This is a genomic window from Tardiphaga sp. 768_D3_N2_1 (assembly GCF_052076105.1).
Lineage (GTDB): Bacteria > Pseudomonadota > Alphaproteobacteria > Rhizobiales > Xanthobacteraceae > Tardiphaga.
This window is the reverse complement of the sequence record NZ_CP197245.1, coordinates 3,964,620-4,020,318: the sequence shown is the minus strand read 5'-3', so window position 1 is coordinate 4,020,318 and position 55,699 is coordinate 3,964,620. Positions and strand designations below refer to the sequence as shown.

Here is a 55,699-nt window from a genome sequence, read left to right as displayed (position 1 = left end):
TCTCCGGCGGCATGGAGGGCGATCCGATGATCGTGACGGGATCGGTCTCGACGCCCGACGGCAAGCCGATCGCAAATGCGACCATCGATGTCTGGCATTCGGACGATGATGGCTATTACGACGTCCAGCAGCTCGACAAGATCGGCGATCTTGCCATGCGCGCGCGGTTTCATGCCGATACCGAGGGCCGTTTCCGGTTCTGGTCGATCAAGCCGGCGGCCTATCCGATCCCGCATGACGGGCCGGTCGGCGATATGCTTACGGCTCAGGGGCGTCATCCGTGGCGGCCTGCCCATGTTCACTTCATGATCTCGGCGCCTGGCTTCGAGCAGCTGGTGACGCATGTGTTTGTTGCGGGCGACAAGTATCTCGACTCCGACGTCGTCTTCGGCGTCAAGGATACGCTCATTCGCGAATTCGTCCGGAAGTATGCCGGCGAAGCTCCCGACGGGCGCATGCAGAACACGCCCTACTATCATTTGAATTACGATTTCGGTTTGAAGCCAGACGCCAAAAAGGCGCATGCTGTCTAGCTAACAATGCGCATCAAGGGCCGCAGAGCCTGAGCGCCGATATGGAGGGAGGATGCCATGGGAGCGCCAGTGAGCGCCGAGACGGTCGTGGTCCGTCTGAACGAGATCATTGGCGCGCGCGCGACCATTGCGCGCGGCGTGCTCGATGATCACGGCCGCAGCGAAGCCTATCATGCCAGCCGTCCGCCGGATGTCGTGGTGTTTCCGGAGAGCACGCAGGAAGTCGCTGAGATCGTGAAACTCTGCGGTGAGCTCGGCATGCCGGTCGTTCCATTCGGCGCGGGCACCTCGCTGGAAGGTAATGCGGCATCGGTGGCTGGCGGCGTCTGTATCGATTTTGCGCGGATGAACCGCGTGCTCCAGGTGCATGACAAGGACCTCGATGTCGTTGTGCAGCCTGGCATCACCCGCAAGCAGCTCAACGCGCATCTGCGCGACACCGGATTGTTCTTTCCGATCGATCCCGGCGCCGATGCGTCGATCGGCGGCATGACCTCGACGCGCGCGTCCGGAACCATGGCCGTCCGCTACGGCACCATGAAGGACAATGTGCTGGCGCTCGAAGTCGTTCTCCCGGATGGGCGGGTGATCCGCACCAGCCAGCGCGCCCGCAAGTCGTCAGCCGGTTACGATCTCACCCGGCTGTTCGTCGGCTCCGAGGGTACCCTCGGCGTGATCACCGAGATCACCCTGAAACTGCATCCATGGCCGCAGGCGATCTCGTCCGCGGTCTGCAGTTTCGGGCGGCTCGATCAGGCGATAGATGCCGCGATTGAAGTGATTCAGTCGGGCATCCCGGTCGCGCGGATGGAGCTGCTGGATGAAGTCATGATGCGCGGCATCAACGGATATTCCAAACTTGGCTATCGCGAGGCGCCGACGCTGTTCTTCGAATTCCACGGCACCGAGGCGAGCGTCGCGGAGCAGGCTGAACTGGCGGAGGCGATCGCTGCCGAACATGACGGCCAGGGCTTCCAATGGGCGCGTGCAGCGGAAGACCGGACGAAGCTGTGGCATGCCCGTGACAACACGCTTTATGCCGGCCTGAGTCTGAAGCCGGGCGCCAAGGCCATGATCACGGATGTCTGCGTCCCAATCTCACGGCTGACGGAATGTCTGACCGAAACCCGCCGCGACATCGATGCCAACGGACTGATTGCGCCCGTTGTGGGCCATGTCGGCGACGGAAATTTCCATCTGCTGATCCTGATCGATCAGGACAATGCCGACGAAGTCGCGCGCGCCAAGGCGCTGCATGCGCGATTGGTGGCACGTGCGATCGCGATGGAAGGGACCTGCACCGGTGAACACGGCATCGGCACCGGCAAGATCGGTTTCCTTCAGGACGAGCTCGGCGATGCCGTCGATATCATGCGTGGCATTAAAGTGTCGATCGATCCGAGCGGCATGATGAACCCAGGCAAGATCTTCTTGCCCAATACACCGGTGCTGGCATGACGCAACTCGCGCAGTCCAAAGCTGCTGAGCCCATCGTTCGAGCGGCGCCGCCGCTGTTCGAACTGCGTGGCATTTCCAAGGAATTTCCGGGGGTAAAGGCACTCGACGATGTGTCATTCTCGGTCTGGCCAAGCGAGGTGCACATGCTGCTCGGCGAGAACGGAGCGGGCAAGTCGAGCCTGATGAAAGTGTTGTGCGGAGCCTATCGCGCCGATAGCGGCTCGTTCCATTACAACGGTGAGACAGTCGAGATCGCGTCTCCGGCCGATGCGCGGAAGCTCGGCATCGCTGTCATTTTCCAGGAATTCTCGCTCGTCCCCTATCTCGATATCGCGCAGAACATCTTCCTTGGACGCGAGCCGGCAGGACGTATTCCCGGCACGATCGATCGCAAGAAAATCCTGGCTGATGCCAGGCGCGTGCTGGATTCGATCGGTTTCGAGATAGACCCGGCGATCCGGATCGAGAAGCTGGGCGTTGCGCAGCAGCAGATGGTGGAGATTGCAAAGGCCATCAGCCAGAACGCGCGAATTCTCGTGATGGATGAGCCAACGGCCGCGCTGTCCGATCGCGAGACGGAGTTGCTGTTTGCGCTGATCGCACGGCTCAAAGCGGACGGCGTTGCCATCATCTACATCTCGCACCGCATGGCGGAGGTGTTTTCGCTCGGTGACCGCATCACGGTGCTGCGCGATGGGCGTCGTATCGATGAAGTGAAACCCGGTGCCGTGTCATCGGACGATCTGGTCCGGATGATGGTCGGTCGCAGCGTCGATATGAGCTATCCTCGGACTTTCGCCAAGGCCCCTGGCAAGGTCATGCTCGAGGTGAAGGGTCTCGCCTCTGGCTCGGGCATTGCGGGCATCGACCTGGTGGTGCGGCAAGGCGAGATTGTCGGGCTGTGCGGGCTGGTCGGTTCGGGGCGCACCGAAGTGGTGCGGGCCATTTTCGGGGCCGACAAGGCGACCGCGGGACAGATCCTGTTCAACGGACAGGAGAAGTCTGGCGGTCCTGACGAAGCGGCCAGACTGGGGCTCGCGCTGATTCCGGAAAGCCGCAAGGCTGAAGGTCTGGCTCTGATCCGCTCCGTCGGAGACAACCTGATCGTTTCCGCGCTGCGCAAGATCTTTCCGCGCGGCCTCTTCGATCATGGCAAGTCCAGGCAGGTCGCCAACGATCTGGTTCGCCAGCTACGCATTGCAACCCCTTCGGACAAGCAGGCCGTGGGTCTGTTGTCAGGGGGCAACCAGCAGAAGGTCGTCATCGGGAAATGGCTGGCGGCCGGCGCCAAGCTGTTCATTTTCGACGAACCGACACGCGGCATCGATGTCGGGGCGAAAGCCGAGATCTTCGCGCTCATCGATCGGCTGGTCGCAGATGGTGCCGCTGCGCTGATGATCTCGTCGGAGCAGTCGGAAATCTGCCACGTCTGCGATCGCGCCTATGTCATGCGCGACGGGCAGATCGCGGGTGAACTGGCTCGTCACGAACTGAGTGAGGAAAACATCGTGAAGTTGGGGATGCAGCATGCGTGAACAAGCGATGCAGTTGAACACCAATCCGCTGCAGCGGATTCCCGGCGTTGCCGTCATGCTGGTGCTGTTATGTGTCGTCTTCAGCCTGATGACGCCAGGCTTCCTGACGGTGCCGAATATTTCCAATGTGCTCGTCCAATCGACGATCCTGTTGATGCTGGCACTGCCGATGACGCTCATCATCATGACCGAAGGTCTCGACCTGTCGATGGGCGCGGTGTTGACGTTGACCTCGCTGATTGTGGCCATTGTCGCTTTGGCCACGGGATCGATGGTGCTGGGCCTGCTTGCGGCAATGGCTATTGGAATCGCGTTCGGGACGGTCAACGGCTGGCTGGTCGCCGTTGTCGGTATTCCCCCCTTTGTCGTGACGCTGGGTACGCTTGGTATGGCGCAGGGGCTCTCGCTGATCGTCAGTGATGGCCAGAGCGTCGTCGGCATGCCCGCAGCCGTTCGTGGCGTCTATTCCGGAACGCTCGCTGGCGTTCCACTTCCGATCATACTCGCATTGGGAAGTTATCTTGCCTTCCACGGATTGCTCTACCACACGCGTTTCGGGACTTACATTTTCGCGCTCGGCGGAAACCGCGAAGCGCTGAAATTCGCGGGCATCTCGGCGCGAGGCTTGCTGATCCTCGTCTACGCACTCGGCGGCGCCATGGTCGGTCTGGCCGGTCTCCTGATGACCGCCCGGATGAATTCCGGGCATCCGACTGCTGGCCTCGGTCTTGAGTTCGATGCCATTGCGGCCGTTGCTGTTGGCGGCACGTCGTTCGAGCGCGGCAATGGCTGGCTGCTCGGCACCTTGCTCGGAGTGGTCACCGTCGGCGTGTTGCGCAACGGATTGAACCTGCTGGCGCTGCCGTCTTCGATCCAGGTGGCAAGCGTCGGTTTGCTGGTGATTGCAGCCTTGTTCGTCGATGGATTGCGGAGCCGATCATGACCGATATCTCAAAGCCGATCACGGGCGGCAGAATGTTGCTCTCAGACGAGATGATCCAGGTGTTCTATCGCCTGCTCGCGGCGTTTCTGATCTGTGCTGCGCTGACCATCCTGACCAACTCGTTCTTCAGTCTTGGCAACATCCTCAACGTCCTGCGCCAGGCGAGCCTGCTGTTCTTCATTGCGTCGGGTCTGACCCTGGTGGTGCTGACAGGTGGCCTCGATCTTTCGATCGGTGCCAATGTCGCGATTTCCGCCTGTATTGCCGGAACGGTAATCCATCAGACGGGCTCGCCGACCTTGGGGGTACTGACGGGCATCGGCGTCGGTGGCGCGGTGGGGATGCTCAACGGCGTAATGGTCACGGCGCTTCGAATTCCATCTTTCATTGCGACCTATGGGATGCTGTGGGTGCTGCACGGCATCACCTACTGGTACATGGGCGGAGAAACCATGCACGGCTTCCCGGCCGGCTTTCGCCAGATCGGCAGTGGCTATTTTCTCGGGCTTCCGATCCCGGTCTATCTGCTGCTGGTCTTCCTCGCGATCGGAACCATTTTCGCGCAGCGCACCACATGGGGACAGGAAATCTATGCCATAGGCGCCAATCCAGTCGCCGCGCGGCTGTCAGGCATTCCAGTCGCTCGCCGGCTTCTGCTGGTCTACACAGTGTCGGGCGCAATGGCCGGGCTCGCCTCGATCATCTTTCTTGCGCGACTAAACTCTGCCGAGGCCGACATCGGAGAAAGTCTGACGCTGCCGGCGATCGCCGCGGTTCTGATCGGAGGCACCTCACTGTTCGGCGGTCTCGGAACGGTGTTCGGCACCTTCGTCGGCGCACTCATTTTGACCCTGGTCCTCAATGGCATGAACCTGTTGTCGGTCAACGCGAGTTGGCAGCCACTGGTGACCGGCGTCATCGTCATTCTGGCAGTATGGCTGGATATGAAAACACGGCGCCGTGCGGCGTAAGTGTTCGATCTTAAAAACAAAACGGAGGGAACGACTATGAAGAAAGCCTATGGCGCGCTAGCTGCACTACTTCTGACGACATCACTCTCATCCCACGCGTTCGCCGATGGCGAGACGATCGCGGTGTTTACGAAAAACCAGACCAATCCTTACTTCCAGACCGTGCGAGTCGGGTCCGACGCAGCCGCCAAGGCGATGAAGGCAAAGACGCTGCATTATATCCCGACAAAGCCGGACAGCATTCCGGAGCAGCTCAGCCAGATTGAGGACGTGGTGGTGAAGAAGCCGTCGGCGATTGTCTTCATCCCGGTCGACTACAAGGCGATGGTCCCAGGCGTCGAGAAGATCAACGACGCAAAGATCCCGGTGGTCAACGTGACCGACCGCTCGGCCGGCGGCAAGTTCGTCGCCTTTGTCGGTGCCGACGATTACAGTCTGGGTCTCGAGACCGGGCGCCATCTGCTGAAGACGCTCGGTGGCAAGGGCAATTTCGTGATCATTGAGGGCGTCAAGGGGTCCTTGACGAGCATCGACCGCGTCCGTGGCTTCAACGACGCCCTGAAGGAAAACCCGGGGGCCAAGCTGCTGGCGTCGCAGCCGGGCAACTATCAGCGGCTGCAGGCGCTCCAGGTCATGGAAAATCTCATGCAGTCGAACACTCAGATCGACGGCGTGTTGGCGGCCAATGATGCGATGGCGATCGGTGCGATCGAGGCGCTCGATGGTGCCAATCGCAAGGCCCAGGTCATTGGCGTCAATGGCACCAAGGAGGCGATCGACGCGATCAAGGCCGGGAAGTTGCTGGCGAGCGGCGACTACAATGGCTTCATGCAGGGATGCCTCGGCATGATGATCGCCATTCGTTCGCTGCGCAACGAGCCGGTGATCACCGAGATCGTTCTCAAGCCCACGGTCATCGGCAAGGAGAATTATCAGCCCTACGACGTGCCGCTGGAATCGCGGACTTGTCCGAGCTGGGACGAGGCCGCGAAGCTCGGCACCAAATAACATCTTCGATACTTCAGGACGGCCGCCGCAGGTCGGCGGCCGTCTTCTGCTTTTCAGGAGCTACGCATGCTGTTTGCTATTCATGCCGTCGATCATGCCGGGGCGCTCGACAAGCGCTTGTCTCACTATGAGGCTCACAAGGCCTTTTTGTCCGACACATCGGCCTATGATGTGACGATTGTCATGTCCGGTCCTCTGACAGCCGATGACGGGCAAACCATGATTGGCAGCCTGTTCCTCGTCGAGGCCGCTGACCGCGCGGCGGTCGAGAAATTTCATCACGCCGATCCGTTCTTTGCCGCCGGCATCTGGCAGACGGTCACCATCACTGGCTTCCTGCGCCGACAGGGATAAGCGCGATGGGAGGTCGACACCTCGCCTGTTGGCGAGACAGTCGTTCGGCATTTGAACGCCGAAACGAAATCAGCCTGGGATCTGACAAGATCCCAGGCTGATTTTTACGATGAGCTGAACCGTAACGATTAGCCGAACTGGTTCATCGTGTTGTGCGCACCGCCGGCCTTCAGGGCTGCTTCGCCGGCGAAATATTCCTTGTGGTCGTCGCCGATATCGGAGCCGGCCATGTTCTGATGCTTCACGCAGGCGATGCCCTGACGGATCTCCTCGCGCTGAACATTCTTGACGTAGCCCAGCATGCCTTGCTCGCCGAAATAGGCCTTGGCGAGCGTGTCGGTGGACAGCGCTGCCGTGTGATAGGTCGGCAGCGTGATCAGGTGGTGGAAGATGCCGGCGCGCTTCGCCGAATCCGCCTGGAAGGTGCGGATCAGTTCGTCGGCCTGCTTCGCCAGTTCGGTGTCGTCATATTCCGCCTTCATCAGTTCGGCGCGGTTGTACTTGCTGACATCCTTGCCGGCCGTCTTCATCTCGTCGAACACCTGCCAACGGAAGTTCAGCGTCCAGTTGAAGGACGGCGAGTTGTTGTAGGCCAGCTTCGCATTCGGCACGACTTCGCGAATGCGATCGACCATCACGGCGATCTGCTCGACATTCGGGCGCTCGGTTTCGATCCAGAGCAAGTCGGAGCCGTTCTGCAGCGAGGTGATGCAGTCGAGCACGACGCGATCCTGACCGGTGCCTTCGCGGAACTGGTAGAGATTGCTCGGCAGACGCTTCGGACGCATCAGCTTGCCATTGCGGGTGATGACGACATCGCCATTGCCGATGTTCGATGCATCGACTTCCTCGCAATCGAGGAAGCTGTTGTACTGGTCGCCGAGATCGCCGGGCTTGTGGCTGACAGCGATCTGCTGCGTGAGACCGGCGCCGAGCGAGTCGGTGCGGGTGACGACGATGCCGTCTTCGACACCGAGTTCGAGGAAGGCGTGACGGCACGCGCGGATCTTCGCCAGGAAGACCTCATGCGGCACGGTGACCTTGCCGTCCTGATGACCGCACTGCTTCTCGTCCGAGACCTGGTTCTCGATCTGCAGCGCGCAGGCGCCGGCCTCGATCATCTTCTTGGCGAGCAGATAGGTCGCCTCCGCATTGCCGAAGCCAGCATCGATATCGGCGATGACCGGAACGACATGGGTCTGGAAGCTATCGATCGAGGCGATCAGCTCTTCGGCCTTGGCATTGTCGCCGGCCTTGCGGGCCGCATCGAGCGCCCGGAACGTGTTGCTGAGTTCGCGGGAATCTGCCTGACGCAGGAAGGTGTAGAGTTCCTCGATCAGTGCCGGCACCGAGGTCTTCTCGTGCATCGACTGGTCGGGCAGCGGGCCGAATTCCGAACGCAGCGCCGCGATCATCCAGCCCGACAGATAGAGATAGGTGCGGTCGGTGGTGCCGAAGTGCTTCTTCACCGAGATCAGCTTCTGCTGCGCGATGAAGCCATGCCAGCAGCCGAGGGACTGAGTATACTTAGTGGCATCCTGATCGTAGCGCGCCATGTCCGCCCGCATCTGCGCCGCGGTAAAGCGGGCGATGTCGAGGCCGGTCTTGAATCGGTTCTGCAGGCGCATGCGCGCGACAGCCTCGGCGCCCACGCCGTTCCAGGTCGGCTGGGTCTTGAGCAGCGCTGCCGCCGCCTCGACCTCGCTCGCATAGGAGCCGGGGCTGGTCTGGTTGCTGATTCCGCGTGGCTGGAAGTTCATGGTCTTGATCCCTTTGGCTGACGAAAAACCTGTCCTTGGTTGTAAGCGCGGGATTGGCAGCCGCTAGACGGAACGCAGATAACTTGTCATACTTTACAAATATCGCGTGTAAGTCTGTAAGGTAGTTACAAGGTATTGGAGTGCGCAATGGCCACCTCGGCTGGTCGTTCGGTGTTCATGGGCCCCCGATTACGGCGGCTTCGCCGCGATTTGGGCCTGACCCAGGCCGATATGGCGGCTGATCTCGAGATTTCCGCGCCTTATGTCGCGCTGCTGGAGCGCAACCAGCGACCGATGACGGCGGACATGCTCCTTCGTCTGGCGCGCACCTACACCATCGATCTGGCTGATCTCGCCGGCGATGGCGGCGCCGACAATACGGCGCGGATGCAGTCGATCCTGAAAGAGCCGATGTTCTCGGACATCGATATCCCCGCGCTCGAAATCAGCGATCTGGCGGTGAGCTATCCCGGCATGGCCGAGGCGTTCCTGCGCCTCTACACGGCCTATCGCGAGGAGCAGCTCGCGCTGGCGGATCGGCGCGCTCCGGCGCTTACGGGTGTCGCGTCACCTGCGGGCAGTGAGGGCTTCGATGCCAATGATCCCGTGGCTGAGGTCAGACGCTTCCTTGCCGCACGCCGTAACAATTTCGCTGTGATCGATGATGCCGCCGAGCGCCTCGTGCAGGCGACGTCAGGCCCGAGCGGTTTTATCGAGCGCCTCAAGACCCGGCACAAGCTGCAGGTCCGGTACCTGCCGCCCGACGTCATGCTCGGCTCAGTCAGGCGACTGGATCTGCATCGCAAGCAGTTGCTACTTGAGGATTCGCTCGATACCGCAAGCCTCCATTTCCAGTTGGCGCAGCAACTCGCTTATCTCGAAATGGAAAACGAGATCGGCACCGCGCTCGAGGACGGCCAGTTCACTACGAAGAGCGCAGAGCTGCTGGCGCGCCGCGCGCTTGCAGGCTACGCCGCCGCGGCGTTGATCATGCCCTATGCAGCCTTCGCGCGTGCAGCCGAGACGCGGCGCTACGATCTCGAAGCGCTGGCGCGTCAATTCGGTGCCAGTTTCGAACAGACCGCGCATCGCATCACGACGCTGCAGCGGCCGGGTGCCGAAAAGGTCCCGTTCTTTCTGATCCGCGTCGATCCAGCCGGCAATATTTCCAAGCTGCTCGATGGTGCAGGCTTTCCATTTGCGAAACACGGTGGTGCATGTCCGCTGTGGTCGGTGCACGATGTTTTCCGGACGCCGCGCCAGATTGTTACGCAGTGGCTGGAATTGCCGGATGGGCAGCGCTTCTTTTCGATTGCCCGTACCGTCACCGCCGGCGGTGGTGCTTACGGCGCACAACGTGTCGAGCGCGCCATCGCGATCGGTTGCGCGGCCGAATATGCGGGTCAGTTGATCTACACGCGCGACGCATCGGCGCCGCGAGCGGATGCGCCCACACCGATCGGTGTCGCGTGCCGTGTCTGTCATCGCCCAAGATGTGCCGCGCGCTCGGCGCTTCCGATCGGGCGCGAACTGCTGCCCGATGATTTCAGGACCCTGAACGTTCCGTTCGGTTTCTCGGCGGACTGAAACGGCTTAGGCCTGCTCGGCCGCAGCTTCCTCGGCATTGGGATCCCCGGGTGCCGTAGCCCAGGCCAGTTCGACAAGCGTCACGATGCGCCGGCCGGCGCCATCAAGCTGGCACACGATGAGACCCTGCTCCTCGATATAGGTCAGCAGACGTTGTGCACGGCGCAGCGAATGCGAGCCATAGGCGCGGGCGATCGCGGCATTGCTCGGGCAGGGCCAGCCTTCCTTGGCGGCGCGGGCGATCATCATGAAGACGCCCTGCATATCCTCGGGCAGGATCGAGGCGCGGACCGAGACGTCCTGCCAGCCGTCATCGTTGGCCATGTCGGAGCCGAGCCCGGCGCGGGCGCGCGTCAGCATGCGGCGGAAGTCATCGAGGTCTGGCACGGCAGCGCCGAGCCCCTCGATGCGGCAGCGGACCACGAATTCCTGATAGAGCACGCCAACCACCCGGAAGCCTGCATCAGGCTCCGCCATCAGGGCCTGCAGAACCCGGTCAACGCGCACGCGCCGTTCCGCCAGCTCCTCGGCGCTGATCGGCGTCTCTGCCACGTCCGGCCGAAGCTCCAGCGCGGCAGACTTCGCCGCCATGAGCTGGCCGAGCAGATCCGGCGATGATGGTGCACGGCGCTGCGGCCGAGCAGGCTCCGGCGGCGGCGCTGCGAGAATCGTGGCACGTACGTCGTCGAGTGTCGCTTCCGGCAGTGGCATCAGGCGCGGGGTGGCGTTGCGCGGGCTTGTTTCGGTTACACCGATGCGCAGGCCAAGCGGACGACGGGAGAGGGCGGGGCCCAGCGCCATGAACTGGCCACGCTCGAGGTCGCGGAAGGATTCGGCCTGCCGTCGCTCCATGCCCAGCAGATCGGCGGCGCGTGCCATGTCGATATCGAGGAAGGTGCGGCCCATCAGGAAATTCGATGCTTCGGCCGCGACATTCTTGGCAAGCTTCGCCAGTCGCTGTGTCGCGATGACGCCTGCAAGGCCGCGCTTGCGGCCGCGGCACATCAGGTTGGTCATGGCGCCGAGCGAGAGCTTGCGCGCTTCGTCGGACACCTCGCCGGCGACAGCCGGGGCGAAGAGTTGAGCCTCGTCCACCACCACAAGCATCGGGTACCAGTGGTCGCGGGGCGCGTCGAACAGTCCGCCAAGAAAGGCCGCTGCGCGGCGCATCTGGTTCTCGGCGTCGAGGCCTTCAAGATTGAGCACGGTGGAGACGCGATGCATGCGCGCGCGTTCGCCGGCGGCCTGCAACCCGCGCTCGGTATGCGCCTCGGCATCGATCACCAGATGACCGAATCGCTCAGCCAGTGAAACGAAATCGCCTTCGGGGTCGATGATGGTTTGCTGCACCCAGGGGGCGCTCTGTTCGAGCAGCCGGCGCAGCAGATGCGATTTTCCGGAACCCGAATTGCCCTGTACGAGCAGGCGCGTCGCCAGCAGTTCCTCAAGGTCCAGAGCCGCCGGGGCGCCTGACGTCGTATGCCCCATCTCGATCGCAACGGTCATGTCTCGACTCAGGTCTCCTTGCGCAGAGGGCTTACCAACCAGAGCGCGGTCCGTCGAGCGTATGCGGCGAGTCGCTCCGAGTTCCACACGGCTTTGGACATTGTCCTCAGGCCGCGTCCTTCGGAATCTCGAACACCAGGCATGTCGTGGTCGCGTGCGCCAGCAGGCGGCCTTTCGCGTCGGTGATGCGCGCTTCCGCCGTTGCGGCGCGGCGACCGACATTCAGCGTGCGGCCTTCGGTGCGCACGGTGCCGCTATCCTTGCTCATGCCGCGAATGAAGCTGATCTTGAATTCCAGCGTGGTGTAACCGGTGCCGACAGGCAGCATGGTGTGCACGGCGAGGCCCATCGCCGAATCCAGCAGGATCGCGGCGTAGCCGCCATGCACCGAGCCGATCGGATTGTAATGCCGGAAACCGGGGACGCTGTGAAATACGACAACACCGGCCTCGATTGTGGAGTCAAACGGCTCGACATTCTCCATGATTGGCGGCTGCGGCAGTTCGCCGGAGAAGATCTTGCGCACGAAATCGAGCCCCGGCATTGAGGCCATCAGGCTGGTGGGCACGACGTCGTAGTGGGGGGACGGCGTGTCGGTCATCGTGCGCTTCCTTTTTATGATGATGGGCATCATAAAAAATGGAAAACGCGTCCGCCAGCGGCATTGCCGCCTGGTCTATCCACGTCATTGCGAGGAGCGTAGCGACGAAGCAATCCAGAAATAAAAAGCGCAGCAAAGCTGGATTGCTTCGCTGCGCTCGCAATGACGACTGATGGGCTTAGGTCTTACGACGCCTTCTTCGCCCGCATCAAATCCGCGAACCGCTTGAACAAATAGTGCGAGTCGCGTGGGCCGGGGGATGCTTCCGGGTGGTACTGCACCGAGAACACCGGCTTGCCGTCGAGCTGGATGCCGCAATTGGAGCCGTCGAACAGCGAGATATGGGTCTGCGTCGCGCCCTTCGGCAGCGTCGCCTCGTCCACCGCGAAGCCGTGGTTCATCGAGGTGATTTCCACCTTGCCGGTGGTCTCGTCCTTGACCGGGTGATTGGCGCCGTGATGGCCCTGATGCATCTTCTTGGTCTTGGCGCCGACCGCGAGGCCGAGCATCTGGTGACCGAGGCAGATGCCGAAAGTCGGCACGCCGGAATTGATCACCTCTTTGATCACCGGGACGGCATACTTACCCGTCTCGGCCGGATCGCCGGGGCCATTCGATAGGAACACACCGTCCGGCTTCAGCGCCATGATCTCTTCAGCCGAGGTCGTGGCCGGAACGACCGTGACCTTGCAGCCTTCGCCGGCCAGGAGGCGCAGGATGTTGCGCTTGATGCCGTAATCGATGGCGACGACGTTGAATTCCGGCGCGGTCTGGCGACCGAAACCCTTGTTCCATTCCCACGGTGTCTCGTCCCAGGTGAAGCGCTGGGCGGACGTCACCATCGGCACCAGGTCCATGCCTTCGAGGCCCGGCCATTCGCGTGCTTCTTCCTTCAGGCCGTGGAGGTCGAACTTGCCGTCCTTGGCATGGGCGATCACCGCATTGGGCATGCCCTTGTTACGGATCAGCGCGGTCAAGGCGCGGGTGTCTATGCCGGAAATGCCGATAATGCCGCGAGCCTTCAGCCAGGTGTCGAGGTGCCGGGACGAGCGGAAATTCGACGGATCGGTGATCGCCGACCGGAGGATCACGCCGCGGGCGCCTGGCGTCGCCGCCATGTTCACCGTCTCGATATCCTCGTCGTTGGTACCGACATTACCGATATGCGGGAAGGTGAAGGTGATGAGCTGTCCGGCATAGGATGGATCGGTGAGGATTTCCTCATAACCGGTCATCGCCGTGTTGAAGCAGACTTCGCCCACGGCCTGGCCTTCCGCGCCGAGGCCGAAGCCTTCCAGCACAGTGCCGTCGGCGAGCACGAGGAGCGCGGTCGGTTTGTGGTCCGGCCAGGCTGAAGATGTTTCTGAGGGGGTCATGAGGGGACTACATAGTCCGGGCATCCGCCGCCGTCAAAGCCGGAACGGCAGGATTCACACGTCAGCTATGGCCTGGAGGGGTAGCAATCCGCGCCGGCTCCATGAACGGGCGCCGAACAGAGCCTCGTGAAGGAATAATATCTTATCTGGCAAAACTATGGCGTTCCGGTTGTCCAGCGCAACTTGCACGCCGATAACGCGTAACTTGCAGAATGAGATGTAAAATCAACTAATTATAATTACGCATGCTTGCCGGAACTCAGTTTCGCCGGTAGCAAGCTACAACTTCGCCGTATTTCCGGATATTTCAGTGCAATTGGACTATTTCGCCAAGATGGCCGCGCGCTCGGCCATTGCGCCGGCCCGCTGGCGCCGGCCGTTCCTGACCTGGCTCGATGGTATCGAGACGGGCTGGACGATTCCTGCGCTGATCGTCAGCTTCGCGGGAATCTGGCTGCTGTTTCTGGTGATCGCCTATCAGAGCGGCGATCTGCATGCGGATGCGCTGGAAACCTGGACGCTTGGCCGCGACTTCGCATGGGGGTATCCCAAACATCCGCCCTTGATGGGCTGGGTTGCGCGGCTGTGGACGCTGGTTTTCCCGCTGACCGATTGGTCGTTCCAATTGCTGTCGATGACCAACGCGGCGGTGGCGCTCTGGGCCGTCGACCTGATTACACGCCGCTTCGTGCGCGGCGATTCGCGAGCCGTTGTGCTGCTGCTGCTGATGCTGCTTCCAGCCTACCAGTTCCACGCCCAGCGCTTCAACGCGAACACGGTGTTGCTCGCGATCTGGCCGCTTGCGACCTACTGCTTCCTGCGTTCCTATGAAACGCGGGCCATCGGTTGGGCCGCCGCCACCGGTGTCCTGGCCGCGCTGGCCATGCTCGGCAAATACTATTCGATCTTCCTTGTCGGCAGCTTTGCGCTGGCAGCGATCGTGCATCCGCAGCGGGCGATCTATTTCAGGTCTTGGGCACCGTGGGTCTCGACACTCGCCGGGCTCATTGCCCTTGGGCCGCACATCCATTGGCTCGTGACGACCGGTGCTGCGCCGTTCACCTATGCCATGCAGGTTCACGGCGGCATCGACTTCGGTCAGTCACTGATCGAAGCCAGCATGTTTTTGCTCGGTCTCGCGGCGACAATGGCGCTGCCGGCCATTGTGTGGGTTTTGTCGGCCGAGCTGCGCCTGAAGTATTTTTCTGCCGATTTCCGGGCGATGGGTCCAGGGTTGCTGCTGCTGTTCTGGGTGTTCATTGGCACAGTGCTGCTGCCGGTCGTGACGACCGTCACGCTTGGCACCGACATGCCTTCGCTATGGGCGCTCCAGGGTTTGTTCCTGCCTGCCGTTTTGGTCGTATGCGGTGCCCGCTTCACGCTCGAGCGCCTGTATGTGGTCAATATGGTGGTGTTCGTCGCCGGCATCGCCATCATTGCGACCGTCGTGGCGGCGCCCATCCACGCCATCTACCGCAACAGCATCAATCCTAACGAGCGGACCTACTACCGGCTGGCGGCTCAGGAGCTGACCGACCGGTGGCACCAGATGACAGGCCGGCCAATGCCACAGATCAGTGGCGACGACGGGCTGGCATTCGCTACGGCCTTTTACAGCCCTGACCATCCCGTCTACAGCCGCCCGTTTCAGTATCAATACAGTTGGGGCATGCCGCGCGCGACGACGCTGCAGAGGGGGTGGGCTGCAATGTGTTTTGCGACAGACGCCGATTGCCTGATGTGGATGGGCAAGGTAGCGGCGCGCGAGCCGCAGCATGTCAGGTTTGATTTCGAGGTTCAGCCTCGGCTATGGGGCCAGGCCGGTATTCCGGCCACCATATCGGCGATGATGGTTCTGCCGCGCGCCGCTGGAGCGACCGCGCCCGGGCCGCTGTCTGAAGGCGTTGCGGAGTTCAGCTCCAGCCATCGACAGTAGGTTCGGGCAATCGCTCTGGGGCAGCCCGGCGAACCGACGGGTGCAGTTGTGTATACCCCTCAAAACGCTTAGATCGGGGCTAACCGAGTTCTGGCGCTGTTATTGGCGGCCGCAAGAGGAGACGCAGATGCTGCGCGATGACATCAACAATGCTGTTAAGGACGCGATGCGGGCCAAGGACGAGCGCAAGCTTTCGACGCTTCGCATGGTCAATTCGACCATCAAAAATGCCGATATCGACGCTCGCGGTCAGGGTAAGCCACCGCTGTCGGACGCCGACTTGCTGAGCCTGCTGCAGAAGATGATCAAGCAGCGCCAGGAATCCGTCGAGCTCTATGACAAGGGCGGCCGCGCCGAACTCGCCGCCCAGGAGCGCGAGGAAATCGCCGTCATCACCGCCTATCTGCCGCAGCAGATGTCGGAGGACGAGACCAGGTCCGCCATCGCTGCCGAGATCGCGGCGACGGGTGCGGCCGGCATGAAAGACATGGGCAAGGTGATCGCGGCACTGAAAGCGAAATATGCCGGTCAGATGGATTTCGGCAAAGCCAGCGGTCTGGTGAAAGCTGCGCTCAACGGCTGAGGCTCTCTTTAACCTCTCCCCGCCCTTTGCGGGGAGAGGTCGCCGCGTCTTCGCGGCGGGTGAGGGGCATGGCATGCGATCAGCCATGCGCTCATACTCTCGGATCTTACGATCTCTCAGATAATGTCTTGATGTTCGCGTAGTGCTGCCTCGATTGACACCAGCACTCCCTCGATATTCGCCAGCACATCGTTGTTCCAGAAGCGCAATACGCGATAGCCCTGTTCGCGTAGATATGCATCCCGCAGCTCATCGCGTTTCGATTCCAGATGCTGCCCGCCATCGACCTCGATGACGATCATTTTCTCCCGACAAACGAAATCGCAGATGTAGCGCCCGATCGGCTCTTGGCGAGTGAATTTGCAGCCGGCAATCCGCCTGTTGCGCAGGCGATTCCAGAGTTTCGTTTCGGCGTCGGTGGAGTTGGCGCGTAGTTCGCGCGATCTGTTGGTGATGCGAATGTGGCCACGCATGTGCCATGCCCCTCACCCGACCGGCTTCGCCGGTTGACCTCTCCCCGCGAAGGGCGGGGAGAGGTTAAGAACGCTGTCGTTCTTGTCAGCTAAGCCGCGGCAGTCGGCAGGCTATACGTCTTGAACTGATCGCGCAGGGCAGTTTTCAGGATCTTGCCGGTGGCCGTGTGCGGGATCGCATCGACGAACACCACGTCATCCGGCATCCACCACTTGGCGATCTTGCCATCCATGTATTTCAGGATGTCCTCGCGCGTCGCGGTCTGGTCCTGCTTGAGCTGCACGATCAGCAGCGGGCGCTCGTCCCACTTCGGATGATAGACACCGATGACGGCGGCTTCCGCCACCTGCGGATGACCGACGGCGAGGTTCTCCAGATCGATCGACGAGATCCATTCGCCGCCGGACTTGATGACATCCTTGGAGCGGTCGGTGATCCGCATATAGCCGTGGGCGTCGATGGTCGCGACGTCGCCGGTGTCGAAATAGCCTTCCTCATCGAGGATCTCGTCCTCAAGTTTGAAATAGGCGCGTGCCACCGATGGGCCGCGTACCTTGAGGCGGCCGAAGGTCTTGCCGTCCCAGGGCAGGCTCTTGCCGGCGTCGTCGGTGATCTTCATTTCGACGCCAAATGGCGGATAGCCTTGCGTCTGCAACACGTCGAGCCGCTCCTCGCCTTCGAGCTGGTCGAATGGCGGCTTCAGCGCTGCCAGCGAGCCGATCGGCGACATCTCCGTCATACCCCAGGCATGGCGCGCGCCGATGCCCATATCGACGAACGCCTTGATCATCGAGCGCGGCATTGCCGAGCCGCCGCACACCACCATGCGCAGGTCCGGCAGTTTCAGGTTGTTGGTGGACATGTAGTTGAGCAGCATCAGCCAGACCGTCGGCACGCCGGCGGTATGGGTGACCTTTTCGGTGGAGAGCAATTCGTAGATCGAGGCGCCGTCCATCTTGGCCCCTGGCAGTACGAGCTTGGTGCCCATCGACGGCGCGGAGAAGGCGATGCCCCAGCTATTCGCGTGGAACAGCGGCACCACCGGCAGCATGGTGTCGGCGGCATTGGCGCCGAGCGAGTCACCGGTATTGGCCATCAGCGCATGCATCACGTTGGAGCGGTGAGAATACAACACGCCCTTCGGATCGCCTGTGGTGCCCGACGTGTAGCACATCGCCGCTGCGGTATTCTCGTCGAACTCCTTCCATTTGAAGTTGCCGTCGACTTCCGCGATCCAGTCCTCATAGGCCACCGCATTTTTCAGCGTGGTCTGCGGCATGTGCGCCTTGTCGGTGTAGACGATATAACGTTCGACGCTGGGCAGATTGTCGGCGAGTTTTTCGAGCAGCGGAACGAAGGTCAGGTCCGTCATCACGATGCGGTCCTGCGCATGGTTGATGATCCACGCGATTTGATCGGGGAATAGACGTGGATTGACGGTGTGGCAGATGGCGCCGATGCCCATGATGCCGTACCACGTTTCCAGGTGTCGCCACGTATTCCACGCGATGGTCGCGACGCGGTCGCCCATCTTGATGCCTTCGCGATCAAGGCGCTGCGCGACTTTCAGGGCACGGGTACGAATTTCGGCGTAATTGGTGCGATGGATGGGACCTTCGACTGATCTGGTCACGACCTCGCGCTGGCCGTGGACCTTGGCCGCATGATCGATGATCCGGTGACACAGCAAAGGCCAGTCTTGCATCAAGCCACGCATTCGATCGTTCCTCCGTCTTGTGATTGGCGTGCCAGTTCCCCGATCAGTGCCGGGGAACTTCGACCGTGTTCTTGTTTTAGGTCTTGGCATGAAGTTTAGCGCGGGGAAAGCGGTCCGGAAATGGACTTTTGGTCCATCTGGCTGCGACCAAAGGACAATTGGTGCAGTCTTGGCATTGCTGTTGCTGGCTGCGCCGGCGCAGGCCTATCTGACCACGTCACGCGTGCCGCTCCCGAAGCCCCGTCCGGCAGCGGCGCCTGGGATCGAGCCGGGACAGAAGGCGGGCGAGGAGCCTGCGCAATCCGAGCCATCTGCCGAACCTGAGAAACCTGCTGCCGAAGCGCGCCCGCCGGAGCCGCCGCCGCCTTCAGCCTGCCGCCTGGCGCTCACCGATGCCGTCGCCATTGCGCCGAGCATTCCCGACATCAAGGGGCCGGGCGCCTGCGGCGGGCCCGACATGGTCCGGCTGGAAGCGGTGGTGCTGCCGGACAAGACGCGCGTGCCGCTGAAGCCCGCAGGAACGATGCGCTGCGCGATGGCCACGGCCGTCGCCGAATGGATCCGCAGCGACATGGCCCCGCTCGCGACCAGTCTTGGCACCAAACTGGTCGAACTCGACAATTTCGATTCCTTCGATTGCCGCGGCCGCAACCGTATTGTCGGCGCGAAACTGTCGGAGCATGGCCGTGCCAATGCGCTGGACGTGCGTGGGCTGAAACTCGCCAATGGCCGCTCGATCGCTCTCACCGAACGCAACACGCCACGCGAGCAGCGCGAGGCGGTGCTGCATTCGGTCTGCACGCGGTTCACCACCGTGCTGGGGCCTGGCTCCGACGGCTATCACGAAGACCACGTCCATCTCGACATCGCCGAGCGCCGCGGAAATTACCGGCTCTGCCAGTGGGATGTCTGGGACGAGTGGCCACGCATTGCGCCGCTGATGCCGGCGCTACGTCCGGATGAGGCGCCCCCGCGCGAAGTGGCCGAGGGCAAGTCGGGGGAGGCGAAAACTGAAACCGCCAAGCCTACTGAGTCTGTCGCTGCGCAGCCGGCTGCGGCAGAACCCGAACCGGAGGCGGCCGAGGCTGAGCCTCCGCCGGAGCAGTCCAAGCCGAAACCAAAATCCAAACCAAAGAAGCACCGCGCGCCGCCATCGCCGTTCAGTTTCTTGCGATAGTTGAGCTGGGCTGGGCGCGGTCTCTTTCCCTTCCCGCTGCGCGGCTTCGCCGCTTGGGGGGAGGGAGGCCATTGGCGGCACCCGCGTTTCATTTTCGCTCTAGATCTCATCCATAGTGGGCGCGCGGACATTTGCGATAAATCGCTCTTCGACCGCGCCTACTCGTCGAAAGTTCGCTTGAGCTTGCCTGAGACTCAGGCTGCCGTTGGGACCGCCTAGCGCAATCTCAGCGTCAGGTTCATCTTGCCCGTCATCTTGCCAAAAGCAGACGCTGCAAATCTCATCCTGCCCCCGGCCAAACAGCGTTTTGTATTTACAGCAGGGACAGCGGTATGTTTTTGACGCCTCCTCGGCCTTTCTGACCCAACTGATTTTTCGGCACATTGGCCAATATCCGCTTACAGGGCGCGACCTTGCGCTTATGATGGAAACGATCGTCAAATCCGGCACCCAACAAAAAAGCGCCGGCAAAACCGGCGCTTTTTCCAATCGGATAAAACCCTGTCGGCTTAGTACGGCGTTCCGCCGCCGCCCTGCAGGGCCAGTTTCGAATTATATGGCGAATCGCCTGCCTTCGGCTCGAGCACGACGACCACAGCGCCGGGCTTGACGCGGCTGTAGAGGTCGATGACGTCCTCGTTGGTCATGCGGATGCAGCCCGACGAGATCGAGGCGCCGATATATTCCGGCTGGTTGGTGCCGTGGATGCGGAAGAGGGTGTCGCGGTTGCCCTGGTAGAGATACAGCGCGCGGGCACCGAGCGGATTGTCGACGCCACCTGGCACCGAGGCCGGGAGACCTTCGATACGCTTGTGGATGTCCGCAGTCGGCGTCCACTTCGGCCATTCGGCCATGTTGCCGACGCGCGCGACGCCCGAGAAGGCCAGCGCTTCTTCGCCGACGGTGACGCCATAACGGATCGCCTTGCCGCCGTCCTGGACGAAATAGAGATAGTGATTGTCGGAATCGACCACGATCGAGCCCGGCGCTTCCTTGCGGTGGAAGTCGACGATGGCGCGGCGGAATGGCTCGGCCACGGCGACCTTGGCATAACGCGCCTTGGCGAGCTGCGCCTTGTCGGCGGGCTTTAGGCTGGCTTCCGGAGCGGGCTGAAACTGCGTGGCGGTCTGCATGCAGCCCGACAGCATCAGGCCGGCGGCGACAATCAAACCAAGCTTAATCTTGAGCGGCGACATGTCATTGTTCCAATTGCGTGAGGTCCGATTCAGACAGGCTGGTGCAAGGAAACGCACCCAAAATACCCCGCGAACGCCACGATTCCGTTAAAGCTACTATCGCTGAAATCCGCTGCAATTCCAGCGGTTAGATGCGCTGCGTATCATGCAGCGCACAACCTGTGTCATATTTGCCGCAGAATTTTCGACCCTCCGACCAAATCCTGTGCAGAAGCACATCGCCTCGCGAAGCCGTGATGCGCGCGTGACAATTTTGTCAGATTGAGACCCACAGAGCGCGAGATCTCACGGGAAAAATTCCCGGGATACGCGCGGGGTTGGCGCGCCGCACAAAGGCTGTCATGACGGCTGCATCCGCGTCGGTCATGGTCGGTCGCCTCTGCCGATTCGGCCCGGATCGTCCGTATTGCAGTTTCCTGCCTTTTCAATGTCCCGGAGTTGCCATGCTCGCTGTCTTCACCCCTGCCGACCACGCCTTGAGAAAATCCGAGCCGACCGATCTCGAGGCGTTGCCGGACAATGCGGTGTGGATCGACATGGTGAAGCCGTCGCCGGCCGAGGACAAGGCGGTGGAAAAACTGGCGGGGGTGGAAATTCCGACCCGCGAAGACATGCAGGAGATCGAAATCTCCAGCCGTCTCTATATTGAGAACGGCGCCCGCTACATGACCGCCAGCTTGATGTGCGGCTCCGACACGGAGTCGCCGCGCGTGACCGCGGTCACGTTCATTTTGACCCGGCAGCGGCTGGTGACCGTGCGCTACGATGCGCCGCGCCCGTTTCTGTCCGTTGAACTCAAGCTTGGCCGCAATGCGCCCACCGGCGCCAATGGCGAGACGGTGCTGCTGGAATTGCTCGACGCGGTGATCGATCGTTGCGCCGACATCCTCGAACGCGTGGGCGCCGATGTCGACCAGGTCAGCCACGATATCTTCGAGCCGGAGGAATCGCTGCGTACCGGGCATGCCAAGCGCTATTCGGAAATTCTCATCGCTATCGGCCGCAAGGGCGACCTGACCTCGAAGGTCCGTGAAAGTCTGGTCTCGATCGGCCGTTTGGTCACTTTCGTCACCGCCGAAGCGGAGGGCGTGAAATGGTCGAAGGACATGCGCGCCCAGCTCAAGACCATGCAGCGCGACGTGGTTTCACTGACCGACCACGCGTCCTATCTGTCGAACAAGATCACCTTCACGCTCGATGCGATGCTCGGCGTCGTCAATCTCGAACAGAACAATATCATCAAGCTGTTCTCGGTCATGGCCGTCGTGCTGATGCCACCGACATTGATCGCCTCGGTCTACGGCATGAATTTCAAGGCGATGCCGGAACTGCAATGGGACGTCGGTTACCCCATGGCGCTGATCATGATGCTGTTCGCGGCGGTGCTGCCTTACATGTTCTTCAAGTGGAAGAAGTGGCTGTAGGGGACGTCGGCGATCATCCATAGGGTTTGCCGGATGCTCCGCCCGCGAGCTTTTCAGGCATTGAAGTTTCGACGGCGGGTTTCGTGCGCCATATACTGCCATTCATCGCGAGATGATTGATTCTCTTTGTAATTGTAGTAGATAATTCTGCGCGTTATGTTTGAGCTCCGCGGCGCAGGAGCAGATCCAAGGTGGCGCGGACCACTATGCAGGCAGATGCGGTCGATCCGCCGGGCGATCCTCGCAATCCCGATAGATTCGCTAAATGGCTTGAGAAGCAGCCGCGCGAGTGGTCAGTTGCGATAGCCGGACGCGTGGCGTTGCGCGCTCTACCCATAGCTCGCAGCTATGGGGACATCTCGTCCGTCATGTTGTCGATTTTTCGTGCAACGGCAATCGCGCGATTTGCCGCCAGATATCCAAATCACCCGACGGCTCTAGCCGCTGCAGGTGCACGCCAACATGCGGAGGCAACTGCGCGAAGATCCAGCGGAAGCTCCGCTCGTGCCGCCGCCGCCGCGGCCGCGGCAGTTGCGGCTTCGACCGCGCGTGCGTCGGCGGAATACGCTGCTGCGGCCAACTCCGCTCTTTTGTGGGATTTTCGCTACGAAGAACCGACCATCTGGACTGCGATAGAGAAGGATGTTCAAGCACTTTTCAATGGCACGCTTACAGCGGAACAGTTGGCCGTGAGTACGCTCTGGGCTCCGGGAACGCTTAGCGTCTCGGCAGGGGCAAAGTGGATGGAGCAGTCGCAGCGCCTCCTCGTTCTTGGCGGCCATTGGCAGGTGTGGATCGATTGGTACAACGGACTTGCAGTTGAGCGGCCTGCCTTGGGACGTTCCGAGGCCGAGGATGCCGTCTACACTGATTTGCCCGGTGAGTTACCTTGGGATTACGGCGCTGAAGCCGTAAATCTGGAAATCGCGCAGCGTCTGGCCAAGCTTTCGGTCGAGACGGCTGCGTCTCAAATCCCTGATCAATCGCCTGCTCCCCTTCGTGTTGAAGAGCGAGACGGGCGTGTTTCCAAGGTGGCCGATCGCGACAGTCCGCTAAGCGCCAGCGAACGCGATTTCAAGGCGTGGCGAGATCCGGTTGTTGATCATGTCAACGAGCTTGTGGCCTCGGACTTTGCAGCCGGAACCAATCATGGCCGAGTACGTGACAGATTGACGATGCTTGGCCGGCTGCTTCCCGGTGAGATTGCGGATGTGAAAGAGCGGCAGTTTCGCATTGGATACGAGATTGAACGGTTTGAAGGATTGATCGCTGCGTATCGATCGGGTGCCGATGATATGCCCGTGATGGGCGCTCCACAGCTGGAGGATATCGATCGGCTGAAGGTTGCGCTCAAGATGGGCATCGAAAAACTCGAGCGTTGGTCTGAATTTCGCAAACAAGCTAACGAAATGTCCGCCTCGACAACCGGCGCGGATAGCGAGATCGTTGGTGAGGCCCTGGATCAGATTGCCGAAGCGATGGAGGAGCGTCCGCGTTATTTCGACCCCGAACTGCCGATTACGCTCCGCTTTCTTGCCGAAGCAGTACGTGATCCAGTTGGCGCCACAAAAACCGTTATTTATGGAGCGATCAAGAGCGTTGAAAATCTCATCAGCTTTCTCGGACAGAGAGCGCTGGGCATTGGTCGGAAAGGTGTAGAGGCTGTCGAGGCACACATCTCGAAGGCGGTTGCCACGTCTTTGGTCGTGGGCTTGAGCAGCGGTGCTCTCCTGCTTTCGAGTGCTTTGCCGCAGGGGTTAGCGTGGTTCAAGCCGCTACTTGCGGCGCTGGGATACGCAGGTTGATCGCAGGTACCTAGGTCGCGGTGAAGTGGCGGCATGTGCTATTTCAGCTACTTTGAATCTTCGTTCGGCTTCCTGCCTTCTTTCGTACCATATGTACTTCCAACCCTTCTCCCATGCGCGCCCGATAACCCGCGCCACTGTCGTTGAACCAGCACGCGACCTCGGCGTTTGTGGCGCCGTGATATCAGCTGCTTCAGATGGTCCGGCTTCGGTCATCCGCGCTGAATGAGTCTGCATCCTTCACGCAGGTTGGCACGCGCGAAGAAATCGTCTGTAGGTTCGGGATTTCATCGCATTAGCACGCGGAAATATTTTCCTATATCTCGCTTGACAATATCTCAACCAGGATTATATTCCGATCATCCGGTTCATGAGGGGCGCTTCTAGAGGCGTCTTGAAGTGGAACAAGGATGCGGCGCCTGCGGGCGGGAGGGAGACGTTCCCTCACGCACTCGGGAGGTCTTGGGTAGCCGTCCGGGCCCACTACGGGGCTCCGCCGGAAACGGCTGGACTGGGACAGGCAAAAGCGGGGAAACCTGCCGGCGCCACGTCCCAGGAAGCGCGGCCCCAAGGACAGAAATCGTCGCGGTGGCGCGCCGTGAGGCGTTGCGCGGTTGCAGCTTACCGGCGTTCCGGTGGAGCGGATCGCGATAAAAACCACCCTTTGCGCTTCACGGCGCGCTGCCACCCCTCTGTTTGAGGAGGGGACACCGCTTCGACAACCCGGAGCGTTGGCTCGCGGGACCATAAACGCGCGGCTGTCTGAATCTTTTTCCAACTATCAAAACGCATTCATGATGCGTGTTCGAAAAGCCCAATGATCGTAGGCTTCGCGCGATTCCCGCCACAATTTATCCGGTAAAATTCGAGCGTTCCGCTGAACGGTTGCGCTAATGGTTGCTGTCATAACGCTGTCTCTAGCGATGAGGACAGCAATGGTTGACAAAACAGAAACATCGGGACGGAACGTCGTCGATCTCAGGTCCTATCAACAGGCGCGCATGGCCAACGGCCGGGCGCAGGCGATGTCTGCACGCACCTGCCGGCATTGTGGTGCCGGGTTGATGGATGGCGAATCCGAAGACGATTGTTCCAGCGCAGGGATCAGCGCGGCTGCGCCGATGCCGCGGAAATTTTACGCGGACTAGAAAATCCCGCGCGTTTCGAGGAGCGCCAGAATGGCGCGGTCCTCAGCATGACTATTCCCCACCTGTTACCGCTGATCAGACGTGCTGACCGCCATTGATGTGGATCTCGGCGCCGTTCACGTATGAACTCGTTTCCGTACACAGCACATAGATGATCTTGGCGACTTCGTCGGGCGTGCCGAGCCGATGCAGCGGGATCTGCTGATCGACGATGGTCTGGGTGCCCGGCGACAGGATCGAGGTGTCGATCTCGCCCGGCGCGATGGCGTTGACGCGCACGCCGAGGCGGCCGAAGTCCGACGCCATTTCGCGGGTCAGCGACGCCAGCGCCGCTTTCGATGTGGCATAGGCGGCGCCGGCAAACGGATGCACGCGCGAGCCGGCGATCGAGGTGACATTCACCACCGAGCCTTTCGCAGCTTTCAACTGCTCGATCAGCCCGCGCGCCATCATGATCGGGGCGAAGAAATTGACATTGAAGACGTGGCTCCAGGTCGCGACGTCGGTGTCGATGGAGCCCATGCGCGCGCCGCCTTCGGCCTTCGGCGAGATCGCAGCATTGTTCACCAGCGCATGCAGCGCCCCGCCATTGAGCCGTTCCTTGATGTCGTCGATGGCGCGAGCGGTGTCGTCATGGTCGGCGAGGTCGACCTGGATGTGATCTTCGGGGCCTGCATCCCACGGGCAGACTTCCGGAAACGGATGCCGCGAGCAGGTCAGCACACGCCAGCCGGCGCTGGAGAAGCGCATTACGGTGGCGTGGCCGATACCGCGACTTGCGCCGGTGAGCAGCATGGTGCGCTTCGGCGCGTTCGATCCTGGATGGTTCACGGGTCTGGTTCTCGTCTCGTTATCGGCGTTCACGGATACAGCCTCACCTTGGTCCAGGACGTATCTGCTGCCGCGGTGCCGCGGCGGAATTCGATACGGTCGTGCAGGCGGAACGGCCGGTCGTGCCAGAATTCGAAACGAACAGGCGTGATGCGCCATCCGCTCCAGCCTGGTGGACGCGGAACGGCGCCGATCAGGTGCTTGGCGCCTTCCTTGGCGATGGCCTGTTCGAAGGCAAAGCGGCTTTCCAGCGGCTGTGACTGCTTGCTCGCCCAGGCGCCGATCTGCGCCTGTTTGGGGCGGGTTGCGAAATACTCGTCGGCCTCGGCGTCGGTCACGCGGGTGACGGGACCGCGAATGCGGACCTGTCGGCGCAGCGACTTCCAGTGAAACAGCAAGGCGGCCTTGGGATTGGCGGCGAGCTCTTGACCCTTCTGGCTGGCGATGTGGCTGTAGAACACGAAACCGTCGGCGTCATAGCCCTTCATCAGCACCATGCGCACGTCCGGCAGGCCGTCGGCGTCGACGGTGGCCAGCGCCATTGCGTTCGGATCGTTGGGTTCTGAGGCCTTTGCCTCGGTAAACCACTCGGAAAACAGCGCAAATGGTTCCGCAGCGGCCGTAAAATCACCTGACGTTAACGGAGTTGAGTCTTTGATGGGGGAGGTCGTGTCGGTCATGTCCGGAGTTCCGCTTGCGTTGGCCTGTTGTAGAGAGCTTGCTGCTGCCCCTGCATAGGCAAGACCTATATAGGATACGGCAACGCATTGGCCTATCGGCCATCTGCCCGGTCAGTGCGGCTTTGACAGCAATTCTTATCGGCAGCACCCTCGGTGGTTGCAGTATGGGCCGGAATGAGTCCGCGCTGGCCAGGATGGAGGGCGGCGATGTCACCGGCTCCATTTCGCCGGCATCGGTTCAGGCCACCAATTACGAGCCCACCGAAGCCGATCTTGTCCTGACGCGCACCGCCGCCTCCGATGTCCTCACCAAGGGCAGCAAGGATTCGAGCCAGCCGTGGGAAAACCCGTCGACCGGGGCGCGTGGATCGGTGACGCCACTGTCCAATGCCTATGTCGCGGAAGGTCGTACCTGCAGGGATTTTCTGGCCAGCTATGTCAACGGCACCAGCGAAAGCTGGATGCAAGGTGCAGCCTGTAAGGGTGAGCGCGGCAGCTGGGACGTGCATACGCTGAAGCCGTGGAAACGAAGCTAGTTTTCGCCGGCCGGCCGCTTGCGGTCGAGTTGCAAAAATGACACGAAGTCACCAGATGAAGAAGCAGGCGGGCCTTAGCCCGCAAACCCAACATGCGGGCCGGTGGCCCGCCTTTTAGTTACCTGAAGGAGAGACGACGGATGCGCGACCCCTATGAGGTCTTGGGGGTGCAGCGGGGCGCCAGCGCTGCGGCGATCAAGAGTGCCTATCGCAAGCTCGCCAAGAAGCATCATCCCGACAACAACAAGGACGATCCGAAGGCCGCCGAGCGGTTTTCGGAAGTGAACTCGGCTAACGAAATTGTTGGCGACGAGGACAAGCGCAAGCAGTTCGACCGCGGCGAAATCGACGCCGAGGGCAAGCCGCGTTTCCAGGGCTTCCCTGGCGGCGGCCGTGCCGGAGCGTCGCAGCGTGGCTTCGAACACGCCTTCCGCGGCGGTCCCGGCGCGCAGCAGGGCTTTCCCGGCGGTGGCGGTTTCGAGGACATCCTCAACAGCATGTTCGGTGGCGCCAGCCCGCGCGGCGCGCGGCCGGGTGCGCAGAGCTTTGAGTTCGACAGCGGCGGCTATGCCGGTGGGATGCCCGATCTGGATCTCAACGTCGCCATGACTGTGACGCTGGAGGAGTCCGTGAAGGGCGCCGAGAAACGCGTGCGTCTGCCATCGGGCAAGGAATTGGACGTCAAGATACCGGCCGGTGTCACCTCGGGCCAGCAGATCCGGCTCCGCGGCCAGGGCGAAACCGCGCCCGGTCACCGTCCTGGCGATCTGATGATCACGGTCACCATCGCGCCCCACTCTCACTTCAAGGTGGATGGCAACGACCTGCGCGTCGATCTGCCGATCACGCTTTATGAAGCCGTGTTGGGGGCCAAGGTGCGCGCACCGACACTCACCGGTGCCGTGGAGCTTTCAATTCCGAAGAATACGTCGAGCGGGCGGGTGTTTCGCCTGAAGGGCAAGGGCCTGCCGCTGGCCGGCGGCGCCGCGGGTGATCTCTACTTCACCATCAGGATCATGCTGCCCGACGGCAACGACGCCGGACTGGAAGCCCTGATGGAGAAATGGCGCGACGGGCACCCGTATCATCCGCGCAGCGATCTGGGGTGAGGCGAGCAGCGATCAGCTCGCTGTCTCATCCCCCTACCTTCTCCGTCTGATCGTAGATTTGCCGCGCGACGTGGTTGAGCCGGTCCTTGTCGGTCGGGCCTGACACGACATAGCCGACGCCCTTGTCGGCCCAGAACATGGCGCCATCCTTATCCTGCGCGGCATAGCGCATCTGGGTCGCGTCAGCCTTCGTCGCCCGCGATGTGTAGAGCGTGTAGCGCTCACCCGACGGGCTCTCATACATGAAGAAAGCCGCAGGCGCCTCGGGGCCGGGCAGCAGTCGTCCGCCGACCAGCTTCAGTCCGGCCGCATCGAGTTCCGGCGCCTTGATCTCATAACCGACGCGCTTCGACAGCCACTGCTGCAGATGCGCACGTTCGTTGGCGGCGACCTCGACAGGATGGCGGACTTCCACCACATAAGTCCGGTGCGCACCGAGCGCATCCACCGTGAAATTCCGGAATGTCGACGGAGCAGCCGCTGCGCCGCGTGCGACCCAGCCGGCGCTGCCACCTGCAACGAAGGCGACCAGCGTGGCCGCGACGGCGCCGTAGATCCAGCGCCGCGGCTGCTGAACCAGTCGCTCGATTTCCAGCCGCTGCGGCACGGCCTCGTCGGCAATCGCATCGTAGCGCGCATGCAGCAGTTCGGCCATCGCGCGCCACGATGCGACGCGTTCGGCATCATCCGGATGCGTCGCGAGCCATGCCTCGACATCGGCGCGGCGCTCGGCCGGCAATTCATTGTCGACGAAGGCGTGCAATTCGTCTTCGGTCACGGGAATGTTCGGTCCGGTCATTATCGTCTTTCCTTTAAATCATTTGACCGCGCGCAGCGCCGGGCGCTCGCCGTCGAGATAGGCTTTGACATGGGCGCGGGCGCGCGCGAGGCGCGACATCACGGTGCCGATCGGTACGCCCTGAATGTCGGCGACTTCGCGGTAGCTCAGGCCTTCCAGCATCACGAGCAGCAGCACCGAGCGCTGCTCTTCCACCAGTGCCGCGAGAGCGCGAGAGATGTCACGACCTTCGGCTTCGGTGCCGCTGGCATCGGGATTGTTGTCGAACAGTTCGGTGAACACTGGTTTGCGTGCCAGCGAACGACGGCGGTTGCGGTTCAGATTGGTCAGGATCGTATAAAGCCAGCTTCTGAGGTCGCCGCCGATGAATAGCTTTTCTGCGCGCAGTGCGCGCACCAGCGTATCCTGCACCAGATCGTCGGCAATGTCGGTGTCGCGCGCCAACGCCCGCGCATAACGGCGCAGCGCCGGAATCATGCTCTCAACGCTCTCGCGAAAGGCGCTCATAGGGCTCGTGCCATCCGTTGCAATCCTGACGGTATCTTGGGCGGTCCGCAATTGCGCCGCATCTGTCATAACACCTTGGCGAAGCATCTATTCCGGCGCTAGGCCCGGACGGTAAACAGCCGCATAACGGGGCTTTTGGGCTGTACCGGACGCAAGTGCTGGTGTACCCCCAAGGCAGATCGATGTGGACTGCCAAGCTTATCAGCCAAGCAAATAGGATTACGATATGAGTGAAGTTTCAGGCCTGATGAAGGGCAAGCGCGGTGTCATTCTGGGCGTTGCCAACAACCGTTCCATCGCCTGGGGCATCGCCAAGGCGTGTCAGGCGCAGGGCGCGGAGATTGCACTGACCTATCAGGGCGATGCGCTGAAGAAGCGGGTCGAGCCACTGGCAGCAGAACTTGGCGCCGAGCTCCTCGGCCATTGCGACGTCACCGACGCAGCCACCATCGATGCGGTGTTCGACCGGGTGAAGGAGAAATGGGGCAAGATCGATTTTGTCGTCCATGCCATCGCCTTCTCGGACAAGGACGAGCTCGAAGGTCGCTATGTCGACACATCGGCCGAGAATTTCAGCAAGAGCATGCTGATTTCCTGCTACTCGCTGACGGCCATCGCACAGCGCGCCGAGAAGCTGATGACCGAAGGCGGCTCCATCGTTACGCTGACCTATTACGGCGCCGAGAAGTGGATGCCGAACTACAATGTGATGGGTGTCGCCAAGGCTGCGCTGGAAGCCAGCGTGCGCTATCTCGCGGCTGACCTGGGCGAGAAGGGCATCCGCGTCAATGCGATCTCCGCCGGCCCAATCAAGACGCTGGCCTTTGCAGGGATTGCCGACTCCCGCTATCTGCTGAAATACAACGAGGTCAACGCGCCGCTGCGCAAGAACGTCTCCATCGACGAAGTTGGCCAGAGCGCGGTGTATTTCCTGTCCGATATGTCCACCGGCGTGACCGGCGAAGTGCATCACGTCGATGCCGGCTATCACGTGCTCGGCACCAAGGTGCCGGATGCGCCGGACATCAGCATGGGCGGCAAGGACTGATTGCTGACCTCCATGCCGAAGCCAACGATTTATTATATTCGCCACGGCCAGACCGAGTGGAACGCCGCCGGTCGCTTTCAGGGCTCGAAGGACATTCCGCTCAACGATCTCGGTCGTGAGCAGGCGGTACATGCCGGCGCCGTGCTGAAAGACCTGCTGGCGCGTGATGGGCGCACCAGCGGGGATGTCGCGTTCGTCTCCAGTCCGCTCGGCCGCGCGCGTAACACCATGGAACTGGTGCGCGGCAAGCTCGATCTGCCGCATGACGACTATGGCCTCGACGATCGTCTGCGCGAGATCGGCTTCGGCCACTGGGAAGGATTCACGCTGGCCGAGCAGGAAGCTGCGCATCCCGAGGTCTTCGCGGCGCGCCTGCAGGACAAATGGAGCCTGCCGGCGCCGGGCGGCGAGAGCTACGCTGAAGTGCAACTCCGGATGCGCGAATGGGTTGACGGTCTGACGGGCGATACCGTTGCCGTCGCCCATGGTGGTACGGCGCGGGCGCTGATGGTGGCGCTGGGCGTCGAAACGCCTGACAGCGTCAGCGAAATGCCGATCCAGCAGGGCGCGGTCTATGTGTTCAATGCCGACGGGATGGACAAGTTTAGTTAAGCGTCTCGGTCGATTGGGGCGATTTGACCCCTCGGACGGCTCGCGTTACGACGTGGTTGTTGACATTCACCAATAACGAGAACTGTCCGCCCCATGTCCCACAACACCTTCGGCCACATGTTCCGCGTCACGACCTTTGGCGAGAGCCACGGGGTGGCGATCGGCTGCGTGGTCGATGGCTGTCCGCCGCTGATCCCGCTAGATGTTGCCGAGATCCAGGCCGATCTCGATCGCCGCCGTCCCGGCCAGTCGCGCTTTACCACGCAGCGGCAGGAAGCTGACGCGGTCAAGATCCTGTCCGGGGTCATGGCGCATCCGGAAACCGGTGTGCAGGTCACGACGGGGACACCGATCGCACTGCTGATCGAGAACACCGACCAGCGCTCGAAGGATTATTCGGACATTAAGGACAAGTTTCGGCCGGGTCACGCCGACTTCACCTATGAAGCCAAATACGGATTGCGGGACTATCGCGGCGGCGGCCGCTCGTCGGCACGCGAGACGGCGACGCGCGTGGCCGCTGGCGCCATCGCGCGCAAGATCGTTCCGGGCATGACGGTGCGTGCGGCGCTAGTGCAGATGGGACCGCACAAGATCGACCGCGGCAACTGGGACTGGGACGAGGTTGCGCGCAATCCGTTCTTCTGCCCGGACAAGGACAAGGTCGCCTTTTTCGAAAGTTATCTCGATGGTATCCGGAAATCCGGCTCGTCCATTGGCGCTGTGATTGAGGTGGTCGCCGACGGCGTGCCCGCTGGTTTGGGCGCGCCCATTTACGCCAAGCTCGACGGTGATCTGGCAGCGGCGCTGATGAGCATCAATGCGGTGAAGGGCGTTGAGATTGGCGACGGTTTTGGCGCGGCGGAATTGTCCGGTGAGGACAATGCCGACGAGATGCGCATGACCAATCACGGCCCGTCATTCCTGTCGAACCATGCCGGCGGCATTCTCGGCGGCATTTCCACCGGGCAGCCGGTGGTGGCGCGCTTCGCGGTGAAGCCGACCTCGTCGATCCTTTCGCCGCGCAAGACCGTCGATCGCAATGGCGCCGATACGGATATCCTGACTAAAGGCCGCCACGATCCGTGCGTCGGCATCCGCGCCGTGCCGGTGGCCGAAGCCATGGCCGCTTGTGTGCTCGCCGATCATTTCATTCGGCATCGCGGGCAGGTCGGCTAGAGTAAGTGACTGACCAAAGCCCGCGTTCGCGCGAGTTTGAAAGTGCCAGCCATGTTGCCCGACAAGCTCAGAGAGATCATCGACTGGCTCAGTGACGGTGCGCGATCCGCGCCGACGCCATCGCGCATGATGGCGGAATGCTGCGAACGGCTTGTCGCTGCGGGGCTGCCGCTGTACCGCGTGGGCATTTTCATCCGCACCCTTCACCCGGAAATCTTCGGCCGCAATTTCATCTGGCGTCCGGAGACCGGGGTGGTCCTCAGCTCGGTTGATTTCGACATTCAGGAGGCGCCTGAATTCCTCAGCAGTCCGCTTGCACTGGTCTTCCGTGACGGTGTCGAGGTCCGCAGCCGGCTTCATGAGCCATCAACTACACCCTTTCCTTTCTTCGACGACATGCGGGCCGAAGGTGTCACCGACTACATCGCAATTCCGCTCACCTTCGTCGACAACATGCTCCACGCATCGAGTTGGACCACCAAACAGCCTGGTGGTTTTACGGATGAGCAGCTGGCTGCCTTGAAAACGGTCCTCCCGACGTTAGCGCGGTTGATCGAAGTCATCGGCATACGGCGGGTCACGATGACGCTGCTCGATACCTATGTGGGCAATCGCGCTGGCGGACGTATTCTCGGTGGTCAGATCCGACGCGGCCATACCGAGACCATGCGCGCAGCGATCTGGCTGTCGGATCTGCGCGGCTTTACGGCGCTGTCGGACCGGCTGCCGCCGGAAAGCGTCGTCGAGATTCTCAACCGCTACTTCGACTGTCAGGTGCCCACGATCCTCAAACATGGCGGCGAGGTGCTCAAATTCATGGGCGACGGCCTTCTGGCTGTGTTCCCCATTGCCGAGAATGATGCGGATCGTTCGACGGTTTGCGGTCATGCGCTGGAGGCCGCGCGTGAAGCCCGCACGGCCGTTGAAGCGCTGCGCTGGTCGGATGCGGCAGGCGCCGAGGAGCGCTTCCGTTTCGGTCTGGCGCTGCATGTCGGCAAGGTGCTTTACGGCAATATCGGTGGTGGCAACCGGCTCGACTTTACCTGCATCGGCCCCGCGGTGAATCTCGCCGCGCGCCTGGAGAAGATTGCGGGCAGGCTGCACCGTACGGTGGTCGCGTCTGCGACCTTCGCCGACGCAACGACGATGGACTGGACCGATCTCGGCGAATTTCCCATCGCGGGCTTCGCGAAGGCGGAGCGTGTCTATGGGTTGGCCGATGAAGGCGCGGTCGCCGGCTGAGGTCAATCGCCGCGCAAATGGGATTGCTTGAGGGCCGCGGTCAGGATCATCAGGGTTACCCAAAGCCGCAGCATCGCGAAGCCGAAGATAAAGACGAAGAAGATCAGGTTTCGGATGAAGGTGTTCGTCGTCGGCGCCTGCCCGTAGATCGCAATCGCGTTGCGAACGAGACCCTGGACGAAGCCGAGGCCAAAATAGGCGGCGGTCAGGACCAGAATGCCCGCGCCGAGCCAGGCGCTTCGCCTGGCGAATTCACGGCAAGCCGCAAAGAAGCGAACCCTGTTGTCATGACGTTCGACGCCGACGATCATTAGCAGGATCAGCGTGGCGATGGAGGCATTCCAAATCTTTCCAACCGCCGTCGGCTGATCGAACGCCATGCCATCGATGCCACCCATGAAGTTCAGGTCCAGCGGCGAGATCCCGAGCGATACAGAGATCATGCTTGCTGCAAGCATCAAGGCGCCTATGCGCGCCAGAATGCGCAGCGATAGTCGGAATTCATCCTCGAACGTCATCGCTCTGAGATGGGTCTCGCCGTCGGCAAGTTCGATCGACCGCCGTGCGGTCACCAGAAATGCGAAAAGAACGGTAATCGTGGCGACGAAGATGGCGGGCAAGGCAATAACACCGCCGCTGAACGCGATCACGCGCATTCCGGCTGCCAACACGAGCCACGGCAGGCATTCGATGAAGCGCAAAGGCCCGAACGACAATTCCGGCCGGGATACATATTGCTTGCGGAGTGCAATCGACATCCGGCGATCTTGCCCGATGCCGCCCAACCTCGGATTGAGCCGATCGTTAAATTTTTATCGTTTTGGTCGCTCAAGCGGAAGCATTGCGTCCTATTCTTCCGGCTCGGTCGTGAACAGAAGCGGATAGCCCTTGGCGCGGCCGGCATCTGTCGCGCGGGTCGCCTTGGTCTCGGCGACGTCACGGGTGAACACGGCGACGACGCAGACGCCGCGTTGATGCGCCGTCATCATCACCTTGGCGGCCTGATCCTCGGACATGTGAAATTCCGCTTTCAGTACCCGCACCACGAACTCCCGCGGCGTGAAGTCGTCATTGACCAGGATGACCTTGTACAATTTGGGCCGCTCGACCTTCGGCTTGGCCTTGGTCTGCGGTGCGGTGACACTCTCGGGCATGCACACTCATCCGGACGATCGCGCTCTGTGGCGGCGACGCGACGATGATCAGTCGGCCGGGCAATCCTTGAGGCGTTGCACGGCATCCTGATCGCCGCGCTGCACGGCCATTGATTTCAGTTTACAGGCTCCGGGGACGTCGCGAAACTGCGGGTTCTGCGATAGTTTGAGACCGACCAATGCGGCGAGTGCATCAGGTTCGCCAAGTTCCGCGGCCTGAATTGCCTCATACAGAACGATGTTGAGCGAAGAGATCTGAACTTCCGGATGGTCGGCCAGCAACCGCAGGGCCTTCAGCCGGGAGTCGTAATCCCAAACCCCGGCAGTGATCAACAAGTCGATCCCCTTTGACACGTCGCGTGGCACCAGCTTTCCATCGAGATAAAGCTCGCCGAGCAGGCCGCTCGCGCTCGCCTGATGGCGCTGGCTTTGCAAGATCAACAATGCGCGCTTCGGGTCGGCCGGGCCGCCTTCGCCATTGAGCAGCATCTCTGCCAGTTCGGTATCGCCTCCCAGACGATCGCGCGTAGCTTCTTCAAATAATTTGCGCGCACGCACGGGATCGCTGGGACGGGTCATTGCAGCCAGCGCCGCCTTGGCGCCAAAGGAGCCGCCTTGGGCGAGACGTTCGAGTAAATCCCGGCCGAGGGTCTGCTCGTCCGGTTGCGGGGATCGCGCAAGAAGCCGGGCAAGCCTGATCTGCTGGTCCGCACGGGTGACGTTCTCCGGCAGCGGCAACCGAAGCGCGCGCTCGGTCCAGTATCGTTCGGCAGAGGGGTCCCGCTTCACGAGGCCGCCACGACCATAGAGGATTGCGAGCCTGTTTGCCGCTGACGGCTTGTCCAGTTCGGCTGCCTTGATCAGTGCGCGCTGTGCCTCGTCGCGCGTGATCAGCTGCGGGCGATCAAGATGATAGTCCCAGGAATTATGCGAATCATAGATTGCGTAATTCGCCTCGCTATCGTTCCGGGCTGCCGCCTCGCGCAGCAGTGCGACCGCCTCGGCGTGCCGTTCATGCGGCAGCGATTGAGCAAAGGCCACCTTGTTGCGGACATCGTCCGGAGCCGAAGCGAACGCTTCGCTGCAGGCGGCCTGGCGCATCCGGTAACGCAGCTTATCTTGTTGCTCGGGGAGGTCTTCGGTGGCGTTCCCTGAAAGACGGCGGCATTCGTCGGCTGCGTTTGCGCCGAACGGCCGAATGGGTTCGTCCTGTTGGGTAGCCCCTGTCTTGTGCTGTTCGGCGGGCGCTGAAACGAACAAAGCGATCGCTGCACCGATGCAAATGAGCAATACTGCCCACACGATTGTTTGTCCCGCTCCGGACTGGCGGCGGTCGTTCATCGGCGCGTTCGAGGCGGCACTCATCTCGGCCCATTCCGGTCGGCAATGGTGGATGTGGCGTTGGCGACATCCTGCGCTAGCTTTGTCGCGCGAGCGTGCAAACCGTTCAAAACCAGGGCGTACGCCGGTTAGCTCGGCCGCAGCGGCAGAGCCGCCATGACCGGATTGTGAACATGCCGGCAGGTTCCTGCTTTGCGGCTCGTCATTTGCATGTCACCATTCGATTCTCAACGGGAGGGCCGCTATGCGCTGGTGTGTCTCGATTGGAGCGGTACTCGTCGCGGGAGCGATGGCCGGCGGCGATGTCCCGAGCATGGCTGCGACAGGCCCGAAAGCGCAGTTTGCCCAGAGCAAGCAGGACCCCGTGGTTGATGTCGAACTGGTGCTGGCGGTCGACGTCTCCTATTCGATGGATATGGACGAGCTGGCGATCCAGCGCGAAGGCTATGCCCAGGCCATCGTCTCCAAGGAATTCCTTACAGCGCTCAAGAGTGGCCCGACAGGCAAGATTGCGGTCACTTATTTCGAATGGGCGGCATCGTCGGACCAGAAACTGATCATTCCCTGGCGTGTCATCGATGGTCCTGAATCCGCCGACGCGGTGGCATCCGAGATCATGAAGACGCCGATCCGCCGGGCGTCGCGGACCTCGATCTCGGGAGCGATTTACTACGCCATGCCGCTGTTCGATGAAAATGCGCTGCACGGTTTGCGCCGCGTCATCGATATTTCGGGTGATGGGCCGAACAACAATGGGGGACCGGTGACGGTCGCGCGCGACGAGGCCGTCGCGAAAGGCATCGTCATCAACGGCCTGCCGATCATGGCCAAGGAACTGTCCTATTCGACGATGGATATCGAAAACCTCGATCTCTATTACGAGGATTGCGTGATCGGTGGAGCGGGCTCCTTCGTGGTGCCGATCAAGGAGCGCGACAAGTTCAAGGAAGCGATCCGCACCAAACTGGTGTTGGAAGTCGCAGGATTAATGCCCGAGCCGCGCACGATTCCTGTCGCCAATACGACGAAGGAGCCGCGGGTGAATTGCCTGATCGGCGAGAAGATCTGGCAGGATCGCTGGGGGCGTTAGTTCCCGTTAGCCATCGACCTGCGCAATCGCGTGGAAAAATGTGCCGGTGATATGTCCACGCCGTCCGCCGCGCTCAGCCATCGGTTCGCCTTGCGCGTTGCGGAGATCGACCAGCGGGTCGTTGCTGCCCGGATCGATCAGCGATGCGTAGTGGAATTCGTGGCCACGGATGAGCGATCCCTTCGGTCCGATAGGACTGTCGGATAGCAATTGCGCCTCGCGATAGCCGAGATGCAGGCGCCGCTTGTGGAAACTTGTCGTGTGTCCCAGCAGCCCCGTCATCGCATACCGGTTGCCGTCGGCATCCTCCAGGCCTTCGCCGAGCACCATATAGCCGCCGCACTCGCCATGGACCGAATGTGTCTCTGCGAAGCGCAGTAGCCCGTCGCGGAATTTTTGCGCCGAGGCAAGCGTCGCCACGTGAAGTTCGGGATAGCCGCCGGGTAGCCAGCAGCTATCGCAATTGTCCGACGGTGCTTCATCGGCCAGCGGTGAGAAGCGGACGATCTCTGCGCCGGCACTACGCCATCCATCGATCAGATGCGGATAGATGAAGGTGAAGGCAGCATCAGCGGCCAATGCAATGCGCTGACCGGGCGGCGGCAAGGCCGGCGCGGCATTGTATGTTGGCTGCCGCTCGATGGGGGCGGCCAGTGCGATGATGGCATCGAGATCGAGATGCTTCTCCGCCATGTCGGCGAGCGCGGCGATCCGGGTGGCGAGGTTACCATGTTCGCCGGCCTGGATCAGGCCGAGATGGCGTTCCGGCAGCGCCAGCGTCACGTCGCGCGGGATGGCGCCGACGACGGGGATGCCAAGTGGTGCGATGGCATCCGTGATGAGGCGGCGGTGCCGATCGCTGCCGACGCGGTTCAGGATCACACCGGCGACGCGGACGTCAGGGTGATGGCTGGCGAAGCCGCGCGCCATGGCAGCGGCGGATTGCGATTGCGCCGTGACATCGAGCACCAGCAGAACCGGCAACTTGAACCGCGCGGCAATGCTGGCACTGCTGCCGTCGCGGTCGGCGACGCCGGGCACGCCGTCAAACAGGCCCATGACGCCTTCGACTACCAGCAGGTCGGTAGCTTCCGTTGTATCGGCTACGAGCGCTTGCAGCAGCGGCGGCGGCATGGTCCAGCTGTCAAGATTGATACAGGGGGCGCCTGTCGCCACAGCATGAAAGGCAGGATCGATGTAATCCGGCCCGGCCTTGGCGGCGCGCAGTACCATGCCGCGCCGCGTCAATGCGGCGAGCAGGCCGAGCGTGACCGTGGTCTTGCCCGCGCCGGACCGGACAGCGGAGATCAGCAGGCCGGCGGTCATGATGGATGGACTTGCGGCATGGCCCCGGATTACCGCAGCGACGCATGGGCTGCAAGGTCGATAGTCGAAACGCCGTCATGGCCGCGCATCGCGCGAAGCGCGGCTTCGCTGGATGTCCCGGCCATCCACGTCTTTCTTTGGCGACCAAGTTTCTTTGGCGACCAAGACGTGGATGCCGGCACAAGGCCGGGCATGACGGAGAGGGAGTATGAAGGATGGGTCTTAGGCCGACGCCTTTTCCTTCTTTGGCCAGTACTTGTCGCGCAGATGCCGCTTCACCAGTTTGCCGGTGGGCGTGCGCGGCAGTTCGGCCTCGAAGTCAATGCTCTTCGGGCATTTGATCGGGGAGAGGTGCTTGCGGCAGAACGCGATCAGTTCGGCCTCCAGCGCCTTGCCGGCGCGGCTCATGTCGTGCGGCTGCACGACGGCCTTGACCTCTTCGCCCATTTCCTCGTTCGGCACGCCGAACACCGCGACGTCGGCGATTGCGGGATGCGTAATAAGAACGTCCTCGGTCTCCTGCGGATAGATGTTCACGCCGCCGGAAATGATCATGTAGGACTTGCGGTCGGTGAGGTATAGAAAGCCCTCGTCGTCAAGATAGCCGACATCGCCGAGGGTGGACCAGCCGCGCGCGTTATAGGCGCGCTTCGTCTTCTCGGGATCGTTATGATAGCTGAATTGCGGCGTGTCAGCGAAATAGACCGTGCCGATTTCGCCGGTCGGCGCTTCCTGATCCTCCTCGTTGACGATCTTGACGCTGCCGACCACAGCCTTGCCCACGGTCCCGCGATGCGACAGCCATTGCTGCGAGTTCGACACGGTGACGCCGTTGCCTTCGGAACCGGCGTAATATTCGATCAGGATCGGTCCCCACCAGTCGATCATGCGCGCCTTGACCTCGACCGGGCAGGGCGCTGCGGCATGGATTGCGCCCTTCAGCGATGAGACATCGTATTTCAACCGGATCTCATCCGGCAGTTTCAGCATGCGGACGAACATCGTCGGCACAAGCTGTGACTGGGTGATTTTATACTTCTCGACCAGCTTGAGGAATTCCTCGGCGTCGAAATGTTCCATGATTACGGACGTGCCGCCGAGCGTGATCGCCATCATGTTGAAGCGCAGCGGGGCCGCGTGATACAGCGGCGCCGGCGACATATAGATCGAGTCCTGTGTCATGCCGCACATGTTCGCGCAGAGCAGTTTCAGGAACGGATTGGGCACGTCGATCGGGTTGTTCTCCGATGTGCGCTTGATGCCCTTTGGGCGGCCCGTCGTGCCCGACGAATACAGCATGTCATAGCCGGCAATCTCGTAGGCAATCGGCGTGACCGGCTGCGCGGCGAGGGCGGCATTCCAGTCGCGGAACCCGGTGCGCGAGCCGTCGACGATATAAAACATCGGTTCGGCCGCGTTGGTGATCAGCGGCGCAACCACATCGGCGCACTTCTCGGAGGTGATCACGACGCGTGCGCCGCAATCTTTCACGATATAGGCGATCTCGTCTTGCGTGAGGTAACGGCTAATCGCCGTGTAATAGAGCCCGCTGCGCTGTGCGGCCCAGCAGATCTCCATGAAGTCGAGCCGATTCTCCATCAGTAGCGCAACATGATCGCCAGCCTTGAGGCCCAGCGAGCGAAACAGCTGCGCTCCGCGGTTGGAACATTCGTCGAGTTCACGATAGGTGAGCGCCTGGCCTGAACCGGCCATGCGGTAGGCAATCTTGTCGGGACTGGTCCTCGCGTGAATCGACGGATGCGTCATGGGCGTTTCCTCTGAAGGCCGGCGGATTTTCCCGCTCGTGGTGTCTTTTTCTTTCCCTCTTCTGCGGCGCGCAGCTTTGCTACGCTGGAGGAGAGGGAGGAAGAGCGCTTACAGCCGCTCGACGATCGTCACATTGGCCATGCCGCCACCTTCGCACATGGTCTGCAATCCGTAGCGCTTGTTGTTCTGATGAAGCGCATGCACCAGCGTGGTCATCAGCTTGGTGCCGGAGCCGCCGAGCGGATGGCCGAGCGCGATGGCTCCGCCATTGACGTTGAGGCGCTTCGGATCGGCACCCGTGGCTTTCAGCCAGGCCGTTGGAATCGAGGCAAAGGCTTCGTTGACTTCGAACAGGTCGATGTCGTCGATCTTCATCCCGGCCTTTTCGAGCGCGCGCTTGGTGGCTGGGAGCGGTGCTTCCAGCATGATGACGGGATCGCCGCCCATCATGGTCATATGGTGGATACGCGCCATCGGCTTGACGCCGAGCTGTTTGAGGCCTTTTTCGTTGACGACCATTACGCCCGATGCGCCGTCGCAGATCTGGCTGGCGGATGCGGCGGTGAGCTTGCCGTTCTCCGCGATCAGCTTGACGCCGCGGATACCGTCGAGCGTTGCATCGAAGCGAATGCCTTCATCGATGTGATGCGTATCCGTCGTGCCATCGGCGCGGGTGATCTGCAGCGGAATGATTTCATCCTTGAAGCGGCCGGCCTCGGTCGCAGCGATGGCACGCTGATGACTCTGGAAGGCGTATGCGTCCAGGTCATCCTTCGAGAGCCCGTATTTCTCGGCGACCATTTCGGCGCCGGTGAACTGGCTGAACTGGATGTTGGGATAGCGCGCTTCCATGCCCGGGCTCTTGTAGTGACCCATGCCGGCTTTGGAGGCGAGAATGCTGGGCGAGCCCATCGGCACGCGGGTCATGCTCTCGACGCCGGCGGCGATCACGATATCCATGGAGCCGGCCATCACGGCCTGAGCTGCGAAATGCAGTGCCTGCTGCGAAGACCCGCACTGGCGGTCAATCGAGGTGCCCGGCACGCTTTCCGGCAGCTTCGAGGCCAGCACCGCGTTGCGCGCGACATTCACAGCCTGCTCGCCGCCCTGGCCGACACAGCCCATGATGACGTCTTCAACCGAAGCGGGATCGGCACCGGTTCGCTCCACCAATGCGTTCAGGACGGAGGCAGCGAGATCGGCCGGATGCCAGCCGGCTAAGCGGCCGCCTTTGCGGCCACCAGCGGTGCGTGCAGCGGCGACGATATAGGCCTCGGCCATGGCGTTTCTCCCTTGTTTTGCTTATTTTGATGGCTTGTTGGTGCGCGGGATTTAAGTGTCCGCGGAGAGTTTAGTCAATCGGTCAATTAACTCTTGAGTGCGGCCGATTGTTCGTATTATCTGCGCTCCGAATGGCACCGACTGTGAACCCCAGCACCTCTTCTTCGCGCACTGCCGCCGGCCGCAATCCGACGGCCGACAAGCTGCTTCTCGCAGCAAGCGAACTCATGATCGCCAGCAACTCCATCGAGGTGTCGCTGAGCGAGATTGCGCAGCAGTCCGGGGTCAATGCGGCTCTGGTGAAATATCATTTCGGTAACAAGGACGGCTTGCTGCTGGCGCTGCTCGCGCGCGACGCCGCCACCGAGATGACCAATCTGGAATATCTGCTGGCGCAGCCGATTTCGGCCACCGCCAAGCTGCGGCTGCACATAGCCGGCATCATCAAGGCCTATTACCAGTTTCCCTACATGAACCGGCTGATCCACTACTTGCTACATGAAAGCAGCAATGAGGCGGCCGACGAAGTCTCGAAGTTCTTCGTGGGACCGTTGCTCGGCTTCCATCGCCGTCTGCTGGCGGAAGGGCTCGAAGCCGGCGAATTCCGCAAGGTTGATCCTGTGCTGTTCTACACCAGCCTGATCGGCGCCTGCGACAACCTCTTCTTCAGTCGTCACGCCATGTCGCGCGCCATTGGCGTCGGCCCGGTGACGGATGAAGTCTGCCGCGACTACGTCGCCCATATGGAGGCGATGTTGCTCGGCGGGATACTGACAAACAAGAAGGCCGCAAAGGCCTGACATCACGAGCTCAGAAGAAACGGCCCAAGGAAAATTGCCAAGAAAATTCAAAAACGTCGGGAAACGCCCAAGGAACTAAATTCAAGAACCAAAAAATAAGAAACGCCCGAGGATCAGTTTCAAGAACAACAACCAAGAAAACGCCCAAGGACCACTTCTTCTTTTTCTTCTTCGTCGCGACTCAAAAATTCAAGAAACGATCAGGAACGCCCAAGGAATCGGGTTAAGGAAAGGCTCTTCACATGCAGCTTAAAGACGTAGCCGTATTCATCACTGGCGGTGGCTCGGGACTCGGCGCCGCGACCGCACGCGCGATGGCTGCCAAGGGCGCCAAGGTCGCCGTGTTCGATCGCGCCGCTGAGAATGCCGAGAAGGTCGCCGCCGAAGTGAAGGGCGTTGCCACCGTCGGCGACGTCACCAACGAGGATCAGGTCAAGGCCGCGCTCGCCAAGGCAGCGGCTGCGCACGGTACCGCGCGCGTGCTGATGAACTGCGCCGGTATCGGCGGTTCGCAGCGCATCGTCGGCAAGCAGGGCGTTTATCCACTCGAGAAGTTCACCAATGTCATCATGGTGAACCTGATCGGCACCTTCAATTGCCTGCGTTTGTTCGCTGAGCAGCTCGCGACGGCCGAGCCGATCGGCGAGGAGCGCGGCGTTATCATCAACACCGCCAGCGTTGCCGCCTATGAAGGCCAGATCGGCCAGATCGCCTACTCCGCCTCGAAGGGCGGCGTTGTCGGTCTCACGTTGCCGGCAGCGCGCGATCTCGCTTCCAGCAAGATCCGCGTCAATACCATCGCGCCGGGTCTGTTCCTGACGCCGCTGCTGATGGGCCTCAACGAAGAAGCCCGCGCCAGCCTGGGCGCCCAGGTCCCGCATCCGGCCCGCCTCGGCGATGCGTCGGAGTATGGCAACCTCGCGGTCCACATTGTCGAGAACCCGATGCTGAACGGTGAGACCATCCGCCTCGACGGCGCCATCCGTATGACTCCGCGGTAGTATTTGTCTTCCTCTCTCCCAAGCGCGGCGCAGCTGCGCGCCGCGGGAGAGGGTCTGATGCGCGCCGCAGGCGCGCAGACGGGAGAGGGGTAGCCACAACCGTTGTTGTTTGTGGCTACCCCTCTCCCAACCGAGTTTGTTTCCGACTCCTGTGCTGCCCTCTCCTACAAGGGGAGAGGGCGCTGCGATAAGCGCCTCGAATGCGCAAATAATGAGTAGGGAGTAACACGTGGCTGAGCCGCTGCTGATCGAACACGACGACGGCATCGACCGGGTGACGCTCAATCGTCCGGAGAGCCTCAACGCCCTCGATCCTGCGCTGATCGACGCGCTTAACGATTACTTCGAAAGCCTGCAGCGTAACCGCAAGACGCGCGTCGTCGTTCTCAAAGGCGCCGGCGCCAATTTTTGCGCCGGGCTCGATCTCAAACATGCAATGGCTTCGCGCGCCGGCCAGAATACCCCGCGCTCCGTCACCGAGTCGCTGGATTCCCAACGCCGCATCGCCGATATCGTGATGCTGATGCGCCGTTGCCCGCAGCCGATCGTGGCGCTGGTGCAGGGCGCGGCTGCCGGCGGAGGCTTCGCGCTGGCGCTCGCCGCCGATATCCGCATCGCCGCGAAGTCGGCGCGGATGAACTGCGCCTTTATCAAGCTTGGCCTCGGCGGCTGCGATATCGGTTCCAGTTATTTCCTGCCGCGTCTCGTCGGCGTCTCTGTTGCATCCGAACTGATCCTCACCGGTCGCTTTATCTACGCCGATCGTGCGCTTGCCGTCGGTCTGGTATCGGAAGTGGTTGAGGACGGCCAGCTTGAAGCCGCAGCCGTGCCCTATGTGGATGCGATGATGACGGCATCGCCGGTTGGGCTTCGGCTGTCGAAGGAATGTATCAACATGTCCGTCGACGCCGGTTCCATCGAGGCCGTGATCGCGATGGAAGATCGCAACCAGGTGCTATGCAGCCGCTCGGAAGATTTCGAGGAAGGTATCCGTGCCTTCATCGAGAAGCGGAAGCCGGTTTACGTCACGCGATGACGCGTGGTGCAACATGACGAACACGAGGTCCGGCCAATGAGACCGCGGTTCGGGGAAAAACGTTTGGGAGGATTGAGATGAACGCGCAGGCTGCCACGGTGCTGACAAAGCCGGCCTTCCGCAAGATCCGCTGGATGGAGCGTGACATTGATGTCGAGCGTCGTTCCGATGGCGTCGTTGTCCTGAAGTCGCGCGTTCCGCTGATGGCCTATGAGACGCATCTTGCGGCCTCGCTGGCGAAATGGGCCAAAAAGCGTCCCGATCACACCTGGCTGGCCCAGCGCGCCGGCGATGACCGGCAGTGGCGCCGGCTCAGCTATGGCAAGGCGAAGCAGGCCGCCGATGCGCTGACCCAGGCGCTGCTGAACATGAAGCTCGCGGCCGATGGACCGGTTGCGATCCTATCGGGTAATTCCATTGAGCATGCGCTGATGACCATGGCGGCGATGCAGGCGCGGCATCCGGCAGCGCCGGTGTCGCCGGCCTATTCGCTGATGAGCCAGGATCACGCCAAACTCAAATATCTGTTCGATCTCGTAAAGCCCGTTGCCGTCATGGTGCAGGATGGGCCTTCTTTCCAGAAGGCGCTGGATGCGCTCGATCTTACCGGCATCCAGATCATCCATGTGGCGCGCCCACCGGCGGGGATCACCAGCACCGCCTATGCCGACATGGTTGCTACCAAGGTTACGCCGGCGGTCGAGGCATCACTTGCGCAGATCACGCCTGATACAGTCGGCAAGCTGCTGTTCACTTCGGGCTCTACCGGCATGCCCAAGGCGGTCATCAATACGCAGCGGATGATGACGGCGAATGCCGCGATGATGATGCAGACGCGGCCGCGCGATCCCAATGCGCAGCCGCCGGTCTATCTCGACTGGATGCCGTGGAACCACACCATGGGCGGTAACGCGCTGTTCAACCCACTGTTGATCGATGGCGGAACACTCTATATCGACGATGGCCGCCCGATGCCGGGCATGATCGACGAGACGCTGCGCAATCTGCGCGAAATCTCGCCGACCTACTACGCCAATGTGCCGGCCGGCTATGCGGCGATCGCCAGCGCGATGGAGAAGGACGACGCGCTGGCGCGCTCGTTCTTCAAGAACCTGAATCTGATGGCCTATGGCGGCGCGCGTCTCCCTGACGATCTCTATGACCGCATGCAGGCACTGGCGGTGCGCGCCACCGGTGAACGCATCGTGTTCTATACTGGCTGGGGCTGCACCGAGACGTCGCCGACCTCGACCGGTACCTACTGGGACACCGAGCGCGTCGGTTTGATCGGTCTGCCGTTTCCTGGCGTCGAGTTGAAGATGGTGCCGGTGGATTCGAAATACGAATTGCGCCTGCGCGGCGTCAATGTGATGCCGGGCTACTATCGTCAGCCGGACCTGACCAAGGCTGCCTTTGACGAGGAGGGCTTCTACAAGATCGGCGATGCCGGCGTGTTCGTTGATGACAATGATCCAGTCAAGGGCCTGATCTTCTCCGGCCGCGTGGTGGAAGACTTCAAGCTCACTACGGGGACCTTCGTGCATGTCGGCTCGCTGCGCACCGACGTCATCGCGGCGGCGTCGCCGGTGGTGCAGGACGCGCTGATCACCGGACAGGATCGGCCCTATATCGGGGCGCTCGTCTGGCCCAATCTCCCGGCCTGTCGGATCCTGATTGGCGAGCCTGAAGCGAGCTTTGCCGACGTCGTCAAACATCCGAAAGTGCTGGCCTGTCTGAAAGACGGCCTGCAGACGCACAACGCTTCATGTGAGGGCGCCAGCAGCCGGCGCATCGCGCGCGCGATGTTCCTGGTGGAGCCGCCCTCCATCGACGGCAACGAACTCACCGACAAGGGCTACATCAACCAGCGCGCCGGCCTTGAGCGCCGCGCGACAATGGTCGCTCAGCTCTATGCCGAACATCCCGGCGAAGACGTCATCATCCTCAACTAGACTTTCATCGATCAGAACAGAGTATACCGCCATGAACTTCGATTTCTCCGACGACCAGAAGCAGCTGCGCGACGAGGCCCGGCGTTTTCTCACTGAGAAATGTCCGCCAAAGGCGGTGCGCGCCGTGATCGACGGCAAGGCGCCCTATGATCGAGAGCTCTGGAAGGGCCTCGCCGACATGGGTTTTCTCGGCGTCGCCATCCCGGAAACCTTTGGCGGCTCGGGCGCGGGACATCTCGAACTCTGCGTGATCGCCGAGGAAATGGGCCGCGCGCTGGCGCCGGTGCCGTTCTCGTCCACGGTTTATCTCGCCGCTGAAGCGCTGCTGCTCGCAGGCTCCGATGCGCAGAAGCAGAAATGGTTGCCGGCGATCGCGCAGGGCAATGCGATCGGCACGCTGGCGCTGTTCGAAGGCTCCGGAAATCCGTCGCCAAAGGCGATCAAGCTCACCGCGACTAACGGCGTGCTCAACGGCACCAAGAAGCCGGTGGCTGATGGCGCAATCGCTGACTTCGCGATCGTTGCGGCACGCACTGGCTCGACCGGCCGCGATAGCGACATCGCGCTGTTCCTGGTCGACCTCACCAGCGAAGGCGTCGAGGCCAAGGCGCTGACCTCCATCGATCCGTCGCGCAATCAGGCCGAGATCTCGTTCAAGAACGTCAAGGCCGAGCCGCTCGGTGCTGCCAATGAGGGCTGGAGCATCCTCAGCCAGGTGCTCGACCGTGCCGCCGTGCTGATCGGATTCGAACAGGTCGGCGGCTCCGATCGCGCGCTGGAAATGGGCCGTGACTACGCGCTCGACCGTATCGCCTTCGGTCGCCAGATCGGCTCGTTCCAGGCCGTGAAGCACATGCTTGCCGACATGTATGTCTCGGCAACGCTGGCACGCTCGAATTGCTACTACGGAGCGTGGGCGCTCTCAACCAATGCGTCGGAACTGCCGGAAGCCGCGGCTGCTGCGCGCATCAGCGCCACGCAGGCGTTTCAGCACTGCTCGAAGAACAACATCCAGGTCCATGGCGGCATGGGTTTCACCTGGGAGTTCGATTGCCACCTCTACTATCGCCGCTCCAATGCACTGGCGGTCGGGCTTGGCTCGTTGTCCTATTGGGAAGACCAGTTGATCGAGCGCATGCACCAGAAGAACGCGGCCTAAGGATCTATCGAAGATGAATTTCGATGACACGCCTCAAGAGGCTGAATTCCGTGCCAAGGCGCGCGAATGGATCGCGGCGAATGCACCCCGGCAATATGAGGACGAGCTGAAGAAGGCCGCGCTTGGCCGCATCCAGCTCAAGAGCGCGAATATTCTGGAAGTCGCGAAGGCCTGGCAGAAGAAGAAAGCCGATGCCGGCTGGGCCGTGCCGCACTGGCCGAAAGAGTATGGCGGCCGCGGTGCGTCGCCAATCGAGCGGGTGATCTGGCAACAGGAAGAGGGCGTGTTTGGCAAGCTCGGTGCGCTGTTCATCATCGGCCACGGCATGTGCGGCCCGACCATGATGGCCTATGCGCAGGAAGAACGTAAGCGGCAGTATCTGCCGCCGCTGGCCTCCGGCGAAAAGATCTGGTGCCAGTTGTTCTCTGAACCTGCTGGCGGCTCGGACGTTGCTGGCCTCCGCACCCGCGCGGAAAAGGACGGCGATGACTGGGTCATCAACGGTCAGAAGATCTGGACGTCGGGCGCGCACTATTCGGATTACGGCATCCTGATCACCCGCACCGACCCGACCGTGCCGAAGCACAAGGGCCTTACCATGTTCTTCCTGGACATGAAGAGCCAGGGCGTCGAGGTGAAGCCGATCAAGCAGGCCAATGGCCAGGCCGAGTTCAACGAGGTTTATTTTACCGACGTCCGCATCCCGGACTCGCAGCGGCTCGGTGCCGTCGGTGATGGCTGGAACGTCTCGCTGACCACGCTGATGAACGAGCGCATGGCGATCGGCGCCAATGTCGCCACGGGCTTTCCGGAGTTGCTCGAGTTCTGCAACAGCCTGATGTTGGACGACGGTCCGGCGATCGACGATCCCGCGGTGCGCTCCAAGCTCGCCAATTGGGCGGTGCGTGCCTCGGGTCTCCGCTACACCGCGTTCCGTTCGATCTCTGCGCTGTCGCGCGGCGAGCGGCCGGGCCCGGAAAACTCCATCGGCAAGCTGGTTGCCGGCGCCATGTTGCAGGATGTGGCGACCTATGCACTTGATCTGCAGGGGGCGGCCGGTGTGCTCAACGGGCCGGAGGATGCGGAGGTCGCCGGCAAGTTCCAGGCGATGCTGCTGCGCTCGCCCGCGACGCGCGTCGAGGGCGGCACCGATGAGATACTGCGCAACATCATCGCCGAGCGCGTGCTCGGCCTGCCGGGCGACATCCGCGTCGACAAGGACGTGCCATTCAACAAGATCCCGACCAAGGGACGATAACTGGCGGCCAGGGTGGCTCGCTGCCCTGGTCGCAGTTTTTCTTTTCGTAGAGGACGACTGCCATGAATTTCGATGACACGCCGCAGGAAGCCGAATTCCGCGCTATTGCGCGCAAGTGGATCGATGCCAATGCGCCCAAGCATCTGGAAGCCGAGCTAAACAAGCCGTCGGCCAAGCGCGCCAGCGAAAAACGCGACGCCATGCTCGATGTCGCCAAGGCCTGGCAGAAAAAGAAGGCCGACGCGGGCTGGGCCTGTCTGCATTGGCCAAAGGAATATGGCGGCCGCGGCTCGACGCCGATCGAGCGCGTGATCTGGCAGCAGGAAGAGGGCGTCTATGACAAGCTCGCGCGGCCTTTCGCCATCGGGCAAGGCATGTGCGGTCCCACCGTGATGGCCTATGCGTCCGAAGATCAGAAGCGCAAATATCTGCCGCCGCTGGCCTCCGGCGAGAAGGTCTGGTGCCAGTTGTTCTCCGAGCCCGCCGGTGGTTCCGACGTCGCTGGCCTTCGTACCCGCGCGGAGAAGGATGGTGACGGCTGGATCGTCAACGGCCAGAAGATCTGGACCTCCGGCGCGCATTACTCGGATTATGGCATCCTGATCACCCGCACCGACCCGAATGTGCCCAAACATAAGGGTCTGACCATGTTCTTCCTGGACATGAAGAGTCCTGGTGTCGAGGTAAAGCCGATCAAACAGGCCAATGGCATGCAGGAATTCAACGAGGTGTTCTTCACCAATGTGCGGATTCCGGATAGCCAGCGGCTCGGCGCCGTTGGTGATGGCTGGAACGTATCGCTGACCACGCTGATGAACGAGCGCATGTCGATCGGCTCGCGCGTCGCGACGGGCTTTCCGGAGCTGTTCGAGTATTGCAGCAACCTGATGCTCGAAGACGGCTTCGCCATCGATGATCCCAATGTACGTTCGAAGCTGGCGGGTTGGGCGGTGAAGAATTCCGGCCTGAAATACACCAGCTATCGCTCGATCTCGGCGCTGTCGAAGGGTGAGCGTCCGGGCCCGGAGAACTCCATTGGCAAGCTGGTCTCGGGCATGATGATGCAGGACATCGCGATGTTCGCGGCCGATCTGCAGGGTGCCTCGGGCGCGTTGGTCGGTGCCGATGCCGAAGCTGCCGGCGAATTCCAGGCGACCATCCTCGGCTCGCCCTCGATGCGTATCGCTGGCGGCACCGACGAGATTCTGCGCAACATCATCGCCGAGCGCGTGCTCGGCCTGCCGGGTGACATCCGCGTCGACAAGGACGTGCCATTCAATAAGGTCCCGACCAAGGGACGGTAGTAACGGTGTCCCGGGCGCGATGCAGCGTGTAACGCTGCTTCGCAGAACCGGGACCGCCCGAAACGACGGAGCCCGCAACGGTCCCGGCTCTGGGGCGCAACGCAAGGGCGGTGCACCGCGTCCGGGATAAGAAAGTTCGAAACCTCATGATCGACTCCATCTCGACTCTCGAAACCCTGCTCGGCGACCGCCACTCCTGTCGCGCCTACAAGACCGAGCAGGTGCCGCGCGCCATCATCGACCGCATTCTCAATGCCGCGCAGAAGACAGCGTCATGGTGCAACAGCCAGCCGTGGCAGGTGACGATTACGTCAGGTGAAGCCACCAAGAAGTTTCGCGACGTGCTCTATCCCGTGGCGGCGGCGGGCACGCCGAATTCCGGTGACTTCCCGTTCCCGCGCGAATATCGCGGCGTCTATCTGGATCGTCGCCGTGAAAGCGGCTTCCAGCTCTACAACACGCTGGGGATCGCACGCGGCGACAAGACGGCCTATGCCGAGCAGGCTCTGCAGAACTTCAACTTCTTCGGCGCGCCGCATGTGGCGATCATTACGTCGGATGAAGCACTCGGTGTCTATGGCGCTGTGGACTGCGGAGGCTATGTGAACAATTTCATGCTGGCGGCGCAGGCGCTCGGCCTTGCGACCGTGCCACAGGCGGCGTTGGCGTTTCACTCGGCTGTGGTGCGCCAGCATTTCGGCATGAGCGACGACCGCCGCGTCGTCTGCGGTATCTCGTTCGGTTATCCGGACCGCGAGCACAAGGTGAACAGCTACCGGACGAGCCGGGCAGGGCTTGGAGATGTGGCGACGTTTGTGGAGTGATCTTGACTGTCATTCCGGGGCGCTGGAATGCGACGAAGTCGCATGCGGGCGAACCTCAGCCACTCCAATCGGAGTGGTGGGGAATCCCGGCATGGCTGAGCACTTCGAGATTCCGGGTCTGAGCTTTCGCCGGCTACGCCGTCTGCAGCTCATCCCGGAATGACAAGCATTTCTAGAACCTCGGTGCCCGCTTCTCCGCAAACGCCTTGGTCCCTTCCTTGATCTCGTCGCCGCGCATGCTGTCCCGCGCGCGCTGGTCGGCCGCAGCCTCGTCCAGCTCCCCGCGGGCGAATTCGTTGATGGCCTGCTTCATGCCGCGCATGGCGAGCGGTGCATTGCCTGCCAGGATGGTGGCGAGTTTGTCGACTTCCTCATCCAACGCTTCGGGCGGCACGACATCGGTGAGATACCCGATCCGCAGCATCTCGCTGGCCTCGATCTTCTGTGCCGTGAGAAACAGCCGCTTGGCATTGTCGACGCCGAGCCGGCTCACATATCGTTTGATGCCGCTTTTATAATAGTGCAGGCCGAGCCGGGCGGCCGGCATGAACATCTCGCAGGTGTCGATGCCGATCCGGAAATCGCAGGCCAGCGCCAGGTCGGTGGAGCCACCATAGATGCCGCCATTGAGCCGGCAGATGGTCGGCAGCGCCAGGTCCTCCAGTCGGTTGGCCACGGCCTCGAAGGCCGATCCGGAGGAGCCCCCCGCCGCTGGCTTGGGTGTGCTGGCGGCCCGCTCGGAGATCGCGTTGAGGTCGAAGCCGGCGCTGAAGGCGCGGCCGGTGCCGGTCAGGACCAGCACCCGGACGGCGCGATCCGCCTCTATGCGATCGAACAGCTCCATCAGGGTGTCCAGGTCGAGCTGGGACAGCCGGTTCAGCTTCTGGGGGCGGTTCAGGCGGATGGTGGCGCGGGGGCCGTCGATGGTCAGAATGGGTGGCGAGGACTGGTCAGATACGGTTTCCGTCGTTTCCGACATGTTGTTCTTCTCCATAGCGTTTTCGAGCGAAGTGGATGTCCGGTTCGCGTTCAGAAAACGCGTCGAATCTAAAGGCGCGCGCCTCGCGCGCCGGCGGCGGGGGACCGTGCCCGCACCCGGATGGCACGTCAATCCGAGCACCGGACCGTGATTTTGGGCGGTTACAAGACGGGCTATTTTAACCGGATGGGCTATATTGCACACGCAAAGGCCCGGTCATCCGTCCTTCATGTTGGCAGGTGACGTTGCGGCCGTTCCTGGAAACCCGGTTTGCTCCCATGGATATGTCCTATCTCCATCACGCCGGCAGTGCCTTCGCCACCATCTTCGTAGTGGCGACCTGCACGATGCGCACAATGATCCCGCTGCGGGTATTCGGCATCATGGCCAATGTCCTGCTGATCGCGATCTCGATTCCGACCCACAACTATCCGACCATGGCGCTGCATGCGGTGCTGCTGCCGCTCAACATCTACCGTCTGCGCCAGATGCTGCAATTGGTCCAGGATGTGAAAAAGTCGGTAAATTCGGACCTGTCGATGGAATGGCTGAAGCCGTTCATGACCAAGCGTCCCTGCAAGGCTGGCGAGATTCTGTTCTACAAGGACGAGAAGGCCGAAGACATGTTCTACATCGTCAGTGGCCGTTATCGTCTCGTCGAGTCCGGGATCGAATTGCCGGTTGGCGCCATCGTCGGCGAGCTCGGTATGCTGTCGCCGACGAATGAACGCACCCAGACGCTCGAATGTATCGAACCCGGCATGGTGCTCAGCGTCAGCTACAGCCAGGTCGAAGAGCTCTACGTGCAGAATCCGGAATTCGGTTTCTTCTTCCTGCGTCTCGCCAGCGCGCGATTGTTCGAGAATATTGACAAGCTGGAAGCGCGTCTGATGAAGCAGGACGCGCCCGCATTGCCAATGGCGCCGCAGCACGCATAAGCATCAGGACTTCTCGTGGCAGGCTTCATCAACGTCATCCGCTCCACGCTCGCCGAAATGGCGAACAGGAACGAACCTGCAGCGCCGGTTTTGCCGGTGGGCCTGCCGGCTGCGGTGCGTCCTGTGGCGGAAGATGGCGTGACGCTGCTGATCAATTATCAGAGCGCGGTTTATGCGCAGCTCTACAGCGACCGGCTGCGTCGCTTTGTCGGACGGCGTAATGTAAGCGACGAATTGTTCAGCGAGATTGCGCGGCTGCTCGCGATGCGTATGAGCTATCACGATCCGATCCGCATCGCGCAGCTCAAGCTGCAGGAGCCCGTGATGCCCGGCCGGCCGCCTGTCGTCGACAGACGGCGTTTTCGCCTCGACGAGTTGGTGTCGGCATTGCCGGAGATCGTAGGTGATCCCCTGATGTGGGCGCTGGAACGAATATATTGCGCGCATCGCACGGTGCCGATCCGTTTCAGCAAGGTGAGCATCTGGGGGATCAAGCGCCTTGAGTTCGAATCTTGGCTACGGCGGTGGCGCCTGTTGTCGACGCGTTATGAGATCGAGCGCGTCTGGGTCGAACGCTGGCTGCATATGATTGATCGTGCACTGACCAAGCAGCCGGACGCGGCAATGGCCATTGTGCAGACGGCCACCATGATCGAAGGTTACGGCACGGGCTACCGTCATGGCATGGCCGCTTGGCACCAGATCATCGACGGGCTGGCTAAGCCAGCCTTCGATGGGACGCTGGCTATCACCGACCTGGCGGACGCGATCACGCGTGCGCGTGCGGTGCCGCGCGACCCGAAAGGTGACCAATTGCGCAGGGCGATCGGTGAACTCCGAGCCCATGCAGTGATGAACTAGCGCGGAAGTGGCATGTTTGCGGTGTTTACACGATCACGTGGCTCTTCAAGGAAGCGGTGGGTTTCAGGTTCGGCAGCGTGCATTCCCGGTTTTGGAGTGTCATAAATAGGGCGAGCGATCGGAGCGGGCTGGGCGTGCCGTTCTGTCGTGACCGGTAAGAGGGACGTCAGCTTGTTGTTTCCTGCAATGTCGTCGTCGATTGCTCTGGGCGGGCTCGTCGGGTGGATGCTGGTCCTCACCGTCAAGCACGTGATCGCGGATTTCCTGCTACAGAACGCCTGGATGGCGATGGGCAAGGATCAGCGAACCGGGTGGGCACTGCCGCTCCTGGTCCATTGTGCAATCCATGGCGTCCTCACGACGTTGTTCGTGGCCGTCGTACAGCCGAAGCTCTGGTTCATTGGACTGGTCGACTTCGCGATCCACATCACCATCGATCGGGCCAAAGGACTGTGCGTGTCGCATTTTGGCGTCACGCAGGGCCATCGCTGGTTCTGGTGGCTAATCGGCATCGATCAGGCGCTGCATCACCTGACCGACTTCTTCCTTGCGATCTTCATCGTCGCCAACAGCTGATGCGCGTTTGAACGCATCGAGTTCCAATGTGGCGGTATCGCGGCACGGCTGCCACATTTTAGACTGTTACTCAAGAGTCGCAGACGGCCATTAAGGCTGTTGGTTAACCCCGCGTTAGGAAATTCAACCGCATCCTCATTAACGAGGAGAAACCCCATGCGGTCCAGCCGTCAAGCTTTCGAGAACGATTTTTGCCCCGTCGAGGAAGACCTGCTCGGTGCGATGTATCGTGCAAATGAAAATGGCCTGCCCCATCTCGTGGCCAGTGTTTCATCCGATGTCCGCGCCATGCTGGCTCTGTTTTGCTATCGCCGCAGTCACCTGCACGCTCTGGCGATCTCGATCGCATCGAGCTGTAGCGAGCGTGAGCTGATCGAATTCGGTGGCCGCGTTGGTTCCACACTCTATGCGCTGTCGCACGATACCGCCGCGGCACGTCCTTCGGTTTCGGCCTATCACAGCCGCAAGGCGATCACGCTGTCGACCAAGCCGCTCTCGACGCTGGCGCCGATGGATGATGATCTCGACGACGAGCTGGACGAGAAGGAACTCGCTCACACCGTCACGGCGTGAGCTGATACCGATTACTCCGCGGCTGCCAGCAGAGGCAGCCCGTGCCGGCGCCGTGCCATAGCGCATTCGGGATCGCCGGGCATACAGGTCCGGCACACGTCCGGCCTCACAGCATAAATCCCACAGGCTGTTGCCTCTCCAATTTTGCCGGTCAGTGCGCTGCAGCGGTCTCCGTCGCAGCGCATTCCTGATTCGCGATCATTGACATATTTGGCCGGGATCAGATCGAGATCGGCATCGTCCTCGATGGTGAAACGCGGCCAGTTACTGGAATATGAGCAGCACGCACCACAGGTCTGGCACGGGTTGGCGTCGCTGATCGTAACTGCATTGCTTGTCATGCCGCGGTTTATCGCGATCGGGTGGATTTCGCCAGCCGTGCACAGGCTGGGTTGTTTCAGGTATCCTGTGGCCGCTCCCAGCTCAGCGTCTTACGCCATTTGCTGCGCAGCGTTTCGCGTCGCTCCAGATATTTCTCATCGAGGAAATGCGCCTCGATCGCGCGATCGGTTCGAAAACTGCGGAAATCCTTGCGAAGCTCGCACCACGCCGCCAGCAGCCGCACGGCTTCCAGATAACCCACCGCGATTGGCCAGACGATGCGCTCGCTGTTCCGACCGGCCTCGTCCCGGTAAAGCAGTCGGACCTTCTTGCCCGCATGAATGTGCGCCCGCATCTGCACCATATCCATACTGTCGGCGGCGCCGTGGAAATCCGGCCGTGCGCGGCTTGCGGGCTCCAGCACGAACGGACGCAGGCGCTCCGGAACTGTGTCCGCGATTTTCGCGATGAGATCCTGCGCCGCCTTGGCCAAGGCCGGATCGGCGTGGCCCATCACCCATTG

At 61.6% G+C, this 55,699-nt stretch carries 53 protein-coding genes (2 of these 53 only partly in view); 32 read left to right on the top strand and 21 right to left on the bottom strand.

Features of this window, described 5'->3' with window-relative positions:
* The 7 genes from AB8A27_RS18905 to AB8A27_RS18875 all read left to right on the top strand — a co-directional run.
* Positions 1 to 533, top strand: the 3' portion of a protein-coding gene (locus AB8A27_RS18905; protein ID WP_441243232.1) for an intradiol ring-cleavage dioxygenase. The gene continues 352 nt to the left of window position 1, outside the view; only the last 533 of its 885 coding nucleotides appear in the window; the start codon falls outside the window, past its left edge; the stop codon is at positions 531 to 533.
* A 57-nt stretch (positions 534 to 590) separates the two neighbouring features.
* Positions 591 to 1,991, top strand: coding sequence for an FAD-linked oxidase C-terminal domain-containing protein (locus tag AB8A27_RS18900; protein ID WP_441243231.1), 1,401 nt, complete (start codon positions 591 to 593; stop codon positions 1,989 to 1,991).
* Complete coding sequence (locus AB8A27_RS18895) at positions 1,988 to 3,526, top strand: sugar ABC transporter ATP-binding protein (protein ID WP_441243230.1); 1,539 nt, start codon at positions 1,988 to 1,990, stop codon at positions 3,524 to 3,526. Before AB8A27_RS18900 ends, AB8A27_RS18895 begins: the two co-directional genes overlap by 4 nt.
* The gene (locus AB8A27_RS18890; protein ID WP_441243229.1) at positions 3,519 to 4,469 is read left to right on the top strand and encodes an ABC transporter permease; all 951 of its coding nucleotides are present in this window, start codon (positions 3,519 to 3,521) and stop codon (positions 4,467 to 4,469) included. Before AB8A27_RS18895 ends, AB8A27_RS18890 begins: the two co-directional genes overlap by 8 nt.
* On the top strand, positions 4,466 to 5,440 hold the full coding sequence (locus AB8A27_RS18885) for an ABC transporter permease (RefSeq protein WP_089265507.1): 975 nt from the start codon (positions 4,466 to 4,468) through the stop codon (positions 5,438 to 5,440). Before AB8A27_RS18890 ends, AB8A27_RS18885 begins: the two co-directional genes overlap by 4 nt.
* A 36-nt stretch (positions 5,441 to 5,476) precedes the next feature.
* A complete protein-coding gene (locus tag AB8A27_RS18880; protein WP_441243228.1) occupies positions 5,477 to 6,448 on the top strand; it encodes a sugar ABC transporter substrate-binding protein in 972 nt (323 codons plus the stop codon).
* Between the two features lie 66 nt (positions 6,449 to 6,514).
* On the top strand, positions 6,515 to 6,802 hold the full coding sequence (locus AB8A27_RS18875; protein ID WP_068734916.1) for a YciI family protein: 288 nt from the start codon (positions 6,515 to 6,517) through the stop codon (positions 6,800 to 6,802).
* A gap of 128 nt (positions 6,803 to 6,930) precedes the next feature.
* On the opposite strand, the gene AB8A27_RS18870 is transcribed toward AB8A27_RS18875, so the two are convergent.
* Positions 6,931 to 8,562 (bottom strand): isocitrate lyase, encoded by a 1,632-nt coding sequence (locus tag AB8A27_RS18870; RefSeq protein ID WP_441243227.1) that lies wholly within the window; start codon positions 8,560 to 8,562, stop codon positions 6,931 to 6,933.
* 147 nt (positions 8,563 to 8,709) lie between these two features.
* Here AB8A27_RS18870 and AB8A27_RS18865 point away from each other — a divergent pair, with 147 nt between their 5' ends.
* Positions 8,710 to 10,149, top strand: a complete 1,440-nt coding sequence (locus AB8A27_RS18865) for a helix-turn-helix domain-containing protein (protein WP_441243226.1) — start codon at positions 8,710 to 8,712, stop codon at positions 10,147 to 10,149.
* A 6-nt stretch (positions 10,150 to 10,155) separates the two neighbouring features.
* On the opposite strand, the gene AB8A27_RS18860 is transcribed toward AB8A27_RS18865, so the two are convergent.
* From AB8A27_RS18860 to carA, 3 genes are all read right to left on the bottom strand, one after another.
* Positions 10,156 to 11,655, bottom strand: a complete 1,500-nt coding sequence (locus AB8A27_RS18860) for a helicase HerA domain-containing protein (RefSeq protein WP_441243225.1) — start codon at positions 11,653 to 11,655, stop codon at positions 10,156 to 10,158.
* A gap of 106 nt (positions 11,656 to 11,761) precedes the next feature.
* Entirely contained in the window at positions 11,762 to 12,256 is a 495-nt protein-coding gene (locus AB8A27_RS18855) for a PaaI family thioesterase (RefSeq protein WP_441243224.1), read from the bottom strand.
* Between the two features lie 185 nt (positions 12,257 to 12,441).
* Positions 12,442 to 13,632 carry a glutamine-hydrolyzing carbamoyl-phosphate synthase small subunit gene (carA, locus tag AB8A27_RS18850; RefSeq protein ID WP_441243223.1) on the bottom strand — a complete coding sequence of 397 codons (1,191 nt, stop codon included), beginning with the start codon at positions 13,630 to 13,632 and terminating at the stop codon, positions 12,442 to 12,444.
* A gap of 310 nt (positions 13,633 to 13,942) precedes the next feature.
* Here carA and AB8A27_RS18845 point away from each other — a divergent pair, with 310 nt between their 5' ends.
* Together AB8A27_RS18845 and AB8A27_RS18840 are read left to right on the top strand one after the other, a co-directional pair.
* Positions 13,943 to 15,568 carry a glycosyltransferase family 39 protein gene (locus AB8A27_RS18845; protein ID WP_441243222.1) on the top strand — a complete coding sequence of 542 codons (1,626 nt, stop codon included), beginning with the start codon at positions 13,943 to 13,945 and terminating at the stop codon, positions 15,566 to 15,568.
* A gap of 127 nt (positions 15,569 to 15,695) precedes the next feature.
* Complete coding sequence (locus tag AB8A27_RS18840; RefSeq protein ID WP_441243221.1) at positions 15,696 to 16,151, top strand: GatB/YqeY domain-containing protein; 456 nt, start codon at positions 15,696 to 15,698, stop codon at positions 16,149 to 16,151.
* Positions 16,152 to 16,267: 116 nt separating this feature from the next.
* Here the strand turns inward: AB8A27_RS18840 and AB8A27_RS18835 are convergent, their stop codons facing one another.
* Together AB8A27_RS18835 and AB8A27_RS18830 are read right to left on the bottom strand one after the other, a co-directional pair.
* On the bottom strand, positions 16,268 to 16,624 hold the full coding sequence (locus tag AB8A27_RS18835) for an endonuclease domain-containing protein (protein ID WP_441243220.1): 357 nt from the start codon (positions 16,622 to 16,624) through the stop codon (positions 16,268 to 16,270).
* A gap of 89 nt (positions 16,625 to 16,713) precedes the next feature.
* On the bottom strand, positions 16,714 to 18,342 hold the full coding sequence (locus tag AB8A27_RS18830; protein ID WP_441243219.1) for a fatty-acid--CoA ligase: 1,629 nt from the start codon (positions 18,340 to 18,342) through the stop codon (positions 16,714 to 16,716).
* Positions 18,343 to 18,511: 169 nt separating this feature from the next.
* Here AB8A27_RS18830 and AB8A27_RS18825 point away from each other — a divergent pair, with 169 nt between their 5' ends.
* A complete protein-coding gene (locus AB8A27_RS18825; RefSeq protein WP_441243218.1) occupies positions 18,512 to 19,519 on the top strand; it encodes an extensin family protein in 1,008 nt (335 codons plus the stop codon).
* Between the two features lie 99 nt (positions 19,520 to 19,618).
* Here AB8A27_RS18825 and AB8A27_RS18820 read toward each other — a convergent pair whose 3' ends face one another.
* The gene (locus AB8A27_RS18820; RefSeq protein ID WP_441244952.1) at positions 19,619 to 19,903 is read right to left on the bottom strand and encodes a CPCC family cysteine-rich protein; all 285 of its coding nucleotides are present in this window, start codon (positions 19,901 to 19,903) and stop codon (positions 19,619 to 19,621) included.
* Between the two features lie 125 nt (positions 19,904 to 20,028).
* On the bottom strand, positions 20,029 to 20,715 hold the full coding sequence (locus tag AB8A27_RS18815; protein ID WP_441243217.1) for a L,D-transpeptidase: 687 nt from the start codon (positions 20,713 to 20,715) through the stop codon (positions 20,029 to 20,031).
* 443 nt (positions 20,716 to 21,158) lie between these two features.
* Here AB8A27_RS18815 and AB8A27_RS18810 point away from each other — a divergent pair, with 443 nt between their 5' ends.
* Both AB8A27_RS18810 and AB8A27_RS18805 read left to right on the top strand, forming a co-directional pair.
* Positions 21,159 to 22,139, top strand: a complete 981-nt coding sequence (locus AB8A27_RS18810) for a magnesium transporter CorA family protein (protein ID WP_441243216.1) — start codon at positions 21,159 to 21,161, stop codon at positions 22,137 to 22,139.
* Positions 22,140 to 22,330: 191 nt separating this feature from the next.
* Positions 22,331 to 23,944: a hypothetical protein gene (locus AB8A27_RS18805; protein WP_441243215.1), complete on the top strand. Its 1,614-nt coding sequence runs from the start codon at positions 22,331 to 22,333 to the stop codon at positions 23,942 to 23,944.
* A gap of 1,223 nt (positions 23,945 to 25,167) precedes the next feature.
* On the opposite strand, the gene AB8A27_RS18800 is transcribed toward AB8A27_RS18805, so the two are convergent.
* Both AB8A27_RS18800 and pdxH read right to left on the bottom strand, forming a co-directional pair.
* Positions 25,168 to 25,887, bottom strand: a complete 720-nt coding sequence (locus AB8A27_RS18800; RefSeq protein WP_441244951.1) for an SDR family NAD(P)-dependent oxidoreductase — start codon at positions 25,885 to 25,887, stop codon at positions 25,168 to 25,170.
* Between the two features lie 65 nt (positions 25,888 to 25,952).
* Positions 25,953 to 26,603 (bottom strand): pyridoxamine 5'-phosphate oxidase, encoded by a 651-nt coding sequence (pdxH, locus tag AB8A27_RS18795; protein WP_441243214.1) that lies wholly within the window; start codon positions 26,601 to 26,603, stop codon positions 25,953 to 25,955.
* 164 nt (positions 26,604 to 26,767) lie between these two features.
* Between pdxH and AB8A27_RS18790 the strand changes: the two genes are divergently transcribed.
* Positions 26,768 to 27,139 carry an RT0821/Lpp0805 family surface protein gene (locus tag AB8A27_RS18790; protein ID WP_441243213.1) on the top strand — a complete coding sequence of 124 codons (372 nt, stop codon included), beginning with the start codon at positions 26,768 to 26,770 and terminating at the stop codon, positions 27,137 to 27,139.
* Between the two features lie 140 nt (positions 27,140 to 27,279).
* Positions 27,280 to 28,248, top strand: coding sequence for a DnaJ C-terminal domain-containing protein (locus AB8A27_RS18785; RefSeq protein ID WP_441243212.1), 969 nt, complete (start codon positions 27,280 to 27,282; stop codon positions 28,246 to 28,248).
* 25 nt (positions 28,249 to 28,273) lie between these two features.
* On the opposite strand, the gene AB8A27_RS18780 is transcribed toward AB8A27_RS18785, so the two are convergent.
* Both AB8A27_RS18780 and AB8A27_RS18775 read right to left on the bottom strand, forming a co-directional pair.
* The gene (locus tag AB8A27_RS18780) at positions 28,274 to 29,047 is read right to left on the bottom strand and encodes an anti-sigma factor family protein (RefSeq protein ID WP_441243211.1); all 774 of its coding nucleotides are present in this window, start codon (positions 29,045 to 29,047) and stop codon (positions 28,274 to 28,276) included.
* Between the two features lie 18 nt (positions 29,048 to 29,065).
* Positions 29,066 to 29,554: an RNA polymerase sigma factor gene (locus AB8A27_RS18775; protein ID WP_092145086.1), complete on the bottom strand. Its 489-nt coding sequence runs from the start codon at positions 29,552 to 29,554 to the stop codon at positions 29,066 to 29,068.
* 226 nt (positions 29,555 to 29,780) lie between these two features.
* Here AB8A27_RS18775 and fabI point away from each other — a divergent pair, with 226 nt between their 5' ends.
* From fabI to AB8A27_RS18755, 4 genes are all read left to right on the top strand, one after another.
* Positions 29,781 to 30,602: an enoyl-ACP reductase FabI gene (fabI, locus tag AB8A27_RS18770; RefSeq protein ID WP_092145084.1), complete on the top strand. Its 822-nt coding sequence runs from the start codon at positions 29,781 to 29,783 to the stop codon at positions 30,600 to 30,602.
* A 12-nt stretch (positions 30,603 to 30,614) separates the two neighbouring features.
* Positions 30,615 to 31,214, top strand: a complete 600-nt coding sequence (locus AB8A27_RS18765) for a histidine phosphatase family protein (protein ID WP_441243210.1) — start codon at positions 30,615 to 30,617, stop codon at positions 31,212 to 31,214.
* Between the two features lie 93 nt (positions 31,215 to 31,307).
* Positions 31,308 to 32,393 carry a chorismate synthase gene (gene aroC / locus AB8A27_RS18760; RefSeq protein WP_441243209.1) on the top strand — a complete coding sequence of 362 codons (1,086 nt, stop codon included), beginning with the start codon at positions 31,308 to 31,310 and terminating at the stop codon, positions 32,391 to 32,393.
* Positions 32,394 to 32,444: 51 nt separating this feature from the next.
* Complete coding sequence (locus AB8A27_RS18755) at positions 32,445 to 33,635, top strand: adenylate/guanylate cyclase domain-containing protein (protein ID WP_441244950.1); 1,191 nt, start codon at positions 32,445 to 32,447, stop codon at positions 33,633 to 33,635.
* Positions 33,636 to 33,637: 2 nt separating this feature from the next.
* Here the strand turns inward: AB8A27_RS18755 and AB8A27_RS18750 are convergent, their stop codons facing one another.
* From AB8A27_RS18750 to AB8A27_RS18740, 3 genes are all read right to left on the bottom strand, one after another.
* Positions 33,638 to 34,393: a hypothetical protein gene (locus AB8A27_RS18750; protein ID WP_441243208.1), complete on the bottom strand. Its 756-nt coding sequence runs from the start codon at positions 34,391 to 34,393 to the stop codon at positions 33,638 to 33,640.
* A 90-nt stretch (positions 34,394 to 34,483) separates the two neighbouring features.
* Positions 34,484 to 34,789 (bottom strand): ATP-dependent Clp protease adapter ClpS, encoded by a 306-nt coding sequence (clpS, locus tag AB8A27_RS18745; protein ID WP_441243207.1) that lies wholly within the window; start codon positions 34,787 to 34,789, stop codon positions 34,484 to 34,486.
* 48 nt (positions 34,790 to 34,837) lie between these two features.
* The gene (locus AB8A27_RS18740; RefSeq protein ID WP_441243206.1) at positions 34,838 to 36,154 is read right to left on the bottom strand and encodes a tetratricopeptide repeat protein; all 1,317 of its coding nucleotides are present in this window, start codon (positions 36,152 to 36,154) and stop codon (positions 34,838 to 34,840) included.
* 220 nt (positions 36,155 to 36,374) lie between these two features.
* On the opposite strand from AB8A27_RS18740, the gene AB8A27_RS18735 reads away from it, so the two are divergent.
* Positions 36,375 to 37,220, top strand: a complete 846-nt coding sequence (locus tag AB8A27_RS18735) for a DUF1194 domain-containing protein (RefSeq protein ID WP_441243205.1) — start codon at positions 36,375 to 36,377, stop codon at positions 37,218 to 37,220.
* Between the two features lie 6 nt (positions 37,221 to 37,226).
* Here the strand turns inward: AB8A27_RS18735 and AB8A27_RS18730 are convergent, their stop codons facing one another.
* The 3 genes from AB8A27_RS18730 to AB8A27_RS18720 all read right to left on the bottom strand — a co-directional run bounded on the left by AB8A27_RS18730 (position 37,227) and on the right by AB8A27_RS18720 (position 41,594).
* The gene (locus AB8A27_RS18730; protein WP_441243204.1) at positions 37,227 to 38,546 is read right to left on the bottom strand and encodes a cobyrinate a,c-diamide synthase; all 1,320 of its coding nucleotides are present in this window, start codon (positions 38,544 to 38,546) and stop codon (positions 37,227 to 37,229) included.
* 222 nt (positions 38,547 to 38,768) lie between these two features.
* Entirely contained in the window at positions 38,769 to 40,313 is a 1,545-nt protein-coding gene (locus AB8A27_RS18725; protein ID WP_441243203.1) for an acyl-CoA synthetase, read from the bottom strand.
* A 108-nt stretch (positions 40,314 to 40,421) separates the two neighbouring features.
* Positions 40,422 to 41,594 carry an acetyl-CoA C-acetyltransferase gene (locus tag AB8A27_RS18720; RefSeq protein ID WP_441243202.1) on the bottom strand — a complete coding sequence of 391 codons (1,173 nt, stop codon included), beginning with the start codon at positions 41,592 to 41,594 and terminating at the stop codon, positions 40,422 to 40,424.
* Between the two features lie 131 nt (positions 41,595 to 41,725).
* On the opposite strand from AB8A27_RS18720, the gene AB8A27_RS18715 reads away from it, so the two are divergent.
* The 8 genes from AB8A27_RS18715 (at position 41,726) to AB8A27_RS18680 (ending at position 50,928) form a co-directional block, all read left to right on the top strand.
* Positions 41,726 to 42,394: a TetR family transcriptional regulator gene (locus AB8A27_RS18715; RefSeq protein WP_441243201.1), complete on the top strand. Its 669-nt coding sequence runs from the start codon at positions 41,726 to 41,728 to the stop codon at positions 42,392 to 42,394.
* 242 nt (positions 42,395 to 42,636) lie between these two features.
* Positions 42,637 to 43,395, top strand: coding sequence for an SDR family NAD(P)-dependent oxidoreductase (locus AB8A27_RS18710; protein WP_441243200.1), 759 nt, complete (start codon positions 42,637 to 42,639; stop codon positions 43,393 to 43,395).
* A gap of 229 nt (positions 43,396 to 43,624) precedes the next feature.
* Positions 43,625 to 44,431 carry an enoyl-CoA hydratase/isomerase family protein gene (locus tag AB8A27_RS18705; protein WP_441243199.1) on the top strand — a complete coding sequence of 269 codons (807 nt, stop codon included), beginning with the start codon at positions 43,625 to 43,627 and terminating at the stop codon, positions 44,429 to 44,431.
* A 77-nt stretch (positions 44,432 to 44,508) separates the two neighbouring features.
* The gene (locus AB8A27_RS18700) at positions 44,509 to 46,383 is read left to right on the top strand and encodes an AMP-binding protein (RefSeq protein ID WP_441243198.1); all 1,875 of its coding nucleotides are present in this window, start codon (positions 44,509 to 44,511) and stop codon (positions 46,381 to 46,383) included.
* A gap of 31 nt (positions 46,384 to 46,414) precedes the next feature.
* A complete protein-coding gene (locus AB8A27_RS18695; protein ID WP_441243197.1) occupies positions 46,415 to 47,542 on the top strand; it encodes an acyl-CoA dehydrogenase family protein in 1,128 nt (375 codons plus the stop codon).
* A gap of 13 nt (positions 47,543 to 47,555) precedes the next feature.
* Positions 47,556 to 48,800: an acyl-CoA dehydrogenase gene (locus AB8A27_RS18690; RefSeq protein WP_441243196.1), complete on the top strand. Its 1,245-nt coding sequence runs from the start codon at positions 47,556 to 47,558 to the stop codon at positions 48,798 to 48,800.
* Between the two features lie 62 nt (positions 48,801 to 48,862).
* Entirely contained in the window at positions 48,863 to 50,104 is a 1,242-nt protein-coding gene (locus AB8A27_RS18685; protein ID WP_441243195.1) for an acyl-CoA dehydrogenase, read from the top strand.
* A gap of 146 nt (positions 50,105 to 50,250) precedes the next feature.
* Positions 50,251 to 50,928 (top strand): nitroreductase, encoded by a 678-nt coding sequence (locus tag AB8A27_RS18680; protein WP_441243194.1) that lies wholly within the window; start codon positions 50,251 to 50,253, stop codon positions 50,926 to 50,928.
* A gap of 172 nt (positions 50,929 to 51,100) precedes the next feature.
* On the opposite strand, the gene AB8A27_RS18675 is transcribed toward AB8A27_RS18680, so the two are convergent.
* Positions 51,101 to 51,907, bottom strand: a complete 807-nt coding sequence (locus AB8A27_RS18675) for an enoyl-CoA hydratase/isomerase family protein (RefSeq protein ID WP_441244949.1) — start codon at positions 51,905 to 51,907, stop codon at positions 51,101 to 51,103.
* Between the two features lie 278 nt (positions 51,908 to 52,185).
* On the opposite strand from AB8A27_RS18675, the gene AB8A27_RS18670 reads away from it, so the two are divergent.
* The 4 genes from AB8A27_RS18670 (at position 52,186) to AB8A27_RS18655 (ending at position 54,855) form a co-directional block, all read left to right on the top strand.
* Complete coding sequence (locus AB8A27_RS18670; RefSeq protein WP_068734999.1) at positions 52,186 to 52,845, top strand: Crp/Fnr family transcriptional regulator; 660 nt, start codon at positions 52,186 to 52,188, stop codon at positions 52,843 to 52,845.
* Between the two features lie 15 nt (positions 52,846 to 52,860).
* The gene (locus AB8A27_RS18665) at positions 52,861 to 53,706 is read left to right on the top strand and encodes a DUF6537 domain-containing protein (RefSeq protein WP_441243193.1); all 846 of its coding nucleotides are present in this window, start codon (positions 52,861 to 52,863) and stop codon (positions 53,704 to 53,706) included.
* A 171-nt stretch (positions 53,707 to 53,877) separates the two neighbouring features.
* Complete coding sequence (locus tag AB8A27_RS18660; protein ID WP_441243192.1) at positions 53,878 to 54,282, top strand: DUF3307 domain-containing protein; 405 nt, start codon at positions 53,878 to 53,880, stop codon at positions 54,280 to 54,282.
* A 156-nt stretch (positions 54,283 to 54,438) separates the two neighbouring features.
* Complete coding sequence (locus AB8A27_RS18655) at positions 54,439 to 54,855, top strand: hypothetical protein (RefSeq protein WP_441243191.1); 417 nt, start codon at positions 54,439 to 54,441, stop codon at positions 54,853 to 54,855.
* An 11-nt stretch (positions 54,856 to 54,866) separates the two neighbouring features.
* Here the strand turns inward: AB8A27_RS18655 and AB8A27_RS18650 are convergent, their stop codons facing one another.
* Positions 54,867 to 55,196, bottom strand: a complete 330-nt coding sequence (locus AB8A27_RS18650; RefSeq protein ID WP_441243190.1) for a YkgJ family cysteine cluster protein — start codon at positions 55,194 to 55,196, stop codon at positions 54,867 to 54,869.
* Between the two features lie 56 nt (positions 55,197 to 55,252).
* A protein-coding gene (locus AB8A27_RS18645) for a helix-turn-helix transcriptional regulator (protein WP_441243189.1) crosses the window boundary here: on the bottom strand, positions 55,253 to 55,699 show its 3' portion. It continues 252 nt past the right edge of the window; 447 of the gene's 699 nt are visible here — the last part of the coding sequence; its start codon lies off the right edge, out of view; its stop codon occupies positions 55,253 to 55,255.

What these genes read in the sequence shown, in the direction of transcription:
- AB8A27_RS18900 (WP_441243231.1), top strand. Translation starts at nt 591, where the DNA reads ATGGGAGCGCCAGTGAGCGCCGAGACGGTCGTGGTCCGTCTGAACGAG.
- AB8A27_RS18895 (WP_441243230.1), top strand. Translation starts at nt 1,988, where the DNA reads ATGACGCAACTCGCGCAGTCCAAAGCTGCTGAGCCCATCGTTCGAGCG.
- AB8A27_RS18890 (WP_441243229.1), top strand. Translation starts at nt 3,519, where the DNA reads ATGCGTGAACAAGCGATGCAGTTGAACACCAATCCGCTGCAGCGGATT.
- AB8A27_RS18885 (WP_089265507.1), top strand. Translation starts at nt 4,466, where the DNA reads ATGACCGATATCTCAAAGCCGATCACGGGCGGCAGAATGTTGCTCTCA.
- AB8A27_RS18880 (WP_441243228.1), top strand. Translation starts at nt 5,477, where the DNA reads ATGAAGAAAGCCTATGGCGCGCTAGCTGCACTACTTCTGACGACATCA.
- AB8A27_RS18875 (WP_068734916.1), top strand. Translation starts at nt 6,515, where the DNA reads ATGCTGTTTGCTATTCATGCCGTCGATCATGCCGGGGCGCTCGACAAG.
- AB8A27_RS18870 (WP_441243227.1), bottom strand. Translation starts at nt 8,562, where the DNA reads ATGAACTTCCAGCCACGCGGAATCAGCAACCAGACCAGCCCCGGCTCC.
- AB8A27_RS18865 (WP_441243226.1), top strand. Translation starts at nt 8,710, where the DNA reads ATGGCCACCTCGGCTGGTCGTTCGGTGTTCATGGGCCCCCGATTACGG.
- AB8A27_RS18860 (WP_441243225.1), bottom strand. Translation starts at nt 11,655, where the DNA reads ATGACCGTTGCGATCGAGATGGGGCATACGACGTCAGGCGCCCCGGCG.
- AB8A27_RS18855 (WP_441243224.1), bottom strand. Translation starts at nt 12,256, where the DNA reads ATGACCGACACGCCGTCCCCCCACTACGACGTCGTGCCCACCAGCCTG.
- carA (WP_441243223.1), bottom strand. Translation starts at nt 13,632, where the DNA reads ATGACCCCCTCAGAAACATCTTCAGCCTGGCCGGACCACAAACCGACC.
- AB8A27_RS18840 (WP_441243221.1), top strand. Translation starts at nt 15,696, where the DNA reads ATGCTGCGCGATGACATCAACAATGCTGTTAAGGACGCGATGCGGGCC.
- AB8A27_RS18835 (WP_441243220.1), bottom strand. Translation starts at nt 16,624, where the DNA reads ATGCGTGGCCACATTCGCATCACCAACAGATCGCGCGAACTACGCGCC.
- AB8A27_RS18830 (WP_441243219.1), bottom strand. Translation starts at nt 18,342, where the DNA reads ATGCGTGGCTTGATGCAAGACTGGCCTTTGCTGTGTCACCGGATCATC.
- AB8A27_RS18820 (WP_441244952.1), bottom strand. Translation starts at nt 19,903, where the DNA reads ATGTGCCGAAAAATCAGTTGGGTCAGAAAGGCCGAGGAGGCGTCAAAA.
- AB8A27_RS18815 (WP_441243217.1), bottom strand. Translation starts at nt 20,715, where the DNA reads ATGTCGCCGCTCAAGATTAAGCTTGGTTTGATTGTCGCCGCCGGCCTG.
- AB8A27_RS18810 (WP_441243216.1), top strand. Translation starts at nt 21,159, where the DNA reads ATGCTCGCTGTCTTCACCCCTGCCGACCACGCCTTGAGAAAATCCGAG.
- AB8A27_RS18800 (WP_441244951.1), bottom strand. Translation starts at nt 25,887, where the DNA reads ATGCTGCTCACCGGCGCAAGTCGCGGTATCGGCCACGCCACCGTAATG.
- pdxH (WP_441243214.1), bottom strand. Translation starts at nt 26,603, where the DNA reads ATGACCGACACGACCTCCCCCATCAAAGACTCAACTCCGTTAACGTCA.
- AB8A27_RS18790 (WP_441243213.1), top strand. Translation starts at nt 26,768, where the DNA reads ATGGGCCGGAATGAGTCCGCGCTGGCCAGGATGGAGGGCGGCGATGTC.
- AB8A27_RS18785 (WP_441243212.1), top strand. Translation starts at nt 27,280, where the DNA reads ATGCGCGACCCCTATGAGGTCTTGGGGGTGCAGCGGGGCGCCAGCGCT.
- AB8A27_RS18780 (WP_441243211.1), bottom strand. Translation starts at nt 29,047, where the DNA reads ATGACCGGACCGAACATTCCCGTGACCGAAGACGAATTGCACGCCTTC.
- AB8A27_RS18775 (WP_092145086.1), bottom strand. Translation starts at nt 29,554, where the DNA reads ATGAGCGCCTTTCGCGAGAGCGTTGAGAGCATGATTCCGGCGCTGCGC.
- fabI (WP_092145084.1), top strand. Translation starts at nt 29,781, where the DNA reads ATGAGTGAAGTTTCAGGCCTGATGAAGGGCAAGCGCGGTGTCATTCTG.
- AB8A27_RS18765 (WP_441243210.1), top strand. Translation starts at nt 30,615, where the DNA reads ATGCCGAAGCCAACGATTTATTATATTCGCCACGGCCAGACCGAGTGG.
- aroC (WP_441243209.1), top strand. Translation starts at nt 31,308, where the DNA reads ATGTCCCACAACACCTTCGGCCACATGTTCCGCGTCACGACCTTTGGC.
- AB8A27_RS18755 (WP_441244950.1), top strand. Translation starts at nt 32,445, where the DNA reads ATGTTGCCCGACAAGCTCAGAGAGATCATCGACTGGCTCAGTGACGGT.
- AB8A27_RS18750 (WP_441243208.1), bottom strand. Translation starts at nt 34,393, where the DNA reads ATGTCGATTGCACTCCGCAAGCAATATGTATCCCGGCCGGAATTGTCG.
- clpS (WP_441243207.1), bottom strand. Translation starts at nt 34,789, where the DNA reads ATGCCCGAGAGTGTCACCGCACCGCAGACCAAGGCCAAGCCGAAGGTC.
- AB8A27_RS18740 (WP_441243206.1), bottom strand. Translation starts at nt 36,154, where the DNA reads ATGAGTGCCGCCTCGAACGCGCCGATGAACGACCGCCGCCAGTCCGGA.
- AB8A27_RS18735 (WP_441243205.1), top strand. Translation starts at nt 36,375, where the DNA reads ATGCGCTGGTGTGTCTCGATTGGAGCGGTACTCGTCGCGGGAGCGATG.
- AB8A27_RS18730 (WP_441243204.1), bottom strand. Translation starts at nt 38,546, where the DNA reads ATGACCGCCGGCCTGCTGATCTCCGCTGTCCGGTCCGGCGCGGGCAAG.
- AB8A27_RS18725 (WP_441243203.1), bottom strand. Translation starts at nt 40,313, where the DNA reads ATGACGCATCCGTCGATTCACGCGAGGACCAGTCCCGACAAGATTGCC.
- AB8A27_RS18720 (WP_441243202.1), bottom strand. Translation starts at nt 41,594, where the DNA reads ATGGCCGAGGCCTATATCGTCGCCGCTGCACGCACCGCTGGTGGCCGC.
- AB8A27_RS18715 (WP_441243201.1), top strand. Translation starts at nt 41,726, where the DNA reads ATGGCACCGACTGTGAACCCCAGCACCTCTTCTTCGCGCACTGCCGCC.
- AB8A27_RS18710 (WP_441243200.1), top strand. Translation starts at nt 42,637, where the DNA reads ATGCAGCTTAAAGACGTAGCCGTATTCATCACTGGCGGTGGCTCGGGA.
- AB8A27_RS18700 (WP_441243198.1), top strand. Translation starts at nt 44,509, where the DNA reads ATGAACGCGCAGGCTGCCACGGTGCTGACAAAGCCGGCCTTCCGCAAG.
- AB8A27_RS18695 (WP_441243197.1), top strand. Translation starts at nt 46,415, where the DNA reads ATGAACTTCGATTTCTCCGACGACCAGAAGCAGCTGCGCGACGAGGCC.
- AB8A27_RS18690 (WP_441243196.1), top strand. Translation starts at nt 47,556, where the DNA reads ATGAATTTCGATGACACGCCTCAAGAGGCTGAATTCCGTGCCAAGGCG.
- AB8A27_RS18685 (WP_441243195.1), top strand. Translation starts at nt 48,863, where the DNA reads ATGAATTTCGATGACACGCCGCAGGAAGCCGAATTCCGCGCTATTGCG.
- AB8A27_RS18680 (WP_441243194.1), top strand. Translation starts at nt 50,251, where the DNA reads ATGATCGACTCCATCTCGACTCTCGAAACCCTGCTCGGCGACCGCCAC.
- AB8A27_RS18675 (WP_441244949.1), bottom strand. Translation starts at nt 51,907, where the DNA reads ATGTCGGAAACGACGGAAACCGTATCTGACCAGTCCTCGCCACCCATT.
- AB8A27_RS18670 (WP_068734999.1), top strand. Translation starts at nt 52,186, where the DNA reads ATGGATATGTCCTATCTCCATCACGCCGGCAGTGCCTTCGCCACCATC.
- AB8A27_RS18655 (WP_441243191.1), top strand. Translation starts at nt 54,439, where the DNA reads ATGCGGTCCAGCCGTCAAGCTTTCGAGAACGATTTTTGCCCCGTCGAG.
- AB8A27_RS18650 (WP_441243190.1), bottom strand. Translation starts at nt 55,196, where the DNA reads ATGACAAGCAATGCAGTTACGATCAGCGACGCCAACCCGTGCCAGACC.